The organism is Streptomyces durhamensis (assembly GCF_000725475.1).
GTDB lineage: Bacteria > Actinomycetota > Actinomycetes > Streptomycetales > Streptomycetaceae > Streptomyces > Streptomyces filipinensis.
The window spans coordinates 1-57,671 of the sequence record NZ_JNXR01000030.1; the positions used below are offsets into that span (position 1 = coordinate 1).

At 73.2% G+C, this 57,671-nt stretch carries 48 protein-coding genes (1 of these 48 running past the window's edge); 29 read left to right on the forward strand and 19 right to left on the reverse strand.

Annotated features, from left to right (window positions below):
- From IO33_RS0133890 to IO33_RS0133900, 3 genes are all read left to right on the forward strand, one after another.
- Positions 1-741: cytochrome c oxidase subunit I (locus IO33_RS0133890; protein ID WP_037686673.1), on the forward strand; the 741-nt coding region annotated here is incomplete at its 5' end.
- Positions 738-1,091 carry a hypothetical protein gene (locus tag IO33_RS0133895; RefSeq protein ID WP_031172208.1) on the forward strand — a complete coding sequence of 118 codons (354 nt, stop codon included), beginning with the start codon at positions 738-740 and terminating at the stop codon, positions 1,089-1,091. The genes IO33_RS0133890 and IO33_RS0133895, both read left to right, overlap by 4 nt.
- Before the next feature lie 213 nt (positions 1,092-1,304).
- Positions 1,305-2,162 (forward strand): helix-turn-helix domain-containing protein, encoded by an 858-nt coding sequence (locus tag IO33_RS0133900; protein ID WP_031172210.1) that lies wholly within the window; start codon positions 1,305-1,307, stop codon positions 2,160-2,162.
- On the opposite strand, the gene IO33_RS53850 is transcribed toward IO33_RS0133900, so the two are convergent.
- Positions 2,159-2,647, reverse strand: coding sequence for a DUF397 domain-containing protein (locus IO33_RS53850; protein WP_342448373.1), 489 nt, complete (start codon positions 2,645-2,647; stop codon positions 2,159-2,161). The two genes, IO33_RS0133900 and IO33_RS53850, sit on opposite strands and share 4 nt — an antisense overlap.
- Before the next feature lie 148 nt (positions 2,648-2,795).
- On the opposite strand from IO33_RS53850, the gene IO33_RS0133905 reads away from it, so the two are divergent.
- Both IO33_RS0133905 and IO33_RS0133915 read left to right on the forward strand, forming a co-directional pair.
- Complete coding sequence (locus IO33_RS0133905) at positions 2,796-3,005, forward strand: hypothetical protein (protein WP_031172212.1); 210 nt, start codon at positions 2,796-2,798, stop codon at positions 3,003-3,005.
- Between the two features lie 172 nt (positions 3,006-3,177).
- Complete coding sequence (locus IO33_RS0133915; protein ID WP_031172214.1) at positions 3,178-4,407, forward strand: glycosyltransferase; 1,230 nt, start codon at positions 3,178-3,180, stop codon at positions 4,405-4,407.
- 142 nt (positions 4,408-4,549) lie between these two features.
- Here IO33_RS0133915 and IO33_RS0133920 read toward each other — a convergent pair whose 3' ends face one another.
- Both IO33_RS0133920 and IO33_RS0133925 read right to left on the reverse strand, forming a co-directional pair.
- Positions 4,550-5,572, reverse strand: coding sequence for an alcohol dehydrogenase (locus tag IO33_RS0133920; RefSeq protein WP_031172215.1), 1,023 nt, complete (start codon positions 5,570-5,572; stop codon positions 4,550-4,552).
- Between the two features lie 143 nt (positions 5,573-5,715).
- The gene (locus IO33_RS0133925; protein ID WP_031172218.1) at positions 5,716-6,378 is read right to left on the reverse strand and encodes a TetR/AcrR family transcriptional regulator; all 663 of its coding nucleotides are present in this window, start codon (positions 6,376-6,378) and stop codon (positions 5,716-5,718) included.
- A 149-nt stretch (positions 6,379-6,527) separates the two neighbouring features.
- On the opposite strand from IO33_RS0133925, the gene IO33_RS0133930 reads away from it, so the two are divergent.
- Complete coding sequence (locus IO33_RS0133930) at positions 6,528-7,781, forward strand: YncE family protein (RefSeq protein WP_031172220.1); 1,254 nt, start codon at positions 6,528-6,530, stop codon at positions 7,779-7,781.
- Between the two features lie 56 nt (positions 7,782-7,837).
- Here the strand turns inward: IO33_RS0133930 and IO33_RS0133935 are convergent, their stop codons facing one another.
- Complete coding sequence (locus IO33_RS0133935; RefSeq protein WP_037686692.1) at positions 7,838-9,703, reverse strand: cellulase family glycosylhydrolase; 1,866 nt, start codon at positions 9,701-9,703, stop codon at positions 7,838-7,840.
- An 83-nt stretch (positions 9,704-9,786) separates the two neighbouring features.
- A complete protein-coding gene (locus tag IO33_RS48135; RefSeq protein WP_031172224.1) occupies positions 9,787-12,009 on the reverse strand; it encodes an elongation factor G in 2,223 nt (740 codons plus the stop codon).
- A 247-nt stretch (positions 12,010-12,256) separates the two neighbouring features.
- Between IO33_RS48135 and IO33_RS0133945 the strand changes: the two genes are divergently transcribed.
- The 7 genes from IO33_RS0133945 to IO33_RS0133975 all read left to right on the forward strand — a co-directional run bounded on the left by IO33_RS0133945 (position 12,257) and on the right by IO33_RS0133975 (position 20,542).
- A complete protein-coding gene (locus IO33_RS0133945) occupies positions 12,257-12,757 on the forward strand; it encodes a (2Fe-2S)-binding protein (RefSeq protein ID WP_031172227.1) in 501 nt (166 codons plus the stop codon).
- The gene (locus IO33_RS0133950) at positions 12,754-15,240 is read left to right on the forward strand and encodes a xanthine dehydrogenase family protein molybdopterin-binding subunit (RefSeq protein WP_031172228.1); all 2,487 of its coding nucleotides are present in this window, start codon (positions 12,754-12,756) and stop codon (positions 15,238-15,240) included. Before IO33_RS0133945 ends, IO33_RS0133950 begins: the two co-directional genes overlap by 4 nt.
- Positions 15,237-16,091 carry an FAD binding domain-containing protein gene (locus IO33_RS0133955; protein ID WP_031172230.1) on the forward strand — a complete coding sequence of 285 codons (855 nt, stop codon included), beginning with the start codon at positions 15,237-15,239 and terminating at the stop codon, positions 16,089-16,091. Before IO33_RS0133950 ends, IO33_RS0133955 begins: the two co-directional genes overlap by 4 nt.
- Positions 16,092-16,106: 15 nt before the next feature.
- Positions 16,107-16,982, forward strand: coding sequence for an AAA family ATPase (locus IO33_RS0133960; RefSeq protein ID WP_051927123.1), 876 nt, complete (start codon positions 16,107-16,109; stop codon positions 16,980-16,982).
- 656 nt (positions 16,983-17,638) lie between these two features.
- Positions 17,639-18,766 carry a vWA domain-containing protein gene (locus tag IO33_RS0133965; protein ID WP_245235946.1) on the forward strand — a complete coding sequence of 376 codons (1,128 nt, stop codon included), beginning with the start codon at positions 17,639-17,641 and terminating at the stop codon, positions 18,764-18,766.
- Positions 18,759-19,862 (forward strand): XdhC family protein, encoded by a 1,104-nt coding sequence (locus tag IO33_RS0133970; RefSeq protein ID WP_031172235.1) that lies wholly within the window; start codon positions 18,759-18,761, stop codon positions 19,860-19,862. Before IO33_RS0133965 ends, IO33_RS0133970 begins: the two co-directional genes overlap by 8 nt.
- Before the next feature lie 35 nt (positions 19,863-19,897).
- Positions 19,898-20,542 carry an SRPBCC family protein gene (locus IO33_RS0133975; protein ID WP_031172236.1) on the forward strand — a complete coding sequence of 215 codons (645 nt, stop codon included), beginning with the start codon at positions 19,898-19,900 and terminating at the stop codon, positions 20,540-20,542.
- A 189-nt stretch (positions 20,543-20,731) separates the two neighbouring features.
- On the opposite strand, the gene IO33_RS0133980 is transcribed toward IO33_RS0133975, so the two are convergent.
- The 6 genes from IO33_RS0133980 to IO33_RS0134005 form a co-directional block, all read right to left on the reverse strand.
- Positions 20,732-20,980, reverse strand: coding sequence for a hypothetical protein (locus tag IO33_RS0133980; protein WP_157857952.1), 249 nt, complete (start codon positions 20,978-20,980; stop codon positions 20,732-20,734).
- Positions 20,981-21,201: 221 nt separating this feature from the next.
- Positions 21,202-21,798 (reverse strand): GNAT family N-acetyltransferase, encoded by a 597-nt coding sequence (locus IO33_RS0133985; protein WP_031172240.1) that lies wholly within the window; start codon positions 21,796-21,798, stop codon positions 21,202-21,204.
- A 22-nt stretch (positions 21,799-21,820) separates the two neighbouring features.
- A complete protein-coding gene (locus tag IO33_RS0133990) occupies positions 21,821-22,321 on the reverse strand; it encodes a metallophosphoesterase family protein (RefSeq protein WP_031172242.1) in 501 nt (166 codons plus the stop codon).
- Positions 22,322-22,330: 9 nt separating this feature from the next.
- A complete protein-coding gene (locus IO33_RS0133995; protein ID WP_037686677.1) occupies positions 22,331-23,341 on the reverse strand; it encodes an SDR family oxidoreductase in 1,011 nt (336 codons plus the stop codon).
- Positions 23,342-23,355: 14 nt separating this feature from the next.
- The gene (locus IO33_RS0134000; RefSeq protein WP_031172245.1) at positions 23,356-24,465 is read right to left on the reverse strand and encodes an enolase C-terminal domain-like protein; all 1,110 of its coding nucleotides are present in this window, start codon (positions 24,463-24,465) and stop codon (positions 23,356-23,358) included.
- Positions 24,462-27,515: an FAD-binding and (Fe-S)-binding domain-containing protein gene (locus IO33_RS0134005; RefSeq protein ID WP_031172247.1), complete on the reverse strand. Its 3,054-nt coding sequence runs from the start codon at positions 27,513-27,515 to the stop codon at positions 24,462-24,464. The genes IO33_RS0134000 and IO33_RS0134005 overlap by 4 nt, the downstream gene beginning before the upstream one ends.
- 126 nt (positions 27,516-27,641) lie before the next feature.
- On the opposite strand from IO33_RS0134005, the gene IO33_RS0134010 reads away from it, so the two are divergent.
- The 4 genes from IO33_RS0134010 (at position 27,642) to rfbC (ending at position 29,838) form a co-directional block, all read left to right on the forward strand.
- Complete coding sequence (locus IO33_RS0134010) at positions 27,642-28,079, forward strand: MarR family winged helix-turn-helix transcriptional regulator (RefSeq protein ID WP_031172249.1); 438 nt, start codon at positions 27,642-27,644, stop codon at positions 28,077-28,079.
- A gap of 67 nt (positions 28,080-28,146) precedes the next feature.
- The gene (locus tag IO33_RS50670) at positions 28,147-28,320 is read left to right on the forward strand and encodes a hypothetical protein (protein WP_157857953.1); all 174 of its coding nucleotides are present in this window, start codon (positions 28,147-28,149) and stop codon (positions 28,318-28,320) included.
- Positions 28,321-28,327: 7 nt separating this feature from the next.
- Entirely contained in the window at positions 28,328-28,912 is a 585-nt protein-coding gene (locus tag IO33_RS0134020; RefSeq protein WP_031172251.1) for a hydrolase, read from the forward strand.
- Between the two features lie 317 nt (positions 28,913-29,229).
- Complete coding sequence (gene rfbC, locus IO33_RS0134025) at positions 29,230-29,838, forward strand: dTDP-4-dehydrorhamnose 3,5-epimerase (RefSeq protein WP_031172254.1); 609 nt, start codon at positions 29,230-29,232, stop codon at positions 29,836-29,838.
- Positions 29,839-30,082: 244 nt separating this feature from the next.
- Here the strand turns inward: rfbC and IO33_RS44695 are convergent, their stop codons facing one another.
- Both IO33_RS44695 and IO33_RS0134035 read right to left on the reverse strand, forming a co-directional pair.
- Entirely contained in the window at positions 30,083-30,268 is a 186-nt protein-coding gene (locus IO33_RS44695) for a hypothetical protein (RefSeq protein ID WP_037686679.1), read from the reverse strand.
- A gap of 129 nt (positions 30,269-30,397) precedes the next feature.
- Positions 30,398-30,754: a DUF6479 family protein gene (locus IO33_RS0134035; protein WP_037686696.1), complete on the reverse strand. Its 357-nt coding sequence runs from the start codon at positions 30,752-30,754 to the stop codon at positions 30,398-30,400.
- 125 nt (positions 30,755-30,879) lie between these two features.
- On the opposite strand from IO33_RS0134035, the gene ctaD reads away from it, so the two are divergent.
- Together ctaD and ctaF are read left to right on the forward strand one after the other, a co-directional pair.
- Positions 30,880-32,544 carry an aa3-type cytochrome oxidase subunit I gene (gene ctaD / locus IO33_RS0134040; RefSeq protein ID WP_031172258.1) on the forward strand — a complete coding sequence of 555 codons (1,665 nt, stop codon included), beginning with the start codon at positions 30,880-30,882 and terminating at the stop codon, positions 32,542-32,544.
- Positions 32,541-32,924 carry an aa3-type cytochrome oxidase subunit IV gene (ctaF, locus tag IO33_RS0134045; RefSeq protein WP_031172260.1) on the forward strand — a complete coding sequence of 128 codons (384 nt, stop codon included), beginning with the start codon at positions 32,541-32,543 and terminating at the stop codon, positions 32,922-32,924. Before ctaD ends, ctaF begins: the two co-directional genes overlap by 4 nt.
- Here the strand turns inward: ctaF and qcrB are convergent.
- The 3 genes from qcrB to IO33_RS0134060 form a co-directional block, all read right to left on the reverse strand.
- Positions 32,860-34,353 carry a cytochrome bc1 complex cytochrome b subunit gene (gene qcrB / locus IO33_RS0134050; protein ID WP_078964004.1) on the reverse strand — a complete coding sequence of 498 codons (1,494 nt, stop codon included), beginning with the start codon at positions 34,351-34,353 and terminating at the stop codon, positions 32,860-32,862. The genes ctaF and qcrB overlap by 65 nt on opposite strands.
- Positions 34,350-34,625, reverse strand: coding sequence for a hypothetical protein (locus tag IO33_RS0134055; protein WP_031172265.1), 276 nt, complete (start codon positions 34,623-34,625; stop codon positions 34,350-34,352). Before IO33_RS0134055 ends, qcrB begins: the two co-directional genes overlap by 4 nt.
- 1,136 nt (positions 34,626-35,761) lie before the next feature.
- Positions 35,762-38,224, reverse strand: a complete 2,463-nt coding sequence (locus IO33_RS0134060) for a SpoIIE family protein phosphatase (protein ID WP_031172267.1) — start codon at positions 38,222-38,224, stop codon at positions 35,762-35,764.
- 197 nt (positions 38,225-38,421) lie between these two features.
- Between IO33_RS0134060 and lanKC the strand changes: the two genes are divergently transcribed.
- The 4 genes from lanKC to IO33_RS0134085 all read left to right on the forward strand — a co-directional run bounded on the left by lanKC (position 38,422) and on the right by IO33_RS0134085 (position 45,421).
- Entirely contained in the window at positions 38,422-41,034 is a 2,613-nt protein-coding gene (gene lanKC, locus IO33_RS0134070) for a class III lanthionine synthetase LanKC (protein WP_031172270.1), read from the forward strand.
- Between the two features lie 38 nt (positions 41,035-41,072).
- The gene (locus IO33_RS0134075) at positions 41,073-41,186 is read left to right on the forward strand and encodes a SapB/AmfS family lanthipeptide (RefSeq protein WP_031172271.1); all 114 of its coding nucleotides are present in this window, start codon (positions 41,073-41,075) and stop codon (positions 41,184-41,186) included.
- 100 nt (positions 41,187-41,286) lie between these two features.
- Positions 41,287-43,080: an ATP-binding cassette domain-containing protein gene (locus tag IO33_RS0134080; protein ID WP_051927124.1), complete on the forward strand. Its 1,794-nt coding sequence runs from the start codon at positions 41,287-41,289 to the stop codon at positions 43,078-43,080.
- A gap of 304 nt (positions 43,081-43,384) precedes the next feature.
- Entirely contained in the window at positions 43,385-45,421 is a 2,037-nt protein-coding gene (locus tag IO33_RS0134085) for an ATP-binding cassette domain-containing protein (RefSeq protein WP_280921914.1), read from the forward strand.
- Here the strand turns inward: IO33_RS0134085 and IO33_RS0134090 are convergent, their stop codons facing one another.
- Complete coding sequence (locus IO33_RS0134090) at positions 45,422-46,030, reverse strand: response regulator transcription factor (protein ID WP_031172277.1); 609 nt, start codon at positions 46,028-46,030, stop codon at positions 45,422-45,424.
- 323 nt (positions 46,031-46,353) lie between these two features.
- Here IO33_RS0134090 and IO33_RS0134095 point away from each other — a divergent pair, with 323 nt between their 5' ends.
- Positions 46,354-48,504, forward strand: a complete 2,151-nt coding sequence (locus IO33_RS0134095; protein ID WP_425347990.1) for a SpoIIE family protein phosphatase — start codon at positions 46,354-46,356, stop codon at positions 48,502-48,504.
- Between the two features lie 260 nt (positions 48,505-48,764).
- Here the strand turns inward: IO33_RS0134095 and IO33_RS0134100 are convergent, their stop codons facing one another.
- On the reverse strand, positions 48,765-50,240 hold the full coding sequence (locus tag IO33_RS0134100; RefSeq protein ID WP_031172280.1) for a S1 family peptidase: 1,476 nt from the start codon (positions 50,238-50,240) through the stop codon (positions 48,765-48,767).
- Positions 50,241-50,424: 184 nt separating this feature from the next.
- On the opposite strand from IO33_RS0134100, the gene IO33_RS0134105 reads away from it, so the two are divergent.
- The 5 genes from IO33_RS0134105 to IO33_RS0134125 all read left to right on the forward strand — a co-directional run bounded on the left by IO33_RS0134105 (position 50,425) and on the right by IO33_RS0134125 (position 57,457).
- Complete coding sequence (locus IO33_RS0134105) at positions 50,425-50,838, forward strand: PaaI family thioesterase (protein ID WP_031172282.1); 414 nt, start codon at positions 50,425-50,427, stop codon at positions 50,836-50,838.
- A gap of 454 nt (positions 50,839-51,292) precedes the next feature.
- Positions 51,293-51,508, forward strand: coding sequence for a hypothetical protein (locus tag IO33_RS0134110; RefSeq protein ID WP_031172283.1), 216 nt, complete (start codon positions 51,293-51,295; stop codon positions 51,506-51,508).
- A gap of 99 nt (positions 51,509-51,607) precedes the next feature.
- Positions 51,608-52,414, forward strand: coding sequence for an HlyD family efflux transporter periplasmic adaptor subunit (locus IO33_RS0134115; RefSeq protein WP_031172285.1), 807 nt, complete (start codon positions 51,608-51,610; stop codon positions 52,412-52,414).
- Positions 52,411-54,630, forward strand: a complete 2,220-nt coding sequence (locus IO33_RS0134120) for an NHLP family bacteriocin export ABC transporter peptidase/permease/ATPase subunit (RefSeq protein ID WP_031172287.1) — start codon at positions 52,411-52,413, stop codon at positions 54,628-54,630. Before IO33_RS0134115 ends, IO33_RS0134120 begins: the two co-directional genes overlap by 4 nt.
- A 1-nt stretch (position 54,631) precedes the next feature.
- Positions 54,632-57,457, forward strand: a complete 2,826-nt coding sequence (locus IO33_RS0134125; protein ID WP_031172289.1) for an NHLP bacteriocin export ABC transporter permease/ATPase subunit — start codon at positions 54,632-54,634, stop codon at positions 57,455-57,457.
- Here IO33_RS0134125 and IO33_RS0134130 read toward each other — a convergent pair.
- On the reverse strand, positions 57,454-57,671 hold the 3' end of the coding sequence (locus IO33_RS0134130) for a hypothetical protein (protein ID WP_031172291.1). 601 nt of this gene lie beyond the right edge of the window; the window shows 218 of its 819 coding nt (coding positions 602-819); its start codon lies off the right edge, out of view; it ends in the stop codon at positions 57,454-57,456. The two genes, IO33_RS0134125 and IO33_RS0134130, sit on opposite strands and share 4 nt — an antisense overlap.

Here is a 57,671-nt window from a genome sequence, read left to right on the forward strand (position 1 = left end):
GTCACCGGCGGTGTGCTGCTGCCGTTCTTCTCCTTCATGACGTTCCTCATCGCCGTCCCGACCGGCGTGAAGTTCTTCAACTGGATCGGCACCATGTGGCGCGGCAGCCTGTCCTTCGAGACGCCCATGCTGTGGGTGATGGGTTTCCTCGTCACGTTCGTCTTCGGCGGGCTGACCGGTGTCATGCTCGCCTCCCCGCCGATCGACTTCGCGACCTCCGACACCTACTTCGTGGTGGCCCACTTCCACTACGTCATCTTCGGCACGGTGGTGTTCGCGATGTTCGCCGGGTTCCACTTCTGGTGGCCCAAGTGGACCGGCAAGATGCTGGACGAGCGCCTCGGCAAAATCACCTTCTGGACGCTGTTCATCGGCTTCCACGGCACCTTCCTGGTCCAGCACTGGCTGGGCACGAACGGAATGCAGCGCCGGATTCCCGACTATCTCGCGGCCGAGGGGCTGACCACGCTCAACACGGTCTCCACGATCTTCTCGCTCCTGCTCGGCTCCTCGCTGCTCCCGTTCTTCTACAACGTCTGGAAGACGGCCAAGTACGGCGAGCCGGTCGAGAGCGACGACCCATGGGGCTACGGCCGTTCGCTGGAGTGGGCGACCTCCTGCCCGCCGCCGCGGCACAACTTCCGCACCCTGCCGCGGATCCGCAGCGAATCCCCGGCGTTCGATCTTCACCATCCCGGAGTGGAAGGCCCGCTCCCCGAGCGCGAGCTGACGACGTCATGACGTCCGTGGACGACGGCTCCCCCGACGCCCGTGCCCTCGCGCACGCGCTGGAGGGCCATCTGCTGCTCGCGGCAGCCCGCGAGGAGGGCCGCAGGGCCGCCGCGGACTTCAGCGCCCCGCTCCTGTGGCTGACAGGCGATCAGCGGGAGGAGTTGGAGCGTCGGTTCGAGGCGGAGTACCTCGCATGCGCCCGCATCTCCTGGCGACGCACCGCCGAGCGTGCCGGCGAGCTGCGGCAGGCGTACGAGAGGAGATACAGGAAGCTGCGGCAGCGTCTGCTCGCCTGGTTCCTGCTGGGCTGCGCGACGCTGACGGCGTCAGGGCTGCTCCTGAATCACCCTTCTGGGTGAACCGGCCGATCAAGCCTCGAATAAAAGCCCTCATCAGATTCGTTTTTCCTCTCCCGCCTCACGACCCTCTCCCGAGTTGCCTGCGCAACCGAGGGGCCGTGAGGCATAGTGACACGTGGCAGAAATACCCGTAGCCTTACGACGCTGGTCGTCCTGAATACGGTCAGAGCGCCGGGCTTCGATGCGACCCGTGGCACCAAAAAGGAGATCTTCATGCCCGATGCCGACCCGATGTTCTACCGCCAGCTTCTGAGCTCCCAGCTCCAGGAAGCACGCAAAAAGGCGGGGTACTCGCAGCCGGATGTGGCGCAGGAGACGGGATGGTCCTTGTCGAAAGTGATGCGCCTGGAGTCAGGAAGGGTGCGGATCTCCATGACGGACCTCAAGGCCCTGATCGGCTTCTACGGCCTTTCCGCGGAAAGCGCGGCCGAACTGCGCAGGGCCGCGGAGGAGGCCCGGCGGCAGCCCTGGTGGTACGACTACCGGTCACTGCTGTCGGAGGGCTTCCAGGCATATCTCGGCTACGAGGCTTCCGCATCGGTCATCCGGAATTTCGAAGCACTGTTCGTCCCTGGTCTGCTGCAGACCGAGGCCTACGCGCGCACCATTCTCCAGCAGTCCGTCGTACCGGAGAAGGACGACCTGCTGGATCTGCGCATGAAGCGCCAGGAACGCACGCTCGGGGAGTCCTCGACGACGGAGCTCCGCTTCCTGATCGACGAGGCCGCTCTGCGGCGGGTCGTCGGAAGCCCGGCTGTGATGAAGGCACAGCTCGATCACCTGGAGGCAGTCAGCTCACTGGACCATGTGAACGTGGGCGTCGTGCCTTTCACAAGCGGACTGTACCCGCTGCTGCGCTCGCCGTACGTGATTTTCGAGTTCGCCAAGGTCGAACAGGAAAGGGTGGTGTACCTCGAAAACCCCGACGGCAGTGTGATTCTGAACAACAAAGCGATCGTCGGTGTACAGCGCAGCGTCGAGGACTATCTCGAGGCGTTCTGGGAGGTCGAGAACCGCTACGCGAAACCAGTCGCCGTCTGGCGTGAAGATCTTACTCAGGTCAGTGTCTAGATCTCGCCCTGACTTCGGCCGCGGGACGCGCCGGATATGCGGCGCACGGAAACCAGGAAAGAACTCCACGCGAGGGAGCTCACAGCGAAACAGGGGCCGCCTTTCACCTTCGAGTCCCTGACCACAACGCGGCTACCCAAGGAGACCTCGACACAATTATCTCCGGCTGGTCCACTGGCGGAACTCTTGCGCCACACCAGCATCGGATCCGGTAAGGCCACCACTCCCCCAGTTCTGCACCGCGGCATCCTCGGTACGTTCAGGCGTCTGCCGCCAGTATGACGGCAGCGGCTATGACTGCCAAGGCTGCGAAAACACGACGACCCTTCCCTGGGACGGGAGGAGACTATGAGTAGTTGACAAAGCAACCCGGTGATCCCCCGCAATTCGGCAAGAGGTTTTTCAGCCAGGAGATGCGGGAGCTCGTTCCAGCGAGAAGGGGAGCCCTCGGTCAGCCGGCAAGCATCGTCCGAGCACTCCCCCATCGCGAAGCACCTTCGTCCACACAACTGAACCAGGAAGCCTCATGGCAGATAGTAACGCGAGTCGCGGCACCGGCCAGGCCCACGGCAGGGCAACGCACGTGGGTCCGCTGTCCGTCGAGGAGATACCCCACTCACGGGGAGGTGCCCGGTGACCCCGCCGCCTCTCCCTCCGAGCGAACTCCCGCAGCGGGTGCTTCTGGTCCTCATCTCCGTACTGGTCGGCCTGTTAACGGGTCTCGCAGCCGGCGTACTGGCCGTCCTGCTCCACGCCTCGATCCTGGATGCGGCCCAATGGGCGGGATGCACCTTCATCGCCGTCACCATGCTGCTGCTGAAGATCCGTGAACTGCTGCGCTGAGTCCCCAGGCCTGCCGTCTTCCACGCGCAACGGGCTGACGGCAGGCCACACCACCACACGTGGTCAGGCCGGGCACCACCGCTGGCCGGCCTGGCCGTTGCAGCCCCCGACGACGACCTTCGTGCCGTTGGCCGGGAGTGCCGCCATACTGGCCCTCGTGCGCGTTGCGATCATGACGGCGGGGTCCCGGGGCGATGTGGCCCCCTACACCGGACTGGGGCACCGGCTCGCCCGGGCCGGTCACGAGGTCACCCTGGTCACCCATGCCCGCTTCGAACCGCTGGTGACGGGCTCCGGCGTACGGTTCCACGCGCTGCCGCTCGATCCGCGCGCGGAGCTGGAGTCCCCGCGCGGCCGGGGTCTGCACCGCAGTGCCAGCGGCGCCGGGAAGCTGGTGCGGGTGGTGGACCTGGCGCGGCGGCTGGTCGGGCGGATGACCGAGGACCTGCTCTCGGCGGCCCGGGACGCCGAGGTGCTGCTGCTGTCCGCCTCACTGGCCCCGCTCGGGCACACGATCGCCGAGGGGCTGCGGATGCCGAGCATGGGCGTCTATCTGCAACCCCTCGCCAGCACACGCGAGTTCGCACCCGCCGTGCTCGGCGGCGGCCGGTGGGGAGGGGCGGCCAACCGGCTCGCCGGACACGGGGTGAGCCTCGCCGTGGAGCATGTGTTCGCGGCCACCGTCCCCCGGGTGCGTGAGCGGCTCGGACTGCCCCCGCTGCGCACCGCCGCGGCGCGGCGGGCCCGGGAGCGGCGGCACTGGCCGGTGCACCACGGCTTCAGCCCCCTGGTGGTGCACCGGCCCCGGGACTGGCGGCCGGGTCTCACGGTGGGCGGCTACTGGTGGCCGTACGACACGGAGACACAACTGCCGGTCCGGGTCCGGGAGTTCCTCGACGCCGGCCCGGCCCCGGTCTTCGTCGGCCTGGGCAGCGCCACCGTGCCGGACGCCGGCCGGCTCAGCGCCCAGGTGGTCGCGGCGCTGCGGCGGGCCGGGCTGCGCGGGGTGATCCAGCGCGGCTGGGGCGGCCTCGCGGCGGACGGCGACGACATGCTGACGATCGACGACGTGCCGCACGCACTGCTCTTCCCCCGGATGGCCGGCGTGGTCCATCACGCGGGTGCCGGGACGACGGCGGCGGGGCTGCGCGCCGGGGTGCCGGCCGTGCCGGTGCCGGTGCAGTTCGACGCGGGGTTCTGGTCCGCCCGGCTGGTCGCGCTGGGGGTCGCCCCCGAGGTCGTGCCGCTGCGCCGGCTGACCGTGGACGCCCTGGCCTCCGCACTGGTCCGCGCGACCCGCGAGCCGGCGTACCGGGAGCGGGCGCGCTCACTGGGCGCCCGCATCCGCGAGGAGGACGGCGCCGCACCCGTACTGGCGGCGCTGAACCGGCTCGACGGCTGACCCACCGCCCGGCGCCGAACACCGCCCGGGCCGGACTCCGGGTCCGGCGGCAGACGAGCGGCGGCGGAGCCCGGCCTCCGGGGCGACCGGTGACGAGCACCGCCGATCGGCGATGGCCGGGCCGGGCCGTGAGGTCAGGCGGTCAGGTGGTCAGGACCATCCGGAAGCGGGCCTTGCCGGCGAGCATCTTCTGGTAGGCCTCGTTCGCGTCGTCCAGCGGGGCGGTCTCCGTCATCGGGCGGATGCCGTGCAGGGCGCTGAAGGCCATGGTGTCCTCCACGTCCTGCGAGGTACCGGACGGGTGGCCGCGCACGACCCGGGCGGCCATCAGCAGCTGGGCCGGGTTGACGCCCATCGGTTCGGTGTCCGCGCCGATGACCACCAGCTCGCCGCGGGGCGCCAGACCGTCCACGGTGGCCGTGATCGCCTCGGAGTTCCCGGCCGTGGCCAGCACGACGTTCACACCGCCGAGGGACTGCAGGGCCTCGGCGACCGGGGTGCCGGAGGTGCTGTCGACGTAGTGGTGGGCGCCCAGGCGCTTGGCGAAGTCGGCCTTCTCCGGGCCCCGGGCGATTCCCACGGTCTCGAAGCCCAGCGCCACCGCGTACTGCACCCCGAGGTGACCCAGGCCGCCGAGGCCGAGCACGGCCACCCGATCGCCGGACCGGGCCGAGCTGCGCCGCAGCCCGTTGAAGACGGTCACGCCCGCGCACGCCAACGGCCCGGCGTCGCTCGCCGACAGCGCGTCGGGAATCCGGGCCAGGGCGTCGACGGGCGCGATCACCCGCTCGCCGAAGCCGCCGTCGTAGGCCCAGCCGGGGACCTTCAGCCGGGGGCACACGATGAAGTCGCCGCGCCGGCACGCCGTGCAGTGGCCACAGCTGCCGCCGAACCAGCCGACCGCGACCCGGTCGCCGACCTGCCAGCCCCACTCCTGCGCTCCCTCGCCGAGCGCCTCCACCCGCCCGGCGATCTCGTGCCCGGGGACCACCGGGAAGGTCACGCCCGGCAGCGCGGCGTTCACGAAGAGCGCGTCGCTGTGGCAGATGCCGCAGGCCTCCACGGCGATCCGCACCTGACGGGGTCCCGGCTCGGGCACCTCCCGCTCGACCAGCCCGAACGGGCCGCCCGCGGCCGTGACCTGCGCGACTCGATAGGTACTCATCTGGTTCTCCCGTCGGTGTCGGCCGGATTCCGGGACACGGGTACGACGCCCCCGCACCAGCAGACCAGCTCCCGGCCCATCGCGCGCGCCGAGCCGTCCGGAACCGCCCTGACCTGCGTCGACTGGCTCCGCAGGCCTCCGGGTCAGCCGGTCGCGGGGCGCCAGCCCGCCGGCCGGAGCATGCCCAGCAGCAGCCGCACCAGCTCGTCCACCACCTCGTCCAGCGTGGCGTCCACCCAGCCGGCGCTCCAGTCGTGCAGGAGTCCGTTGACGCTGCCGATGAAGGCCGTCGCCGCGAGCCGGTAGTCACGGGGGGCCGCCTCCCCACGCAGCACGGCCGCGTCCGCCTCCGCCCGGATCAGGTCGATCCAGCGGGCCCGGCGGGCCAGGCGCTGTTCCTCCAGGCGCGGGCTGACGCCGACGATCTCCATGAAGGTGATGCGGACGCGGCGCGGGTCGGAGGTGACGTCGTGGGCGTAGGCGTGGAAGAGCACGGAGGCCCGCTCGGCCAGCGGCAGCCCGTCCGCCGTGGCGAGGGCCTCCAGCACCGCCTGTTCCGCCCAGTCGTTGACCTCCAGGTGCAGCGCGCCGAGGACGTCCTCCAGGGTGCGGAACTCCTCGTAGAACTGGCGGGTGGACAGTCCGGCGGCCTGGCTCAGTGCGGCGATCGTCGTCCCCCGGTAGCCCGGGCTGCCGCCGAACAGTTCCAGGGCCGCGTCCAGGAAACGGCGGCGCCGCTCGGCCTGTCGTTCCTCAGCGGACCGGCCGCCGTAGCGTCCCTTCGGCGCCCTGAGCCTGCCCGTCATGCTTCCCCCCTTGTCACCCACCGGTAGCCCAATCTTGTCGTGCACACATCTTGTCGAGTAGGCCGCCCCCTCCTTACTTTTCAGTAAGTCCACTGTGAACGCGACCGTGTTCAGATTCCCCGACACTCCCCCGAGGAAAGAGAGCAGTCATGCCTGCCTCCAGAACCAGGCACCTGTGCTCCGTGGCCGCCGCGCTCGCCCTGACCGTCGCCGGCCCGGCGACCGCCGCCTCAGCCGCGGGCGGCACCGCCGAGGGCCTGCGCGAGGTGCTGTTCGTCGGCAACAACTGGGACGGCACCGCCGATGTCATCCGCTCCTCCGGCGACTTCGCGAAGGTCGGCCGGATCGACGTGGTCCCCGACAAGGCCCAGCGGCTGGCGGAGATCAACGCCGACCCGGTCAAGTGGATCTACTACACGTCCATCCGCAACGAGGTCGGCGAGGGACACGACCAGTACGCGGACGACATGTACTCCACGCCCGACGGCAGGTCCCTGGTCGTCTCCCGGCCCAGCTTCGCCGACGTCGTCTCCATCGACCTGGCCACCGACAAGGTCAACTGGCGTTTCCCGGTGGCGGGTTACCGCGCCGACCACATGGCGGTCTCACCCGACGGCACCCGGGTCGCCGTCTCGGCCTCGACCGCGAACAAGGTGCAGGTGCTGGACATCGGCACCGGCAGGGAACTGGGCGAGTTCGGCACCGGGGACAAGCCGCACGAGAACTTCTTCACCGACGGCGGCAAGTACATCTGGAACATGTCCATCGGCGAGGTCACCACCTCCCTGGACGCCCCGGGCTGGGACTGGACCAAGGGCGACCGCCACATCACCGTCGTCGACGCGGCCACGTTCAAGCAGGTCAGGACCATCGACATGCGGCAGCGGCTGGACGCGATCGGGCTGAAGGACTTCTCCGACGCGGTCCGGCCCGCCGCCTTCACGCCCGACTGGTCCAAGCTCTACTTCCAGGTGTCGTTCTTCAACGGCTTCCTGGAGTACGACGTGGCCACGGACAGGATCACCCGGGTGAAGACGCTGCCGGCGAACCCGGCGACCAACCCGGACCGCACCACCTGGCTGCTGGACTCGCGTCACCACGGCATCTCGATGAACCCCGAGGGCACCAAGCTGTGTGTCGCCGGGACCATGGACGACTACGCGACCGTGGTCGACCGGGCGTCCTTCGACGTCGGCCCGCTCGTCACCGCGTCGACGCCGTACTGGGCGACCGTGAGCGGCGACGGCAGGGACTGCGTCATCTCCGAGGCCGGTGCCGACCGGATCACGGCCATCGACTTCGCCACCGGCCGGAAGGTGCTGTCCGTGCCGGTCGGCGACCATCCGCAGCGCGTCCGGCTGGGACACGTCCCGGCCGACTGGACGGGACCGGCAGGGGGTTGAGCGCCGTACGGCCTCCCGGGTGACCCCACTCTTCCCGGGGGCCGTACGGCTTGTGCTCACCAGTGCGCCGCCACCCACCCGGCCAGTTCGGACCGGGCCGCGGCCAGGACGTCCGCCGCGGGCGCGGTGTCCCCGTCGGTCACCAGCGCGAAGTGCGGGACCCCGGAGTCCTGGTCGGTCAGCAGCAGGCGGCGGCCGCCCGTGCCGCCCGGTTCGGGGGCGACGGCGACCGGGGCGGAGGCGCCGTAGGCGGGCGGGCCGTGGACCGCGCCCAGGTCGGAGACGACGGTGGTCGAGGCGGTGGGGAAGGAGGCCGGCAGGTGCAGCTCGGTGGGCGCGGTGCCGTCGCCGGAGCGCCAGACCAGCAGCCCGTACCGGCCCGAGCCCACCAGCTTCGCCACGTTCGGCAGGGAAGGGGGCACCGGGTTCCAGGTGAGGGTCGTCGAGCCGTCGCGGGAGCGGTCCTCGTAGGTGAAGGCGAGGGCGGTGCCGGCCGTGGCGCTCGGGTAGAGGCGGTCCAGCAGCCGGGCGTCCTGGCGCAGGACGGCGTTCCCCGAGTCGTCCAGCCGTACGGCGGAGAGGTCCTCGTCGTTCCAGGCGTCGCCGGAGGTGAGCACCTTGGCGGGGTTGCCGTTCATCAGCTCGTGGTGCCGGCCGTTGTAGAGGTCCCACTGCCACTGGATGCCGGAGAGCACCGGCCCGGAGGCCTCGGGGTCGCTCCACCAGTTCGCGCCCGGCAGCCGGGAGTCGAGGGCCTGGTACATGGCCTTCAGCACGGTCGGCGCCTTGTCGGACACCGCGCCGGACAGCGGATGGCCGAACTCGCTGACCACGGCGGCGGTGCCGGCGGCCGAGGCCCGGTCGCGGACGGTGGCGAGGTCGGAGGCGTACTGGCCGTCGCCCGCCTTGCCCCACATCAGGATTCCGGAGATGGCCTTCTGGTCGTAGAAGTGCGTGTTGAAGACGTAACGCGGGCCGAGCGTGCCCGCGTCCAGCAGGCCGCCCTCCTGTTTCTGGGTGGAGATGTTGGCGTTCCAGAAGAGGTTGGGCTCCACGAAGGCGGGCTTGTCCTGCCAGCCGGCGGCGTCCATGCGGGCGCGGAACTTCTCGTAGAACGGCCACAGCAGGTCCTTCTCCCAGGTGCGGGAGGACTGTCCGGAGTCGTAGGCGCCGGCATAGGGCTCGTTGTACGGGTCGAAGCCGGCGACGTCCGCGAACTCGGCCGCGCTCAGGTGCTCCCGGAGATAGGACAGGGCGGTACCGGCGGTGGCCAGGAAGGCGTCCTGGAGGCCGTGGGCGTTGTGCCAGAAGTCGTGCTGCGCCTTCTGCACGGCCGCGTTCTGGGTGATGTTCTGTCCCCAGAAGAGACAGATGCCGCAGGATTCGGCCGGATAACTCCCGGCGACCACGGCCCACTCGGGGGCGCCGTCGCCCGTGTACCAGCTGCCGCTGTGGAACAGGTGGCGGGAGTACAGGTCCTGGTGGAAGTCCGGGAAGACGCGGATGCCCGCGTCCAGGAAAGCGCGCAACTGCTCGGTGACGGCGGCCAGGTACCCGGTGTCCACCTGGCCGCGCACGGGTTCGGCGTGGGCCCACGAGAGCAGGAAGCGGACCGTGTTCGCCCCGCCGAGGGCGCGCAGCGCGGCCGCGGACTTCTGGGCGTCGGCGACCGAGGCGAAGGGCAGGCCGCCGTGCTCCTCCAGCTTGGTCTCGCCGGAGACGTTGTAGCCGCGCAGGACGATCTCGCGCCCCTGGCCGTCGGTGAAGCGGCCGCCCTGGACGGTGAGCGGGGCGCCGTCGAACCAGAGGGAGTCGGTGGGGGCGACGGCGGGAGCGGCGGCGGCGGGCGGGAGGCCCGCCACCGCCGTGAATCCGCAGAGGGCGACGAGAACGACCAGCAGGCGCACCCGGATATTCGGCATGTCCACCACACTCCGACGAGGTCCGGGCGGCGTCAATACCACCTGACTCGCAGGTAAGTTGACTGTTGGTCAGTTCTGCCCCGTCAATCGCCCATCCTGCGTGTCACGTTGAGCAGGTACTCCTTCCGGTTCAGCGGGTTGTGGTCGGTGCGCGGCCGCTCGGGGACCGTGCCGCGGGTGACCGGGGCGTGGTGGTCGAAGGCGGTCTCCAGCTCCCCCTCGCCCCGGGTCAGACCGGGCAGCCGCTGCTCCAGCTCGTGCACCCGGGCCGCCGGCACCGTGCCCTCGAGCACGACGGCCGCGCCGCGTGCGGCGGTCGTCTCCGGTACGGCGCCCAGCCGGGCGAGCACCGGGAGCAGGGTGCCGAGCGTGTCGGCCGGAGCCTCCAGCCGGAAGCGGTGCAGGGGCTCGTGCACCAGGGTGCCGGCCCGGCGCAGCGCCTCGGTCAGGACGAGCGGGGTCAGGCCCCGGAAGTCGTAGCCGGTGCTCGACATGCTCTTGTCGAAGCCCTGGTGGGCGTGGCTCTGACGGGGCGAGTAGCCGGAGTGGGTCATGGTGACCGTGCAGTCGGGGACCCGCCAGCCGTGCAGGCCCTGACCGAGCGCCTCGCGGACGGTGTCCTCGACGGCCTTGAAGAAGGCGTACGGCATCGAGCCCAGCTCCACCTCCAGCCGGAACCGCACGCCAAAACCGGGCGGTGCGGGCTCGACACGCAGGCCGACGGTGGCCAGGAACGGGTTGTCGTCCTTCTTGTTGAACTCCACGGCATGCCCGGTGCCGACCGGCCGTTCGATGCACAGGGTCGTCGTCTCGCGGAAGGTGACGTCCAGGCCGTACTCGTCGGCGAGGGTCGCCTGGATGACCTCCTTCTGCACCTCGCCGTACAGGGACACGGAGGTCTCCCCGCGCAGGTCGTCGTGCCGGACCCCGATGAGCGGGTCCTGTTCGGCGAGCTGGGTGAGCGCGAGGTGCAGGGAGCGCCGGTCCGTGCCGGCGCCGGGGACGACGACGGTCTCCAGGGTGGGCGGCGCGAAGTGGTGCCCGTACGCCTGCCGCGGCCGGCCGAGCGCGTCGCCGATCCGGATACCGCCGAGCCCCCGCACCTTGACGATCCGCCCGGCACCGGCACTGTCCCGCCGCACGTCGCTCCCGCCGTCGAACACGCTGAGCCCGGTGACCCGCCCCACAGCCCGACACTCCGCGTGGCTTTCGGCGGCCCGGCCGCACACCCCGGCAACGGCGGCCGGACCTTGCGCACGGCCGTCCGCGGCGGGCCGCCGCTCATGGTCATCGCCGGAGCGGCCCGCCGTGGGACCGTCGGTGACCTGACCGTCGCGGGCCCTGTGCTCCCCGCGACCGCGGTCGTCCCGGCCCCGGCCTTCGGCGCCCCGGGCACGGGCGGCCTGATCCTGACCTCCGGCGCCGGTCACGGCGTCCCCCTCGCTTCCGTCCCCGAACGGGATGCGGTCGCGGATGCGCAAGGTGCCCGAGAAGATCCGGGCGTAGGCCACCTTCTCCCCTGCCGGGCCGCGTTCGACCTTGAACACCGTGGCCGACAGGGGGCCGTCCGGGTCGCCGTCGGCGGTGGGCAGCAGGCGTTCGATGCCGGCGGTCAGCTCGGGCACGCCCGCTCCGGTGATGGCGGAGCCGAAGTACACCGGATGGACCAGTGCGCGCCGGGTCTGGGCGGCCAGGGCGGCGCGCAGCCGGTCCGCGGGCACCCCGCCGCCCAGGTAGGCGGCGAGCAGGTCGTCGTCGTGGTCGGCGAGCGCCTCCAGCGCGGCCGGGCCGAGCCCGGGCACGAAGCGGGCGGCGCGGGTGCCGAGACCGGCGGCCCGCCCCATCGGGACGAGCGGTACGGCCAGCCGCTGGGCCATCCGGCGCAGTACCGCGTCCTCGCGGGCGCCGCGCCGGTCGATCTTGTTGACGAAGATCAGGGTGGGGATGCGCAGCCGGCGCAGGGTGCGCATCAGCACACGGGTCTGCGCCTGGACGCCCTCGACGGCCGAGACGACCAGGACGGCGCCGTCGAGCACTCCGAGGACCCGCTCGACCTCGGCGATGAAGTCCGGGTGGCCGGGGGTGTCGATGAGGTTGACGGTGACGCGGTCGAGCGGGAAGGAGACGACGGCGGACTTGATGGTGATACCGCGCTGCCGTTCCAGCGCGAGCGTGTCGGTGGTGGTGCTGCCGGCGTCGACGCTGCCGATCTCATCGATCACTCCGGCGGTGTGCAGCAGCCGTTCGGTCAGGCTGGTCTTACCGGCGTCGACATGGGCGAGGATTCCGAGATTGAGCAGATGCACTGAGCGTGATGTCCTTCGGCACGGGGTGGGTTCCTTCCTGGGTGGACATGCACGCAGCGCGCATCGCTGGTCCTCTCTGTGTGACGTCGGGGTACCGCGCAGTGCAGCAGACAGCGGGACCCGCGGCAATGGATTAACGCTCAACCGACACCCTCCGCAGCACTCGCCGCGACCAGAGCGCGGTCGTAGGGTGACCTACATCACGCCCGGTGGCTGATTTCCCTCGCCCGCACGGTCTGGAGGGCACATGACCCACATCTCGGTGAAGGTGGACGGCACGACGTACGAGGACGACGTGGAACCCCGTCTCCTCCTGGCCCACTACCTCCGCGACCGCCTCGGTCTGACCGGCACCCCGATCGGGTGCGACACCTCCAACTGCGGGGCGTGCACGGTCGACCTGGACGGGGCGACCGTGAAGAGCTGCTCGGTGCTCGCCGTCCAGGCGGACGGGTGCGAGGTGACGACGATCCAGGGGCTCGCCCGCGACGGCGAGTGGACGGCGCTGCAGCGCGCGTTCCACGAGAAGCACGGGCTGCAGTGCGGCTACTGCACCCCGGGCATGATCATGGCGGCGCGTGACCTGCTCCGCGAGAACCCGCACCCGGGCCCGGACGAGATCCGCAAGGCCCTGGAGGGCAACCTCTGCCGCTGCACCGGCTACCAGAACATCGTCCGCGCGGTGCTCGCCGCGTCCGCACAGCAGGACGCCTCCGGGCACCAGGTCGGCGAGGGGGTGACGGCATGACCGGCCAGGCCGTCGAAGGCGAGGTCGGCCGCTCGCGGCTGCGCAAGGAGGACGCCCGCCTGATCACCGGCCAGACCAACTGGACCGACAACATCCAGGTGGCCGGGCTGCTGCACCTGGCCGTTCTGCGCAGCCCGATGGCCCACGCCCGCATCACCCGCGTCGACGTCTCCCCCGCCCTCGAACGCCCCGGTGTCGTCGCGGCGTTCAGCGGCGCCGACCTCGCCGAGGGGCTCGGATCGCTGCCCTGCGCCTGGCCGGTGACCGAGGACATCGTGCAGCCCGACCATCCGCCGATCGCGGTCGAGGAGGTCCGCTACGCGGGCGATCCCGTGGCCGTCGTGGTGGCCCGCGACCGGTACGCCGCCGCCGACGCGCTGGAGGCGATCGAGGTCGACTACGACCCGCTGCCCCCGGTCCTCGACCTGGAGGCCGCCCTCGCCGAGGACGCCCCGCTGGTCCACTCCGACAAGGGCACCAACCGCTGCTACACCTGGCCGCTGGCCACCGGCGAGAGCTTCGACGCGGTACGGGAACGCGCCGAGGTGACGCTGAAGCGCCGCTACCACCAGCAGCGGCTGATCCCCAACGCCATGGAGCCGCGCGCGGTCGTCGTCACCCCGCTCGCCGCCTCCGGCGAGTACACGGTGTACTCGGCGACGCAGATCCCGCACATCCTGCGGATCATGCTGGCGACGGTCACCGGGATCCCCGAGCACAAGCTCCGCGTGATCGCCCCGGACGTGGGCGGCGGCTTCGGCTCCAAGCTCCAGGTGTACGGCGAGGAGGTGCTGGCGCTGGCCGTGGCGCGCAGGCTCGGCCGGCCGGTGAAGTGGACCGAGTCCCGCTCCGAGGGCTACCTCGCCACCCACCACGGCCGCGGCATGATCCAGGACATCGAGATCGCCGCCACCCGCGAGGGACGCCTGCTGGGCCTGAAGGTGGACCTCCTCGCCGACATGGGCGCCTACCTGATGCTGGTCACCCCCGGCATCCCGATCCTCGGCGCCTTCATGTACCCGGCGATCTACAAGATGGACGCCTACGCGTTCACCTGCACCGGCGTGTTCACCACCCGCACCCCCACCGACGCCTACCGCGGCGCCGGACGCCCGGAGGCCACGTTCGCCATCGAGCGGACCATGGACGAGCTGGCCGTCGAACTGGGCCTGGACCCGGTGGAGGTACGGCGCCGGAACTGGATCCGGCACGAGGAGTTCCCGTACACCACGGTCGCCGGACTGACCTACGACAGCGGCAACTACGAGGCGGCCACCGAGAAGGCGCTCGCCCTGTTCGGCTACGACGGCCTGCGCGCCGAGCAGCGCCGGCGCAACGAACGCGGCGACACCGTACGCCTCGGCATCGGCGTGTCGACCTTCACGGAGATGTGCGGGCTGGCACCGAGCCGGGTGCTGCGCGACCTGCGGTACGGGGCCGGCGGCTGGGAGGCGGCGAGCATCCGCATGCTGCCCACCGGCAAGGTCGAGGTGGTCACCGGCACCAGCCCGCACGGGCAGAGCCACGAGACCTGCTGGAGCCAGATCGCCGCCGACGTGCTCGGGGTGCCCTTCGACGACATCGAGGTGGTGCACGGCGACACCAAGGCCGCCCCGCAGGGTATGGACACCTACGGCTCACGGTCGCTGGCCGTGGGCGGCGAGGCCGTGCACCGGGCGGCGACGTCGGTCGTCGAGAAGGCCCGGAAGGTCGCCGCCCACCTGCTGGAGGCGAGCGAGCAGGACCTGGACTTCCGGGACGGGGTGTTCTCCGTCAAGGGCTCGCCGGAGGCACGCAAGACCATCCAGGAGATCGCCTTCGAGACGTTCACCAACCACGACCTGCCCGACGGCGTCGAGCCCACCATCAACGCCGAGCACGTCGTGGACCCGGAGAACTTCTCCTACCCGCACGGCACCCACCTGTGCGCGGTCGAGGTCGACACGGAGACCGGGAAGACGACGATCCGGTCGTACGTCAGCGTCGACGACGTGGGCCATGTCGTCAACCCGATGATCGTCGAGGGGCAGGTGCACGGCGGACTCGCGCAGGGCATCGCGCAGGCACTCTACGAGGAGGCCGTGTACGACGCCGAGGGCAACCTCGTCTCCGGCACCATGGCCGACTACCTCGTACCGTCAGCGGCCGACCTGCCGGAGTTCACGACCGACCGGACCGAGACACCGGCGGCCTCGAACGCCCTCGGGGTCAAGGGAGTCGGGGAGGCCGGCACGATCGCCTCGACACCCGCCGTGGTCAACGCCGTCGTGGACGCGCTCAGGCCCCTGGGCGTGCGGGACGTACGGATGCCGTGCTCGCCGCACCGGGTGTGGCAGGCCATCCAGGAGGCACGGTCCGGCGGGGCCACCGCGGCCGGCGGGACCGGCGGCACCGGTCCGGCCCAGTCCGGGCAGTCCGGCCAGGCCGCGCAGTCCGGCGAGCTGGGCCAGTACGGCCAGCCGGGTGAGGAGGGTTCGGCATGATTCCCCCCGCGTTCGAGTACACCCGCCCCACGAGCGTGGACGAGGCGGTCCGCGCGCTCGCCGACGCGGGCGAGGAGGCGAAGGTGCTGGCCGGCGGGCAGAGCCTGCTGCCGCTGCTGCGGCTGCGGCTGGCCTTCCCGGAACTGGTCGTGGACGTCGGCCGGATCCCCGAACTGCGCGGGGTCCGCGAGGACGGTGACGCGCTCGTCATCGGCGCGCTGACCACGCACCACGAGGTGGTCCACGACCCGCTGGTACGCGCGCACGCCGGGCTGCTGGCGCAGGCCACGGCCACGGTGGCCGACCCGGCCGTACGGCACCGGGGCACCCTCGGCGGCTCACTGGCCCACGCCGACCCGGCCGGGGACCTGCCCGCCGTGGCGCTGGCCCTGGACGCCGAGCTGGTCGTGGCCGGCCCGGGCGGGCGGCGCACGATCCCGGCCCGCGAGTTCTTCGTCGACTACCTCCAGTCCGCGCTCGCACCCGACGAACTGCTGACGGAGGTGCGGATCCCGAAGCGGGACGGCTGGGGCTTCCACTACGAGAAGTTCCACCCCGTCGCCCAGTCCTGGGCCATCGTCGGCGTCGCCGCGCTGGTCCGGTGTGCCGACGGGAGCGTCGCCGAGGCCCGCATCGGGCTGACCAACATGGGCGCGACCCCACTGCGGGCCACCACGGCCGAACGGGAGCTGGCCGGTGCCGACGGCTCCGCGGCCGTGGCCCGGGCCGCCGAGGCGGCGGCCGAGGGCACCCGGCCGTCGCAGGACCTGTCCGCCTCGCCCGAATACCGGCAGCACCTGGCACGGGTGCTGACCAGGCGGGCGGTGCTGACAGCGACCGGAATGGGGTGAGCGCCCATTCCCCGGATGGACGACCCGGAGCAGGTGCGGGCCCGCCTGGAGGAGACGGGGTACCTCGTCGACGAAGGGCTGGCCGTCACCTGCTTCCTGGCCCTGAGACTGCACCGGCCGCTGTTCTGCGAGGGCGACGCGGGCGTGGGCAAGACCGCGCTCGCCGCCGCCCTCGCCGAGGCGCTCGGCGCGCCGCTCATCCGGCTCCAGTGCCACGAGGGCATCGACGCCTCGCAGGCCCTGTACGACTGGGACTTCCCGCGGCAGCTGCTGCATCTGAGAGCGGCCGAGGCGGCCGGGGTGACGGACGCGGACCGGCTGGAGAGCGAGCTGTACGACCGGCGCTTCCTGATCGCACGGCCGTTGCTGCGGGCCCTGCAGACCCAGCCGTCGGTGCTGCTGGTCGACGAGATCGACCGGGCCGACGACGAGTTCGAGGCGTTCCTGCTGGAGCTGCTGTCCGAGTACTCGGTCACCATCCCGGAGCTGGGCACGCTGCGCGCCGAGGATCCGCCGGTCGCCGTCCTGACCTCCAACCGCACCCGCGAGGTGCACGACGCGCTGAAGCGGCGGTGCCTCTACCACTGGTTCGACCATCCCTCCTTCGCCCGCGAACTGGCCATCGTGCGGCGCCGGTTGCCCGGGGTGTCGGCGCGGCTGGCCGAGCAGGTCACGGCGCTGGTGCAGGCGCTGCGGGGCGCGGACCTGCTGAAACCGCCGGGTGTCGCCGAGACGCTGGACTGGGCCGAGGCCCTGGACGCGCTGGGGGCGAGCGAGGTGGACGCGGAGCTGGCGGTGGCCACACTGGGCTCGGTGCTGAAGTACCGGGAGGACACGGACCGGGCGCGGGGGCTCGATCTCGCGGCGGTCCTCGCGGCCCGGGGCGGGTGAGGGCGGTGACCACGACCGGGAGCGGCGCGAACCCGCCGCCCGCAGCGGACGCCGGGTCCTTCGGCACGCACTCACGACGGGAGCCCGGCCCCGCGGAGCTGCTGGGGTCGGACACCGCTCGGGAGAAGACGGCCGCCGAACGACTCGACCCGGCCGGCCACGGCCCGGGTCCGGACGCGGGACGATCAGCACGCCGGAAGCCAACCGCCGACCCACCGGGGGCGGACGCCGGACGGCCCGGCCCAGACGCCGACCGGAACGAGACAGACACTGGCCCACCCCAGGCAGACACCGAACGGCCCGGGGCAAACCCTGGCCCACCCGAGGCGGATCCTCACCCGCCCGCGGCAGACACCCGACGGCCCGAAGACGACACCAAGTGGAACCAGACGGACGCCGACCCGTCCGGGGCCGGCACCGAACAGCGCAAGACGTACGCCGGACCACACGAGACAGGCCCCCACCCGCTCACCGCGGACACCGGGCGGCAGGAGGCGGATGCCGACCCACCCGGACCACACGCCGGACAGCACGAGACGGACGCCGGACCACCAGGAGCAGGCGCAGGCGCGGGCCCGCCCGGAGCAGATGCCGAACCGCACGGGAGAGGCGCCGGGCGGCTGGGGGTGGGTGGGGAGCCGCTCGGGGCGGATGCCGTGCTGCTCGGGTTTGTGCGGGCGCTGCGGGCGGCGGGCGTCGACGCGAGCAGCGAGCGTCTGTACGCGTTCCTGCGCGCCGTGAGCGCCCTGCGGCCCGGGATGCGCGCGGACGTGTACTGGGCGGGGCGGGCCACCCTGTGCGGCGGGCACGACGATCTGGAGCGGTACGAGCGGGTGTTCGCCGCGTACTTCGGGCCCTCCGGCGGGCGCGCCGCGCGCCCGGTGCGCGCCGCTCCCCCGCCCCGGCTGCGGCTCGTCGCCCGGCAGGCACCCCACGGCCCGTCGGCGCCGGGCGAGGGGGAGCCGGCGGGACCGCCGGTCGCCGCGCTCGCGAGCCCGGCCGAAGTCCTGCGGCACCGTGACGTCGGTGAGCTGGACGCCGCCGAGCGTGCCCAACTGCGGCGTCTGCTGGCCGCGTTCGCGCTGCACGGGCAGACCCGGCGCTCGGCGCGGCGCAGGCCGGCCCGGCGCGGCGAGGTCGATCCGCGCCGTACCGTAAGGGAGTTGCTGCGACGGGGCGGGGAGCCGGCCCGGTTGCGGCGGCACACGCGGGTGGAGCGGCCCCGCCGGGTGGTGCTGCTCGTCGACGTGAGCGGCTCGATGGCGCCGTACGCCGACGCGTTGCTGCGGTTCGCACACGCGGCGGTGCGCGCGGGCCGCACGGAGGTGTTCACCGTCGGCACGCGGCTGACCCGGGTGACCCGCGAACTCTCGCACCGCGACCCCGACCTGGCGATGGCGGCCGTCGCGGCCGCCGTGCCCGACTGGCGCGGCGGTACCCGGCTGGGCGAGCTGGTGCGCGAGTTCCTGAACCGCTGGGGGCAGCGCGGGATGGCCCGCGGGGCGATCGTCGTGCTGCTCTCGGACGGCTGGGAGCGCGGCGATCCGGAGCTGCTGGGGCAGCAGATGCGCCGCCTGCACGCCCTGGCGCACCAGGTGGTGTGGGCGAACCCCCGTAAGGCCCGCCCGGGTTACGCCCCGCTGGCCGCGGGGATGGCGGCGGCGCTGCCGAGCGTGGACGCCTTCGTCGAGGGGCACAGTCTGGCGGCGCTGGAGCGGCTCGCGGCGGTGGTGCGCGGCGCCCGGGCCGGTGCCGGGCCGGTGAGAGGAGTGGATGGTGCGTGAGATCCTGCCGGCGCTGGCGCGCTGGCATGCGGCCGGTGTTCCGTTCGGGCTGGCCACGGTCGTCGCGGTCAGCCGCAGCGCGCCGCGCGGACCGGGTGCCGCCATGGCGGTGGGCCCCGACGACGAGGTCGTGGGGAGCGTGTCCGGGGGCTGTGTCGAGGGCGCGGTGTTCGAACTCGCCCAGGAGGTGGTGGCGAGCGGGGAGCCCCGCCTCCAGACGTTCGGGTACAGCGACGAGGACGCGTTCGCGGTCGGGCTCACCTGCGGCGGCGAGATCACCCTGCTGGTACGGCCCGTGACGCCCGAGTCGGACCCGGCGTTCGGGGCGGTCGCCGCGTCGGTCGCCGCGGGCGGGCCGGTGACCGTGGCCACGGTGGTGGACGGGCCGGCGCCGCGCGGCGCCACGCTCGCGGTCTGGCCGGACCGTGCGGCGGGCACGCTCGGCGCGAGCGGCCTGGATGTCGCCGTCACCGCCGACGCACGCGGCGAACTCGCGGTCGGCGCCTCGCTCCTGCGGCACTACGGTCCGCGCGGTGAGCGCCGCGAGGACGCCGTGACCGTGTTCCTGCAGTCGTTCGCGCCACCGCCGCGCATGCTGGTGTTCGGCGCGATCGACTACGCGGCCGCGGTCGCGCGCATCGGCGACTTCCTCGGCTACCGGGTCACCGTGTGCGACGCCCGCCCCGTCTTCGCCACACCCAAGCGCTTCCCGGCGGGCGTCGAGGTCGTGGTCGACTGGCCGCACCGCTATCTCGCGGGCACGAGCACCGACGACCGTACGGTGATCTGCGTCCTCACCCACGACCCGAAGTTCGACGTGCCGCTGCTGGAGGAGGCGCTGCGCCGCCCGGCCGCCTACATCGGGGCGATGGGCAGCCGCCATACCCACGAGGAGCGCCGCGAACGGCTCTCGGAGGCAGGTCTGACCGAGGCCGAGCTGTCCCGGCTGCGCTCGCCGCTCGGGCTCGACCTCGGGGCCCGTACGCCCGAGGAGGTCGCCGTGTCCGTCGCCGCCGAGATCGTCGCCCTGCGCTGGGGCGGCAGCGGCGCGCCCCTGACGACGACCGCCGGGGCGATCCACCCGACTCCCGTCTGACGCGTCCGGTCAGGCGCGTCCTGAAGGAGCACGCCATGGAGCTGCACCACGAGTTCACCGTCCCCGTCCCGGTCGACGACGCCTGGCACGCGCTTCTCGACATCGAACGGGTCGCGCCCTGTCTGCCGGGCGCGGTGGTGGAGGACTACGACGGCAAGACCGTGACCGGCTCGGTGAAGGTCCGGGTCGGCCCGGTCACCGTCGCCTACCGGGGCACGGCGGTCTTCGAGGAACAGGACGCGGCGGCGCACCGGATGGTGCTCGTGGCGAGCGGCCGGGAGACCCGGGGGCAGGGCACGGCCCGCGCGACGGTCACCGGCACGCTGACCGCACGCGACAGCGGGACGGCGGTGTCGGTGCGGACCGACCTGACGGTGACCGGCCGCCCGGCGCAGTTCGGGCGGGGCGTGCTGGCCGAGGTGGGCGACCGCCTGGTGAGCCAGTTCGCCGCCTGCCTGGCGGACCGGCTGGCCGAGCAGGCACCGGCACCGGCCGCCGCGGAGGAGCAGCCGCGGGAGCGGGCGGAGACCGAGCCGGAACCGCTCGACCTCCTGCGCACGGCGGGGCTGCCGGTGGCCAAGCGGGCGGCGGGCCTGGCCGCAGCGGTGGCCGCGCTGGCGTGGGCGGCGAGGCGGCTCCTACGGGGCCGCCGGCACAGGCACGCCGCTCGGCGCCGGTGACGGCAGCGCCCCTGGGGGCGCGGGACGGTGCCGGGGTGGCGGCTGCGCCGCGTGGGCGCGACCGGCCGCAGTCGGTCCCGCCGACGGCCGCTTCGGGGCGGACCGGTAGGGGGTGTCGTTTGGATCAGGCCGGCCGTGACGAACGGTACGGACCGGACCCCGCGACGCCGGGATGATCCAAAGGACCCCCTAGGCGTCCCGCCGGCTGCCGGGCAACGCCCCCGGCAACAGGGCCAGGGCAAGGACCGCGGCGGCCACGTACAGCGCGGCGGAGCCGAGGGCCACCGCGTGGAAGCCGGAGAGGGACCGGTGCTGGTCCGCCGGCGGGCCGGCCATCGCCCCGGCGGCCGCGATGCCGACCGCCCCGCCGGTCTGCCGTGCGGTGTTGTTGACGGCGCGGTCCCGCTCACCCGGCACGGCGGCGATGGCTGCGGCCACCACGGCCGGGGTGAGCAGCCCGACGCCCCGCCCCCGCAGCAGGGAACGCGGGGAAGAGCAGGGCGAGGCCGGAGTGGGCCGTGGCCCGGGTCAGCAGGGCGAGCACGGTGTACGGGGAACCGGCGCGGGAGGCGGGCCGCACCGCGCTCCGCAGGAGGGTTGCCGGTGTGTGAGCCCTACCCCCACGGGTACCACCCGGCACGGACAATCCCCCGGGTGCGCTACTCGGGGTCCTGGGCCAGGCGAGCGTGGACATGCTGGTCGTGCCAGCCGTCGGCGTGCAACAGGGCGCTGCGCTGGGTGCCCTCGGCGGTGTACCCGGCCTTCTCGGCCACCCGGCAGGAGGCGGGGTTGGCCGTCGAGTGGCACAGGACGAGCCGGTGCAGGCCCAGGTCGTCCAGGGCCCAGCGGCTGAGCCTCCGGGTCGCCGCGACCGCGACGCCGCCGCCGCGGGCGCCGGGCAGCACCCAGTAGACGACCTCGGCGGTGCCGCCCGCCAGGTCGACGTCGTTGAGACCGGCGAGCCCGACGGCCGCGCCGCCGAGCGGGGCGACGGCCCAGATCACCCCGGTCTCGGCCCGACGGCGCGCGTGCAGCCGCTCGATCCGGGCGCGGGCCTCGGCACGGCTGCCGACGGAGAAGAGGTTCCAGTGGCTGATCGCCGGGTCCTGCCCCGCGGTGTGCAGGGCGTCGGCGTCGGCGTCGTCGAGGCGCCAGGGCCGCAGTTCCAGGCCGCCGGGCAGTGCCAGCACGGGCTGCGTGCCGGCGGCGAGCCGGCCGGCGGGCACGACGTCGGGTATGCCGGGGCTGGTGGTCACCCGGTGATCATGTCATGGGCCACTACCGCTGCGGGAGCCGGTGCAGGGTCACCTCGGTGAGCGTGCCGCCGCTGAGGTGCGCGGTCAGGTAGGTGCAGTGGGGCTGGCGGCGCCGGTCGGTGGGTGATCCGGGGTTGAGCAGGCGCAGGCCGGTCGGGGCGGTGGTGTCCCAGGGGATGTGGCTGTGGCCGAAGACCAGGACGTCGAGGTCGGGGAAGCGGGCGGCGCAGCGGGCCTCGCGGCCCTGGGCGGGGCCGGTCTCGTGCACGACGCCGAAGCGCAGCCCGTCCAGTTCGGCGTACGCCACCTCGGGGAGCCGGGCGCGCAGCTCGGGGCCGTCGTTGTTGCCGTGGACCGCGATGAGCCGGCGGCTGCGGCTCTCCAGCAGGTCGAGGGTGGCGGTGTCGACCCAGTCCCCGGCGTGGAACACGACGTCCGCGCGCGGGAGTTCGGCCAGCAGCGGCTCGGGGAGCCGCTTGGCGCGCTTGGGCAGATGCGTGTCGGACATGAGCAGCAGACGCACCTGGCCAGCCTAGGCCGTCCGGGAGGTCAGCCGGCGCAGGCCGCCGACCGCGCCGAGTACGGCGGCGCCGGCGCCGAGGGCGGTGGCGGCGGGGTGCCGGGCCAGGGTTTCCTGCCAGGAGCGGGCGTGGGCGCTGTCGTCGAAGGAGCCGTGGGCGCCCTGGTCCTCGGACGGCTCGCTGTCCACCGGTTCGAAAAGGTTGTCCAGGCCGGCCGGCGGGATGCGGTCGGTCTGCTGGGAGTCGAAGCCGGTGCGGGCCAGGTAGCGGTCGAGCAGGGCCGGGACGAGCCGGTTGGCCCAGATGGTGGCCACGGTGCTGGCGCCGACGTAGTACTGCTTGCGGCGCGGGTGATCGGCCGCGTACAGCACCCCACGCGCGGCGACCTCCGGCTGGTAGATCGGCGGGACCGGCATGGGGTGTGCGGACAGCCGGGAGCGCACCCATTCGAACTGGGGCGTGTTGACGGCGGGCATCTGGACGGTGGTGACGTGGACGTTGCTGCCGCGGTGCAGCAGCTCCGTGCGCAGCGAGGAGGTGAAGCCGTTGATGGCGTGCTTGGCGCCGCAGTACGCCGACTGCAGCGGGATGGACCGCTCCCCGAGCGCGGAGCCGACCTGCACGATCGTGCCGCGGTCGCGGGGCAGCATGCGCTTGAGGGCGGAGCGGGTTCCGTTGACGAAGCCGAGGTAGGTGACGTCGGTGATCCGCCGGAATTCCTCTGGGGTGATCTCGTCGAACGGCGCGAACACCGACGAGAAGGCGCAGTTGATCCAGATGTCGATGGGGCCGAACTCCTTCTCGGCGGCCTCGGCGACGGCCTCCACCCGGGCCGCGTCGGTCACGTCGGCCGGCCGCACGAGGGGGCGTCCGCCGAGCGCCGCGACCTCGTCGGCCGCCGCCGCCAGGCCGCCCTCGCCGCGGGCGACCAGCACGACGTTCGCGCCGCGCCGGGCGTACAGGCGGGCCGTGGCACGGCCGATTCCGGCGCTGGCGCCGGTGATGACGACGGTGGGGGGCATGTTCCTCTCTCCTCCTACTCCGTTCGGTACTTCTCCGCCCGCTCCTCGGCCAGGGTCAGGCCCAGCCCGGGTGCTCCGTCGGCGCCGGGGGTGATGGTGCCGCCGCCGGGGTCGAGGACGCCGTTGAACAGGAGCCGTTCGATGCGGACGTGGTCGTGGAACCACTCCAGGTGGCGCAGGTTGGGTACGGCGGCGGCCACGTGCGCGTGGGCGTGGGGCGCGCAGTGCCCGGAGATGTCGAGCCCGCGGGCGTGGGCGAGTGCGGCGGCGCGCAGCCAGACGGTGATGCCGGCGCAGCGGGTGACGTCCGCCTGGAGGCAGTCGACCGCGTGGGCGGCCAGCATGTGCTCGAAGTACGGCAGCGTGTAGCCGTACTCGCCGGCGGTGACGTCCATGGGGAGGCGGCCGCGGAGGTCCGCGAGCAGGGTGAGGTGGTCGGACGAGACCGGTTCCTCGTACCAGGTCACGCCGTGGTCGGGGAGCGCGGCGCCGATGCGCAGGGCCTGTCCGCCGGTGTAGCCGCCGTTGGCGTCCACGTACAGCTCGGCCGTGTCGCCGACGCTGGCCCGGGCGCGGGCCACCCGTTCGAGGTCGCGGGACTCGCGGCTGCCCCACGACTCACCGATCTTGATCTTGACGCGGGGGATGCCCTCGTCCTCGGCCCAGCCGCGCAGCTGGCGGTCCTGGCGTGCGGCGTCGTAGGTGGTGAAGCCGCCGCTGCCGTAGACGGGCACGTCGTCGCGGGCGGCGCCGAGCAGGGCGGCCAGGGGCAGGCCGAGCAGACGGGCCTTGAGGTCCCACAGGGCGATGTCGACGGCGGCGATCGCCTGGGCGGCGACGCCGGGCAGTCCGGCGTTGCGTACGGCCCGGCACATCCGCTCGTTGGCGCGGGGCACGTCGAGCGCGCTCAGGCCGGTGACGGTGCCGGTGAGGAGTTCGCGGACGACGTGGGCGGCGGCGGCCGGGGCGTAGGTGTAGCCGAGGCCGGTGGTGGTGCCGGAGCGGACGGTGACCAGGACGAGGGTGGTCTTGTCCCAGGCGAGGGTGCCGTCCGCCTCGGGGGCGTCGGTGGGGACGGTGTAGACGGCGGTCGCGAGGGCGTCGACGGTCGGCTGGTCGCTCATGCGGCTCCTCGGCTCCGGCGCCGGACCAGCCGCAGCCCCAGCGCGACGCCCGCCGGGAGGGCCGCCGCGGCGGCGGTCGTCGCCCAGCGGGCCGTGCGCGAGGGTTCGGGCGGGCGGTCGGCCAGGCGTTCCGGATGGTCGCTGGGCAGGTTGCCGTCCAGGCCGAGCGCGAGCACCTCGGCGAGGTGCAGGGCGCGGCGGCCGGTGCCGCCCTCCTCGATCTGGGTGCGGCAGCTGAAGCCGTCGGCGAGGACCAGGCTGTCGGGCGCCGCGGCGCGTACGGCGGGCAGGACGCCCTGTTCGGCGACGGCCAGGGAGACGTCGTGGTGGCCGCGTTCGAAGCCGAAGTTGCCGGCGAGCCCGCAGCAGCCCTCGTCGAGGACCTCGGCGTCCAGGTGGGCGCGGCGCATCAGTTCGCGGTCGGCGTCGAACTTCATGATGGCGTGCTGGTGGCAGTGGGTCTGCACGGTCGCCTGCCGGGCGAGCTGTGGTGGCCGCCAGTCGTCGGGGGCGTGGTGGACGAGCTGTTCGGCGAAGGTGCGGACCTGCCCGGCCAGTCGCTGCACGTCCTGGTCGGCGGGCATCAGCTCGGGGGCGTCGGTGCGGAAGACGGCCGTGCAGGACGGTTCGAGGCCGATGACGGGGGTGCCCGCCTCCAGGTAGGGGCGCAGCACGCCGAGGGTGCGGGTCAGCACCTTCTTGGCGACGGGGAGTTGGCCGGTGGAGATCCAGGTCAGGCCGCAGCACACCGGCTCGGTGGGGACGGCGACCCGGAAGCCCGCGTCTTCGAGGACCCGTACGGCGGACTTCGCGATGGAGGGGTGGAAGTAGGTGCTGAAGGTGTCGGGCCACAGCACCACGGTGCGCGGGTCGGCCGGGTCCGGCTCCTCGTGGTCGCGGGTCCGCCACCACTGGACGAAGGACTCCTCGGCGAACACGGGTGCCGAGCGGGCCTCGTCGATGCCGGCGAGCCGTTTGCCGAGGCGGGCCAGGCCGGGCGCGTGGAGCGCGGAGTTGGCCAGGGCGGGGGCGATCCGCGAGAGCCGGGCCCACACCGGCAGGTAGCCCATGGAGTAGTGGGCCATGGGGCGGATCCGGCCCTCGTAGTGGTGGGCCATGAACTCCGCCTTGAGGGTGGCCATGTCGACGCCGGTCGGGCAGTCGGACTTGCAGCCCTTGCAGGCCAGGCACAGGTCGAGGGCGTCACGCACGGCGGTGGAGCGCCAGCCGTCCTTGATCGCGGAGTCGGCGTGTCCGTCGAGCATCTCGAACAGCAGCCGGGCCCGGCCGCGGGTGGAGTGCTCCTCCTCCATGGTGGCGCGGTAGGAGGGGCACATGACGCCGCCGGAGTGGCTGCGGCAGTTGCCGATACCGACGCAGCGCATCACGGCGCGGTTGAAGGAGTGCGCGTCCTCGGGGAAGTCGAAGTGGGTGGCGGGGGTCGCCGGCCGCCAGGACGGCCCGAGCCGCAGCTGGCCGTCGACGGGGTGGGGGTGGACGATCTTGCCGGGGTTCATCCGGTTGGTGGGGTCGAAGAGCGCCTTCAGCTCGCCGAAGGCGGTGACGAGCCGCTCGCCGAACATACGGGTGAGCAGTTCGCCGCGGGACTGGCCGTCGCCGTGCTCGCCGGACAGGGAGCCGCCGTAGGAGGCGACCAGGTCGGCGGCGCGCTCCACGAAGCGGCGGAAGTCGGCCACGCCCTCGGCGGTCTTCAGCCCGAACGGGATGCGGGTGTGCACACAGCCCTGCCCGAAGTGGCCGTACAGCGACGGGTGGTCGTAGTCGAACTCCTCGAACAGGTCCTTCAGGTCCCGCAGGTAGTCGCCGAGCCGTTCGGGCGGTACGGCGGAGTCCTCCCAGCCCTCCCAGGTCTCCCGGTCGTCCGGCGGGCGGGCGGTGACGCCGAGTCCGGCCTCGCGGGCCCTGAGCATCTTCTGTTCGCGTTCGGGGTCGTCGGAGAAGGCGACGTTCGCGTCCTTCGCGCCGCGGCCGATCGCCCGGAGCAGGGCGTGGGCCTGCTCGTCGACGTCGTCCTGGCTGTCGCCGCTGTACTGCACCATCAGCCAGCTGTCGCCCTCGGGAAGGACGTTGAGGGAGTCGAGGTAGGCGCCCTCCTCGCGCATCAGCTCGGCCATGCGGCCGTCCAGGGCCTCCAGCTGGCTGGGCGAGCAGTGCTCCAGCACGCGGGACACGTCGTCGGCGGCGGCGCAGATGTCGTCGTAGCCGAGGACGAGCAGCGACTGGTACGGCGGCACGGGGACGAGGTCGAGTTCGGCGCGCAGGACGGTGACCAGGGTGCCCTCGCTGCCGACGAGCGCCTTGGCCACGTCGAAGCCGTTCTCGGGCAGCAGGGAGTCGAGGTTGTAGCCGGAGACGCGGCGCGGGATCTTGGGGTAGCCGCGGCGGATGTCGGGCAGGTACTCGCCTGCGATGCGGTCGAGGCCGCCGTAGATCTCGGCGAGCCGGCCGCCGCCGGAGATGATCCGGGCGCGCTCGTCGGGCGGTGTGGGGCCGACCCAGGCGCGCTGTCCGTCGTAGGTGAGGATCTCCAGGCGCCGGACGTTGTCGACGGTCTTGCCGTAGGCCTGCGCGGAGGCGCCGCAGGAGTTGTTGCCGATCATGCCGCCGAGCGCGCAGTGGCTGTGGGTGGAGGGTTTGGGCCCGAACTGCAGCCTGTGTCCGGCGAGTTGCCGGTTGAGTTCGTCGAGGACGATCCCGGGCTCCACCACGCAGGTGCGCCGCTCGGGGTCGAGTGAGATCAGCCGGGTGCAGTACTTGCTCCAGTCGATCACCACGGCGGTGTTGGTCGACTGTCCCGCCAGGCTGGTGCCGCCGCCCCGGGAGAGGACGGGGGCGTCGAAACGTGCGCACACCGACAGTGCCCGGGCGCCCGCCTCGACCGTGCGGGGGACGACGACACCCAGGGGGACCTGCCGGTAGTTCGAACCGTCCGTGGCGTACGCGCCGCGGCTGCCGGCGTCGAAGCGGACCTCGCCGTCCACCTCGTCGCACAGCGCCGCCTCCAGGCCGGACATGTCCGGAGGGGTCATCTGCGCTCCCTTGAGTTCACCGACGTGCTGCCCTGTCCGAGGACGGGCGAGTACCCGGCAATTCGACAGGCAAAACTGAACAGTTTGAGGTGGACAGTTTCGGCTGTCGGTCGTAGGGTGGGCGCCATGGCCGACATCTCCGACTCCGCCGCCCGCACCGCACGCGATCTGCGTGTGGTGTTCAGCCGGCTGCGGCGCCGCATCCGCGAGGTCGCGCAGGACACCGACCTGAGCCCGTCGCAGGAGTCGGCGCTCACCCTGGCCGGAAAGCACGGAGCGGCCACGGCCAGCGCGCTCGCCGCCGCCGAGGGCGTACGCCCGCAGTCGATGGCGACCACACTGGCGGCCCTGGAGCGGCACGGCCTTGTCCGGCGCACCCCCGACCCCGACGACGGCCGCCGCCAGCTGGTCACCCTGACCGACGCCGGCCGGGCCCGCGTCGAGGGCAACCGGCAGGTCCGCGAGGAGTGGCTGGCCCGCGCCTTCCAGGACCGCTACACGGAGGAGGAACGGCAGACGGTCCTGAGGGCACTGGAGCTGATGGAACGGCTGTCGCAGCCGTGACACCGGGGCTCACCGGACACACCGGGCAGGCCCCCGCCCCTCCCCGCCGGATTCCACCGGCCGTCCGGTGAACCGCACGGCCCGCGCCGGCTCTCCCCCGCACCGCGCCGACACCGCCGGGCCGTACGCCCCGGCCCCGTTGCCGCCGGCCGGCTGCGCCCCGCTGCGGGCGGCCACCCCGCCGGACCGCTCGCCCGGCCGGCTCACCACCGCACGGACGACCACCCCTCGAAAGGCCTGACCGACCCATGTCGCTCACCACGCTCGACCCCCGCACCGCCCTCGTCGCGATCGACCTGCAGAACGGCATCGTGGGCATGCCCGTGCAGCCGCACGCGGCGGCGGACGTCGTCTCCCGCACCGCCGCACTGGCCGAGGCCTTCCGGTCCCGGAGCCTGCCCGTGGTCCTGGTCCGGGTCTCCTTCGCCCCCGACTGGGCCGACGCCGTCCCCGGCCGTACCGAGCACCAGGCGCGCGGGCTCGCCTTCCCGGAAGGCTGGGACGTGCTCGTCGAGGAGCTGTCCGGCCACGCCGGCGACATCCGTGTCACCAAGCACAACTGGAGCGCCTTCCACGGCACCGACCTGGACGTCCAGCTGCGCCGCCGCGGCGTCACCCAGATCGTGCTGACCGGCATCGCCACCAGCATCGGCGTGGAGTCCACCGCCCGGGACGCCTACGCCCACGGCTACCACGTCACGCTGGCCACCGACGCGATGGCCGACGCCGTCCCCGAGGCGCACGCCAACAGCGTGCAGCGGATCTTTCCCCGGCTCGGCGAGAGCGGCACCGCCGCCGAGATCCTGGAGCTGCTCGCCAAGACCCACAACTGACCGATCGGCCCGGCCCGTTGCCGCGTGATACGTGCCCACCGCGGCAGGGGCCCGGGTTAGCATGCGGCCACGCGCACCGTGCCACGGAGGCGACGGCCGGCGGACAGGCGGGCTTGGAGCCGGATGCCGGTCAAGGTCAGCGTCGTCGTTGCCGTGTACGACCCCGGTCCGTACATCGAGGGCTGCGTGGCCTCGCTGCCGCGCCGGTCGCTGCCAGGGCCGCTGCGGCGGCTTGCGTGCGAGCACGGCGCCTGGCGGACAGGGTACGGAGAACACGGAGAACGCGTTCGAGCATGACGACACGGGAGGCGTGAGGCGTGCGACAGCTGGGGATAGGGGATGCCTGGGTGCTGGAGCCCGGGGTGTTCCCGGACGACCGGGGCAGCTTCCACGAGTGGTACCGGGGCGCGGAGTTCCGCGAGGCCACCGGCTACGGCCTCGATCTCGCCCAGGCCAACTGCTCGGTGTCCCGGCGGGGGGTGCTGCGCGGCATCCACTTCGCCGACGTACCGCCCGGCCAGGCCAAGTACGTCACCTGTGTGCGCGGGGCCGTCCTCGACGTGGTGGTGGACATCCGCGTCGGCTCCCCCGCCTACGGCCGGTGGGAGGCCGTACGGCTGGACGACGACAGCCGGCGCGCGCTGTTCCTCGCCGAGGGCCTCGGGCACGCCTTCATGGCACTCACCGACGACGCCACGGTGGTGTACCTGTGCTCGACCGGGTACGCGCCGGGACGCGAGCACGGGGTGCACCCGCTGGACCCGGCGCTGGGCATCACCTGGCCGGAGGGGATCACGCCGGTGCTGTCGGACAAGGACGCGGAGGCGCCCTCGCTGGCCGAGGCCGAGCGGTCCGGGCTGCTGCCCTCCTACGCGGACTGCTCCGCCCACTACGAACGGCTGCGCTCGGGCGAGTTCAGCGGCTGACGGCGTAGGGGCTCGACGGCTGCGGCGTACCGGGCCGGCGCGCGGCTTGAACGCGGGGGCGATCGCGATGCCGGGTACCGGAACGGCGTCGGGCTGCGGCCGTCGCTGACGCCGCTCTCCACGTCGTCGGTTCGCCGGCCTCCGGCCGGATATTCGTGCGCGTGAAGGGACCGTTGCGACGGTGTGGCCCTGCTCCCGAAGGCAGTTGGCCGGGGCGTCCGCCGTCTGCGTGTTCCCGGTACCCTCAGTCCTCGCCCCGCACGATGGTGTCCTCGCAGGCTGTGTCCTGGCGCGGCGCGGAGCCGCGCTCCAGGGTCGCGGGAAGACAGGTCCGCACTCCCCGGCCGCGCCGGCGGCGGGCCTTCGCCCAGCCGGTCTCGGCGTAGGGCACGGTGGGTTTCTCGCTGGGATGCGCGGTCACGTCGTCCATCTTCCCTCTGCGTCGGTGTGCCGGCGCGAGCCCATCGGCCCCGCGCGGGCCCGTGTGCGATCTGTGCCTCACCGGGTCCCCACGGCCCCGCGCCCGCAAACGCGGCGGCCACGGGAGTGGGCGGCCGCCTCAGGTGCGGCCGCCGCCTCCGCCGCCGAAGGACCCGCTGGAACCGGGCGACCAGCGCGGGCGGCGCTGGTCGGCGGCGCGCCGGGAACGGACGTTGCCGATCTGGTAGGGGGTCAGCCGCCCGCTCCCGTCGGCGGCCCGGGGCACCTCGTGGGGTTCACGCATCTCGCGGGTCTCGTGGACCGGGCCGGACGAGGGCATCGTGGGCTGCTCGTCGGGTCGTGGCGGGGCGGATTCGCTCTCGCGCACCTTGAAGCCGAGCCGGAAGGCCCACATCAGTCCGGCGACGCAGGCGACGCCCGCGAGCAGGATGAGGACGTACCCGAACACCTGGGCACCCGATGCTGCTACGTACATGGCGACGTTCATGGGCACCGGGTACCCAGCCGAGCGGCGGATACGACTCCGGGTGCGAGGCGTGGCGCACGGGAGGCCGCAGGTCGCGGGGAGTAGCGTCACCAGCGATGACGGAACTACCCGAAATGCCGGACACATACGAGATCGTCGCCCGCTACACGGCACCCGCGCCGCGTCCGGGCCGGGCGCTGCTGCGCTGGATCTCCACCGCCGACCACAAGGTGATCGGCCGGCTCTACATGGTCACGGCGTTCTGCTTCTTCCTGCTCGCCGGGCTGCTCGCCCTCGGGATGCGCGCGGAACTCGCCCGGCCGGGTCTGCAGTTCCTGAGCGAGCAGGGCTACGACCAGTTCTTCACGATCCACGGCACCATCATGATGCTGCTGTTCGCGACCCCGATGTTCGCCGGGTTCGCCAACGCCGTGATGCCGCTGCAGATCGGTTCGCCCGACCTGGCCTTCCCCCGGCTGAACGCGCTGTCGTACTGGATGTACCTGTTCGGCGGCCTGATGGTGGTCTCCGGCTTCCTGGTGCCCGGCGGGGCGGCGGCGTTCGGCTGGTTCGCCTACGCACCGCTCAACAGTGCCTACTTCTCCCCCGGCGCGGGAGGGGACCTCTGGGCGATGGGGCTGGTGGTCTCGGGCGTGTCGACGACCCTGACCGCGGTGAACTTCATCGCCACGATCCTGTCGCTGCGGGCGCCGGGCATGACGATGTTCCGGATGCCGATCTTCACCTGGAACGTGCTGTTCACCTCGATCCTGATCCTGCCCGCCTTCCCGGTGCTCACCGCGGCGCTGCTGGCGCTGGAGGCGGACCGGAAGTTCGGGGCGCACGTCTTCGACGCGGCGAACGGCGGCGCGCTGCTGTGGCAGCACCTGTTCTGGTTCTTCGGGCATCCGGAGGTCTACATCGTGGCGCTGCCGTTCTTCGGGATCGTCTCGGAGGTCATTCCGGTGTTCTCCCGCAAGCCGCTGTTCGGCTATCTGCCGATGATCGGGGCGACGATCGCCATCACCATGCTGTCGGCGGTGGTGTGGGCGCACCACATGTTCGCCACCGGCGCGGTGCTGCTGCCGTTCTTCTCCATCATGTCGTTCCTCATCGCGGTGCCCACGGGCATCAAGTTCTTCGCGTGGATCGGCACGATGTGGCACGGCTCGGTCTCGTTCGAGACACCGATGCTGTGGTCACTGGGCTTCCTGGTGTCGTTCCTGCTCGGCGGCCTGAGCGGGGTGCTGATCGCCTCGCCGCCGCTCGACTTCCATCTGACCGACAGCTACTTCATCGTGGCGCACCTGCACTACGTGCTGTTCGGCACCGTGGTGTTCGCGATGTTCGCCGGGTTCTACTTCTGGTGGCCCAAGTTCACCGGGAAGATGCTCGACGAGCGGCTCGGCAAACTGCACTTCTGGCTGCTGTTCCCGGGGTTCCAGCTGACCTTCCTGGTGCAGCACTGGCTCGGTGAGGCCGGCATGCCCCGCCGGTACGCGGACTACCTGCCCGAGGACGGCTTCACGCTGCTCAACACCCTGTCGTCCGCTGGCGCCTTCCTGCTCGGCGTCTCCACTCTGCCGTTCCTCTACAACGTGTGGCGTACCGCCCGGAAGGGGCAGAAGGTCACCGTGGACGACCCGTGGGGGTGGGGGCGGGGCCTGGAGTGGGCGACGCCCTGCCCGCCGCCCCGGCACAACTTCGTGGCGCTGCCCCGGGTCCGCTCGGAATCACCCGCCTTCGACCTGCACCATCCGGAGATCGAGAGCCCGGCCGGAGAGGAGCTGGCGCGATGAAGGCGGAGGCGATGCTCTTCGGCGGGGTCGCGCTGTTCTTCGGCGGTTCGGCCGCGCTGTACGGCGTGTGGGCGGGCGAGGAGGCGGGCACGGTCGCGCTGGTCGTCGCGTGCGGGATGGCCGGACTGGTCGCGTTCTTCTGCCTGATCCAGTACCGGCGCCGCGGGGCGCGGGCGCAGGACCGCACCGCAGCGGAGGTCGTGGACGCCGCCGGGCCGGTCGCGTTCTTCCCCGACGAGAGCCCGTGGCCGATCGTCACCGCGCTCGGTTTCGCGGTGACGGCGACCGGTGTGGTCTTCGGGCTGTGGCTGTTCCTCATCGGTCTGGGCGTTCTGGCACGCGGGGTGTTCGGGATGGTGTTCCAGTACGCGCAGCGGTGAGCGGCCTGCGCGGGGCCCCGGGCCGGAACGTCTCCACCGGCTCGTGGTCGGCCTCGTAGCCGCCGGTGATGCTCTGCCGGATCTCACCCGTGGGCACGCCCTCGGCGAGCCGCTCGTTCTCGGCCGCCGTCAGGGCCCGGCACAGCCACCGGGTCACCAGGAAGGCGAGGACCGGCGCGACGATCAGGGCGGTGCGCAGCACCCAGGTGATCACGTTGACGGAGACGCGGAAGGTCTGCGCGATGACGTCGTTCCCGCCGGCCAGCAGCAGCACGCCGTAGAACACGGTGCCCGCCACGCCGAGCCCGGTGCGGACGGGCCGCTCGCGGGGCCGGTCGCACAGGTGCCGCTCGGTCCACCCCTCCCCGGTCAGGCGCTGTTCCACGAACGGATAGGCGTAGAGCACGGCGAACAGCAGGGCCGGCAGGACGACGGCCGGGAGCAGGACGTTCCACATCAGGGTGTGGCCCGCGAAGTTCGTCTCCCAGGCCGGGACCAGCCGCAGCGCGCCCTCCAGGAAGCCGACGTACCAGTCGGGCTGGGAGGCGGTGGAGACCAGATCGGGGCGGTAGGGGCCGTAGTTCCACACCGGGTTGATCTGGGCGATGCCCGCCAGCAGCACCAGCACGCCGGCGACGATGACGGCCAGGCCGCCGGAGGAGCCGGTGAACTGGGGGAAGAACGGCTTGCCGACGGCGTTGCGCTGTGTGTGTCCCGGGCCGCGCCACTGGGTGTGCTTGAGGTGGACCACCAGCATCAGGTGCACGGCGACCAGGGCGATGAGGGCACCCGGGAGCAGCAGGACGTGCAGCGGATACAGGCGGGTGATGATGTCGTGGCCCGGGTACTGGCCGCCGAAGGCGAAGAAGGCCACGTACGTGCCGACGACCGGGAGCGACAGCATGATGCCCTGGGCGATGCGCAGTCCGGTCCCGGAGAGCAGGTCGTCGGGGAGCGAGTAGCCGGCGAAGCCCTCGGCGAGCGAGACGGCGAACAGGGTCACCCCGATCACCCAGTTCAGCTCGCGGGGCCGGCGGAAGGCGCCGGTGAAGAAGATGCGCAGCAGGTGCACGCCGATGGCGGCGACGAACACCAGCGCCGCCCAGTGATGGGCCTGCCGCATCAGCAGTCCGCCGCGCACGTCGAAGCTGATGTACAGGGTGGAGTCGAAGGCGGCCGACATGCGCACCCCGCGCAGCGGCACATAGCGGCCGGCGTAGACGACCTCCCGCATCTCCGGCTGGAAGAACAGGGTCAGCCAGACCCCGGTCAGGATCAGCACCAGCAGGCTGTACAGCGCGAGTTCGCCGAGCAGGAAGGACCAGTGGTCCGGGAACGCCTTGCGCAGCAGCGGGCCGCCCTCGTACACGGGCAGCCGGGCGTCCGCGGCGTCCGCGAGCCGCTCGGCGCGGCGCCCCACACGGCTCATGCGGTCTCCGGCTCCGCCGCCGCCCGGGCCACCTCGGTCTCCACCTCGGGGCGCGGCCGGCCCGTCTCCTTGGCGTACTCGCTCACCGCGGTCTGCACGTCCCGGGCCAGGTCACGCCAGGCGCGCAGCGCGGTCTCGTACGTGCCCGACTGGGCACCGGTCATCCGCCGCTCGGCCGGCGGGCCGTAGGTGTCGCGCAGTTCCTCGACCGTGGCGTGTGCCGCGTCGGCCGCGCGCTGCTTCTGCACGAGTTCCTCGAAGGTGTGTGCCACACCAATCGACCCTAGGCACCGCGTTCCGGATACGCCTCTCCAACCTGCCGAAACGCACCCGTGTGGCGGTCACCTCCGACACGAGACCACGCCGACGGGGCCACGGCTGTACGCGGCCCACCTGGGCGGTAACCCGGGGGTGCGCCGCAGGTGCACGAGGCCGACAGCGGCGGCCGGCTGCCGGGGGAGCCACAGCCGACAGGGCCGACCATGGCGGCCGACCGCCGGGCCAGGCACGCTGCACACGGTCGACCCTGACGGCCACCCCCACGGGTCAGCACAGCCACACAAGACCGACCAAGGCAGCCGACCCCCGGGCCAGGCACGCTGCACACGGTCGACCGTGACAGCCCAGGCACGCTGCACACGGTCGACCCTGACGGCCGCCCCCACGGGGGCAGCCACAGGGGTACGAGGCCGCCGGGGGAGGCTGCCCGCTGGGGCCGGTAGCCGGGGAGGACCTGCTGCGGCAGGCCGACGGCGCCACAAGACCGGCCCGCGAGGGCACTGTGGCAGGCACGAGAGCGCCCGCGATGAGACCGGACCGACGGTGTGCGAGCCCCGAGCAGGACGGGGCGCCCCCAGGCACCCGGACGGCCCGCACAAGGCCACCGGGCGGCGCGAGCCCGACAGGTGGATGCCGGGTGGTGAAGGGCGCGACCGGCACTGACCACGTCGGTCATCGCGGTCCCGGCGGGCGGCCGCCCGTCGGCCGCCGGGCGGCCCCAGACGCCGGGCGGCCCCGGACGCCCGGTGGCCCCAGACGCCGGGAGCGCTGCCAGCCCCGTGAGCGACCTCAGACCTCTGGCGGCAGACCCAGCCCGGCAGCGACCCCAGCCTCCGCCAGCGGACCCGACCCCCACAGCCACCCCAACCCCCGCCAGCAGACCCAACCCCCACAGCCACCCAGAGTCCGGGCCTCGGCAGCAGCTCGGACCCTGCCGGTGGCCCCGCACAGCGGCCCCAGCTCCGGACCCGGTCGCCAGCCCCGGACCCCGCGAGCAACCCGATCCCCGGGGACCGCCTCACACCCCGCGAGCAACCCGGCCCCGGCAGCCACTCCACACCCCGCAAACGGTGAGCAGCCCGGCCGAGGTACCCGTTCCGGGGGGTGCTCGTGTGCGGGGCCGGGGGCGTCAGGTGTCCGGGACCAGGTCTGCCCAGACCTGTTTGCCGCCGCTGACCGGGAGTGTGCCCCAGGCCGCCGACACCGCCTCGACCAGGATGATGCCCCGGCCGCCGGTGGCTTCCCAGCCGATGCTGGCCGGCTTGACGGGGCTGCGCGGGGAGGAGTCGGCGACGGCGAGGCGGAGGCGGTGGTTGAGCAGGGTGAGGTCGAGGCGGACCTGCCCGCCGGTGTGCACCAGGGCGTTGGTGACGAGTTCGGAGACCACCAGCAGGGCCGCGTCCATCGTGTCCTGCGCGACGCCCCAGGTGCGCAGCGTGCGCCGGGTGAAGCGGCGGGCGTGCCGCACCGCCTCCGGCACCCGCCACACCGTCCAGCTCTCGCGCAGCGGGCGTACGGCCATGCCGTCGTAGCGCATCAGCAGCAGGGCGACGTCGTCGCCGCGGTGCGCGCCGGCGAGCAGCGCGTCGGCGACCAGCCCGAGGTGCGCCGGGTCGCCGGCGGCCAGCTCGGCGGCGAGCCGTTCCAGGCCCACGTCGATGTCGGCGTCCGGTGACTCCACCAGGCCGTCGGTGGTCAGCGCGATCACCGTGCCGGGCTGCAGTCGCAGCGGGGTCATCGGGAAGTCGGCCTGGGCGAGCACGCCGAGCGGCGGACCGCCCTCTGCCCGTACGACCTCGGCGGTGCCGTCCGGGCGGCGCAGCACGGGGTGGAGATGGCCGGCGCGCACGCACCAGGCGGTGCCCTCCTCCATGTCGACGTCGACGTAGGCACAGGTCGCGAACAGGTCCGTCTCCATGTCCAGCAGCAGCCGGTTGGCGTGCGCCACGACCACGTCCGGGGCGTGGCCCTCGGCGGCGTAGGCGCGCAGCGCGGTGCGCATCTGGCCCATCAGGGTGGCGGCGCCGGCGTTGTGCCCCTGGACGTCACCGATGACGAGGGCCGCATGGTTGTCGGCGAGCGGGATGACGTCGTACCAGTCGCCGCCGACCTCCAGGCCGGCCGTGGTCGGCAGGTACCGGGCGACGGCGACCGCGCCGGGCAGCCGGGGCAGGCGGCGCGGCAGCAGGGTGCGCTGGAGCATGCCGACGAGTTCGTGTTCGGCGTCGAAGGCGTGGGCGCGCAGCAGGGCCTGTCCGGTGAGGCCGGCGCAGGCGGTGAGCAGCGCGCGTTCGTCGGGGCCGAAGTCGTGCGGGCGGTCCCAGCCGATCAGGCAGGCGCCGGCCATGCGGCCGCCGGCGGGCAGCGGCAGCACCGCCAGACCGCCGGGGCCGACCTCGGCGAGGGCGGGTTCCAGCTCGGTGCCGGCCGGCCAGATCCGGGCGCGGCCCTCGCGGAGCGCGGCGGCGAGGGTGGGCATGGCGCGCACCGGCGCCTCGGGCCACTCGGTGCGCCACTCGCTGCGCCACACCTCGGGCCAGGCCTCGGGTTCGGGCGGGTCGAGGACGGTGACGACGAGCCGTTCGTTCTCCAGCTCGGCGAGCGCGATCCGGTCGGCCCGCAGCGGCCCGCGCAGGGCGGCGACGACGGCGTTGCCGACGTCCTTGACCGTGCCGGCGGTGGCGAGCGCGGCGGCCAGACGCTGGACCCGGGTCACGTCGGTGACGCCGGTGCGCAGGGTGGAGGCGTCGGCGACGGTGCCCACGAGCCGGGCGGAGCGGCCCTCGCCGGCGGGCAGCAGCCGGCCGCGCAGCCGCAGCCACCTCGGCGCGCCGGAGGGCTGGAGGATACGGAACTCCAGCTCGCGCTCGCCGATGGACATGTGGTCCGCCTCGACCACGGACATCAGCGCCGGCAGATCCTCGGGCACGGTGAGCCCGAGCAGGGTCTCGACCCGGCCGTCGAAGGCGTCCCGGGCGAGTCCGAACAGCCGCAGGATCCCGTCGCCGACCTCGACCCGGCCGCTGTCCACGGCCAGGCTGAAGGCGTCCGGCGGCAGCTCGCCGCTGTCGCCGGCGGGGGCGGCGGGAACGGGCACGGCGACGGCGCGGGCGATCAGCTCCAGGCAGGCGCGGTCGTCGGTGCCGAAGCCGCCGGGGTGTTCGCTGACGACCAGCAGGCAGCCGCCGCCCGCCGGGCCGAGCGGCAGGGCGGCCACCGAGAAGTCCGGGGACGGGGTGCGCCGTGCCTCGGGGGAGCCGGCCAGCTGCTCGGGGCCGAGCCAGCGGGGGCGTCCGGTGCGGTGGGCCTCGGCGACCGGGGTGCCGCTGGCGGCGGGGTAGGCGTCGCGCAGTCCGTACAGGGTGCGGGGCAGGCCCGCCGACTCCGCGAGGAACAGCTCCGACGGGTCGTCGCCGGGGACGTACACGCCGGCGAAGGACGCTCCGGCGAACACCAGCGCCTGTTCCAGGACCCGGCGGAGCCGGTCCGGGGTGTCAGGGGCCGTGGTGAGCGCCTCCAGGGCGGCTTCGGCACGCTCCGGCGCCGTTCGCGTTCCGCTGATCGCAGCGCCCTCACTCACCACGTTCGCCATTACAGCGCGTACGGGCCGTCGGCGCAGCCCCTGAGGGGCTCCGGGTGCTCTCCGGTACGCCCGTTCCGTTCGAAAGCCGCCGAACGCATCTTGACGCATGAGTTCCGCACGGTGTCCTCGTGACAGACGTGACTGTCCGCGACCACCCGACTCCTGGGAGTGTCGTCTCCGGTCACACGAGGGAGGGCTTGGGGCGCATGGACAAGCGGTACGAGGTGTACGCGCTCGCCGATGGGCACTTCTACGACACGCCCGACCGGCTCCCGGGAGCGGACGGGGCGCCGGCAGCGCTGTACGCGACGGCGCGTCGCACCGTGCCGGAGGGCTGGCACGCGGCCCGCTCCGGCGACTGGCTGACGCTGACCCCGGTCGACGCCGACGGCGCGCCGCTTCCGTCGCCGGCCCAGGGCTGGAAGATCCACTCCTCGGCGACCGCCGCGAACGCGGAGCGGATCGCGGACATCGTCTGGGACTACTGCGTGCCGCGCCGCATCCCGTTCAAGTTCGTGCCCGGCCCGCATCTGCTGCACCTGCGCAACGCCAAGTACGCGGGGCGCGACACCAGCGGCAAGTTCGTCACCGTCTACCCGGCGGACGAGGAGCAGCTGCAGCAGGTGCTGCGGGAACTGGGCGCGCTGCTGCAGGGTTTCGAGGGGCCGTACATCCTCACCGACCTGCGGTGGCACGACGGCCCGCTCTACGTCCGCTACGGCGCCTTCGCCCGCCGGTACGTCGTCGACGAGCGCGGCTCGCTGGTCCCGGCGGTGGCCGACGGCACGGGCCGGCTGGTACCGGACCGGCGGGCCCCGTCCTTCCAGGTGCCCGAGTGGGTGACGCTGCCGGAGTTCCTGCGGCCGCACCTCGACGCGCGCAACACCACGACGGTCGGCGAGCTGCCGTACCGCATCGAGAAGGCGCTGCACTTCTCCAACGGCGGCGGGGTGTACACCGGCACCGACACCCGGGACGGGTGCCGGGTGGTGCTGAAGGAGGCCCGGCCGCACGCGGGGCTGGCCGCCGACGGCGCGGACGCGGTGGCCCGGCTGGAGCGGGAGAAGGCGGCGCTGGAACGGGTCGCCGGGACCGGTGTGGTGCCCGAGGTACGGGACTGGTTCACGCTGGGCGAGCACCGGTTCCTGGTCATGGACCACCTGGCCGGCCGTCCGCTGAACTCGTTCTTCGCCGAGCGGCATCCGCTGCTCACCGCCGACCCCGACCCGGCGGGCGTGGCCGCGTACACGGCTTGGGCGCTGCGGATCAACGCGGCGGTGGAGCAGGCGGTGGCCGCGGTGCATGCGCGCGGGCTGGTCTTCAACGACCTGCACGTCTTCAACATCATGGTGGCCGAGGACGAACAGTCGGTGCATCTCATCGACTTCGAGGCCGCCGCCCCCGCGGAGGCGAACGCCCGGCAGACCGTCGCCCACCCCGGTTTCTTCGCCCCGCCGGACCGCCGCGGCCCCGACGTCGACCGCTATGCCCTGGCCTGTCTGCGGCTCGCCCTGTTCCTGCCGGTCACCACGCTGTTCGTGGTGGACCGGGGCAAGGCCGCGCACCTCGCCGAGGTGATCGCGGAGCAGTTCCCGGACGTGCCGCGTGCCTTCCTGGACGAGGCGGTTGCGGAGATCACCCGGGACACCGCGGGCGGACGGCGCAGCAGACCCGCCCCGCCGGTGGTGCCCGGCGACTGGCCCTACAGCCGGGACTCGATGGTGAAGGCGATCCTCGCCTCCGCCACGCCGGAACGCGACGACCGTCTCTTCCCCGGTGACATCGCCCAGTTCTCGGACGGCGGCGGCCTCGGCCTCGCCCACGGCGCGGCCGGCGTGCTCCACGCGCTCCAGGCGGCCGGGGCCGGCCGGTACGACGAGGGCGAGCACTGGCTGCTGGCCCACACCGACCCACCGCCGCCCGGCACCCCGCTCGGCCTGTACGACGGCCTGGCAGGCGTCGCGCTGGTGCTCGACCAACTCGGCCACCGGCAGCGGGCGTTGGACCTGACCGACGGCGTCCTGCGGGAGAACTGGCGCAGTCTCGCCTCCGACCTGCAGGGTGGGCTCGCCGGGCTCGGCCTGGTCCTCGGGCGGCTCGCGGACACCACCGGCGAGTCGGCCCTGCGGCAACACGCCGCCGAGGCCGCCGACATCCTCGTACGACGACTCGCCGAACCGCTCCCGGACACCCCGCGCCGGCGCGCCGGACTGCTGCGCGGCGCGACCGGGCCCGCGCTGTTCCTCCTGCGCTGGTACGAGCAGACCGGCGAGGACCGCTTCCTGACCGCGGCGGCCGAGGCGCTCCGCCGGGACCTGGACTGCTGTGTGACCCAGGAGGCGGGCGGCGGCCTGGAGGTGGACGAGGGCTGGCGGACGCTGCCCTACCTCGGCGACGGCAGCGCGGGAATCGGGCTGGTCCTCGACGACTACCTGGCGCACGCGGACGACGGGGAGTTCGAACGCGCCCGGGCCGGCATCCTGACCGCCGCCACCTCCCGTTTCTACGCCCAGCCGGGTCTCTTCCAGGGCCGCGCCGGAATGATCCTGCACCTCGCCCGCAGCACCGCGCCGGGCGCCACCCGAGAACGGCTGCGGCAGCAGATCGCCGGGCTCGGCTGGTTCGCGATGGACTACCAGGGCCAACTGGCCTTCCCCGGGCACCAGATGATGCGGCTGTCCATGGACCTCGCCACCGGCACGGCAGGCTGCCTGCTCGCGCTGGCCGCGGCCCGCGACGACGCCCGCACCGCGCACCTGCCCTTCCTCGCGCCGCCACCGGCGGCCCCCACACGCGGCTCCGCACCGACGAAGCCGTGACGCACCACCCCCGTCCCCAACCAGGAAAGGACAACACCATGGCACTGCTCGACCTGCAGACCCTCGAGTCCGACGAGTACACCCACACCGGCGCGAGCACGGCGAGCCTGCTCTCCTGTGTCTCCGCGGCGAGCGTTCTGCTCTGTCTCTGACCGGGCCGGTCAGTCCACGGCTCCGGACGGCCCCGCCCCGTGTGGGCGGGGCCGTCCGGAGCCTTCCCGTTCCCGTCCGAGCCGAGCGAGGCCGCAGCCGATGAACTCCAGCCCCGACAGCGCCGGTCCGGCGGCCGGCCGGGCCCTGTCGCGCGCGGTGCTGCGCCAGGGCGGCGCCCGCTGTGCCGCCCTGTGCGCGGTGGGTACGGCGGCCACGGCGGCCGGCCTGCTGCTGCCCGCCCTGCTGGGCCACACCCTGGACCTGCTGCTGGCCCGCGCCCCGGCCGCCCGCTGGATCGGCGGCTGCGCCGGGGTCGTAGCGCTGCTCGCCCTGCTGGACGGCTGCGCGAGCGTGCTCACGGGCACCGCCGACGCGCAGGCCACCGCATGGCTGCGCCGGCACCTCACCGGGCACGTGCTGGCGCTGGGCCCGCGGGCGGCGGCCAGGTTCGGCGCCGGGGATCTGGTGGCACGGCTGGTCGGCAACGCGGCGCAGGCCGGGACGGCGCCGGGCGCGCTGGCCGCTCTGCTCGCCGCGCTCGCCGCTCCCGTCGGTGGTGTGGTGGCGCTCGCCCTCCTCGACCCGTACTTGGCGGCGGTGTTCCTCGCCGGGGCACCGGTCCTGGCCCTCCTGCTGCGCTCCTTCGCCCGGGACACATCGGCGTGCGTGGCCGACTACCAGCGGGTGCAGGGCCGGATCGCCGGTGCGCTGGCGGAGGCGGTCGGCGGATTCCGTACGATCCGGGCCGCGGGTGTCGAGGACCGCGAGACCGCCCGGATCCTGGCGCCGCTGCCCGAACTGTCGCGTGCCGGGCACCAGATGTGGCGCGTGCAGGGACGCGCCGCCGCACGGGCGGTGACCGTGGCGCCGCTGCTGAATCTGGCCGTACTGGCCGTGGCGGGACTGCTGCTGGCCCGGCATCGACTGTCGGTGGGCGAGGTGCTGGCCGCCTCCCGCTACGCGGCGCTCGCCACGGGCGTCGGCGCGCTGGTCGGGCAGCTGGCGACACTCGCCCGGGCCCGGGCGGCGACCGGCCGGCTCGCCGAGGTGCGGGGCGAGCCCGCACCCGAGTACGGCGCCGGCCGGCTGCCGCCCGGCAACGGCCGGCTGGAACTGCGGGCGGTGACCGCGCTCCGGGGCGGGCGAGCCGTCCTGGACGGGGTCGACCTGACCGTCCCGGGCGGCACCACCCTGGCGGTCGTCGGCCGTTCCGGCGCCGGCAAGTCCCTGCTCGCACAACTCGCCGGCCGGCTCACCGACCCCGACGCGGGCGACATCCTGCTGGACGGCGTCCCGCTGGGCGACCTCGCCCACGCCGAACTGCGCCGCGCCGTCGCCTACGCCTTCGAGCGCCCCGCCCTGCCGGGTACGACCATCGAGGACACCATCGCCTTCGGGCCGACGCCCGCGACGCCCGCCGCCGTCCGCTCGGCCGCCCGGCGGGCCCACGCCGACGACTTCGTACGTCGCCTCCCCGACGGCTACGCCACCCGCACCGCCGACGCGCCCCGCTCCGGCGGCGAGTCCCAACGCCTCGGCCTCGCCCGCGCCTTCGCCCACGGCGGCCGGCTGCTGATCCTCGACGACGCCCTGTCCAGCCTGGACACGGTCACGGAACGCCGTATCGCCCGGACCCTGCTGGCCCCCGACCCGTCCCGCACCCGCCTGCTGATCGCCCACCGCGCGACCACCGCGGCCCGCGCGGACCGCGTCGCCTGGCTGGACGCCGGCCGGGTCAGGGCGGTCGCGACCCACCAGGAGCTGTGGCGGGAGGCGGAGTACCGGGCGGTGTTCGGGGCGGGTCCGGAGCACGGGGGGAGCGCGTGCGGGGCGGACATGGCGCGGGACACCGACGGCGGTGTCGAGGCCGAGGCCGGGAGGGGAGCGTGCTGACGACGGTGGAAAAGGAGGCCCGGAGGGACCGGGTCCGCCCGCCGAAGACCCGGCCGCGGACGAGGTGGCACAGACCCGTGCACACGAACACCGAACGACGACACGCCCCGGACGGCAGACGACCCGAGGCGGTCCGGACGAGCAACGGGAGTTGACGGGCATGCCGGGTGGGGAGCGGGAACGAAAGCTGACGGGCAGGCCCGAACACGAGCGGGAACGGGTAGGGAGGCTGACCGGCAGGCCGGCCCCGGAAAGGCAGCCGCCGCACACGCCCGCCCCGGACCGGAACCGTGACCTGGCGGACATGTCTGGCACCGACCGGGACGCGCCGGACGTACCGGACCGGGACCGACACGCGGCGGACCCGCCCGGCCGGGACCAGCACCCTGCGAACGCCCCCCACCGGGAGTCCCGGTCGGCGGGCGCCGCCACCCCGGACGGGACGTCGGCACGCGCGCCCGGCCCGGACCGGAACCCGGCCGCCACGCCCGGCCGGGACCAGGACCCGACCGAGGCGCCCGCCCCGGGCCGGAACCCGGCGGACATGCCCGGCCGGGACCAGCACCCGACGGACACGGCGGACCACGACCGGGACCCGGCGAACGCGTCCGGCCGAGGCCTCCGCCGGTTTCTGCGGGAGCGGTGGCGGGCGCTGGTACGGCTCGGCGCCTGGTCGGTGCTGGAGGCGGGACAGACCTTCGTCGTCGGATACGCCCTCGCGCGGGCCCTGGACGCCGGGTTCCTCGCCGGTGACGCACGGACCGGCCTGCTGTGGCTGGGGGCCGCGGGGCTCGCCGTGTGTGCCGGGGCGTACGGGACCGGGCGGGTGTACGGCGTGGTCGCCGCGCTGGTCGAGCCGGCCCGGGACCGGCTGGTGACCGCGGTCGTCGCGCGCGGTGTGCGGGAGGCGGACGCGGGTGCGCTGTCCGGGCTCACCCAGCAGGTGGAGATCGCCCGGGACACACTCGCCGGTGTCGTGATGGTGACCCGCTCCTTCCTGTTCACCGCCGCCGGTGCCCTGATCGGGCTGTTCTCGCTGGCCCCGCTGCTCCTCGCGGTCGTCCTTCCTCCGCTGCTCGCCGGCGTGGCCCTGTTCGCCGCGACACTCAGGCCGCTGGCCCGTCGCCAGGAGGCCTTCCTCGCCGCCGACGAGGCACTGGCCGAGGAACTGGGCGCGCTGGTCCCGGCGCTGCGCGACGTCACCGCGGCCGGTGCCGAGGACCGGGTCGCCGACACCGTCGACGCACGCACCGACGCCGAGCTGCGGGCCGCCCGCGCCCTGGCCCGCTGGAGTGTCGCCCGCGTGGCCGCGCCGGCGGTCGGCGGCGAACTGCCGGCGGTACTGCTGCTGGTCACCGCGCCCTGGCTGCTCGGTCACGGCGTCACCCCGGGCGCCCTGCTCGGCGCGCTCGCCTACATCACCCAGTCCCTGCTCCCCGCCCTGAACGCCCTCGTCCACGGCCTCGGCACCAGCGGCGCCCGCCTGACGGTCGTACTGCGCAGGCTGACCCGAACGCCCCGACACCGCGAAGCCCCGATTCCCCCCTCCTCAGACGCACGGAACGACGCACGGGACGACGCACGGAACCACGAGCGGAAGCCGGCACGACGACCGCACGCCCCGCCAGCCCTCTCCCTCACCTCCGTCACCTTCGCCTACGGCCCCGCCAGCACCCCCGTCCTGAACGGCCTCGACCTCGCCCTCCCGGAAGGTGCTCACCTGGCCGTCGTGGGCCCCAGCGGCATCGGCAAGTCGACGCTCACCGGTCTCGTCGCCGGGCTGCTCATCCCGCAGCACGGCACCATCCGTGTGTACGGCCGTCCCGTGCCCGCGCCGCAGGCCACCGTGCTCATCCCGCAGGAGGCCTACGTCACCACCGGCACCCTCGCCGAGAACCTGGCCCTCTTCCGCGACGATCCCGTGCCGGAGGCCGAACTCCTCACCGCCGCCGAAGCGATCGGGCTCACCCCGCTGCTGGAGACACTGGGCGGACCCGGTGCCCCGGTCGCCCCGGCGGAGCTGTCCGCAGGAGAGCGGCAGCTGATCGCGCTGACCCGCGCCTACCTCTCCCCCGCCCCGCTGGCCCTGCTGGACGAGGCGACCTGCCATCTGGACCCGGAGGCGGAAGCGCGCGCCGAACGGGCCTTCGCGGCGCGCCCGGGCGGGACACTGGTCGTCGTCGCTCACCGGATCAGCTCCGCCCGCCGCGCCGAGCGGATCCTCGTCATGGACGGCGCGCGCACCGCCTGCGGCACCCACGGCGAACTCCTGCGCGGCTCTGATCTGTACCAGGACCTGGTCGGGGGCTGGACGGCGGGCCCGGCGCCCCTGCCGGGCTAGTCACACCCACCCCTCACCCTGCGATATGCGGATCGCGTCGATCCGGTTGCGCGCGCCGGTCTTGCGGGTGATCGCCGCCATGTAGTTGCGGACCGTGCCGTGGGACAGGTGCAGGCTGCCGGCGATCTCCGCGATCGAGGCGCCCGCGGCCGCGAGCGAGAGCACGCTCAGCTCGCGTCTGGTCAGCGGCATCTGGGCCGCCTTGAGGAAGCCGAAGCCCAGCGAGGCGTCGACGAAACGTTCCCGCTGAGCGACGGACCGGATGGCACGCAGCAGCCGGTCCGGTGAACCCTCCTTGTCGACGAAGCCGAGCGCGCCCGCCTCGGCGGCCCGCTTCAGCAGCCCCGGGCGGTTCGCCTGGGCCAGCACCACCAGGGCCGGGGGCCTGCCGCCGGTTCCGGGCGGACAGAGGTCGCCGAGCGGCGGCACCCCCTGCCCGTCCGTACACTCGAGGTCCGCCGCGCAGACGTCCGGGCATAAGGACCGGATCCGGGCGGCGGCACTCCGCCACGGCGTGTCGTCCACGTCCAGCCCCGGCTCCCGGCGCAGCCACTCCGCCAGGACCGATCGCACCAGACACGCGTCGTGCACCAGAAGCACCCGGATCACTGCCCGCCCCCTTGGTCGTCCCACGCCCGATGATCGTCGTCGCCCGTGCCATGACCGCGGCATGGGACAGCGCGTGCCCATTCTTGGGCGCCCGTACCGTTCGCGGGCGCGCAGATTCGGCCATCAGGGTGCGCGGGGGCGCACATGAGGCGCCCGTACGCCGTGCGTGCATCCGTCACTCGGGCATGGGTACGGGCGAAGCGGGTATCCGGAGGCATCCGCCACGAGCGGGCCGCGGCCCGCGGCCGGGGCGCTCGCCGCGCGCGGCGCGCCCCCGCGAGGGAATCTTGTCCCCGGGATGCGCGACACGGCCGTACGAGGAGGTGGTCGGCGTGTCCGACGGACCGGGCCCGGGACCGGCACCGGCGGCCGACGGGATGCCGGACGTCCAGCCGGTGCTGTCGCTTGCCCTGGTATCGATGATGCAGGCGGTGCGCGCGCACTCCGGCGCGGTGTATCTGCTCAGGCCCGACGAGCCGGTCCTGGAGATGGCGGTGATGGCGGGGATGCCCCGTGCCTTCGCGGCGCCCTGGCAGCGGGTCGGGCTGAGCGCGCCGATCCCCGTCGCCGACGCGGCACGCGAGCGGCGGCTGGTGTGGGTGGGCGGCGAGGAGGAGATGGCCCGCCGCTATCCCCGGATCGCGGTGGTGCTGGCGTACCCGTTCTCCCTGGCCGCGTTGCCGGTGGCGACGGAGCACCGGCTGTACGGCGCGGTGTTCGTCACCTGGCCGGGTGCGCATGCGCCGGAGTTGTCCGACGCGGAGCGGGACCAGCTGGGGGCCGCCTGTGACCGGCTGGCGCTGCGGCTGGAGGGGGCCGCGCGGGACAACCGGCCGCTCGGACACGAGACCGACGTGATGACGGAGCCGGTGGCGGGCGTGGCGGACACGCTGGGCTCGGTGGAGGCGGCACGGATGGTGTCCCGGCTGCCGTACGGGCTGGTGTCGCTGGATCTGCACGGCCGGATCGGGTTCCTCAACACGGCCGCCGCCGAGCTGCTCGGCAGACCGGTCGGGGAACTGCTCGGCACGCTGCCGTGGGTGTCGGTGCCGTGGCTGAACGACCCGATGTACGAGGACCGGTACCGCGGGGCGTTGGTCAGCCAGCAGGTGACGTCGTTCGTGGCGCTGCGCCCGCCGGGCGAGTGGCTGTCGTTCCGCATGTATCCGAGCACGACCGGGCTGAGCGTGCGGATCAGCCGGGCCCGGGCGGTGGCGGAGATGGCGCGCGCGACACCGCGGGCGGGCGCGTCCCCGTCCCGGCTGGTGACGATCTCCCAGGTGCTGGGCCTCGCGGGCGCCCTGACCGAGGCGGTCGGGGTGCAGGACGTGGTGCAGCTGGTCTGGACCGAGGTGGCTGCGGCGGTGGGCAGCCAGGCGATGATGATCCTCGGCTCGCAGGGCGGCCGGCTGCACGTGCTGGGGCATCGCGGGTATCCCGATCAGCACACCGTGGAGCGGTTCCACGGGCTGCCGCTGACCGAGCGGACCCCCGGCACCCAGGCGCTGCACAGCGGGGTGCCCGCGTTCTTCGACTCCCGGGAGCAGCTGGAGCGGCTGTATCCGGGAAGGTACGAGTCCCCGGACGGCTTCGCGGCCTGGGCGTACCTGCCGCTGATCGCGTCCGGGCGGCCGGTGGGCACGTGTGTGCTGGCCTACGCCGAGCCGCATGTCTTCCCGGCCGACGAGCGGGCCGTACTGACGTCTCTCGGCGGGCTGATCGCGCAGGCGCTGGAACGGGCCCTGCTCTACGACGCGAAGAACCGGCTCGCGCACGGGCTCCAGCAGGCTCTGCTGCCGCACTCGCTGGCACCGCCGCCCGGCATCGAGGCGGCCGCCCGCTATGTACCGGCCACACAGGGCATGGACATCGGCGGCGACTTCTACGATCTGGTGCCGACGCTGCCGCTGGCGGCGGCGGTGATCGGGGACGTGCAGGGGCACAACGTGGCCGCGGCGGGCCTGATGGGACAGATCCGTACCGGTGTCCGGGCGTACACCACGGTCGGGCAGGCGCCGCACGAGGTGATGAGCAGCACCAACCGGCTCCTGATCGACCTGGGGGCCGAGCTGTTCGCCAGTTGTCTGTATCTGAGGCTGGACCCGGTGCGCGGGCGGGCGGTGATGGCTCGGGCGGGACATCCGCCGCCGCTGCTGAGACGGCCGGACGGGCGGGTGCGGGTGCTGGATCTGGCCGGCGGCCCGCTGCTCGGGATCGACGCGGCCGCGGTGTATCCGACCACCGAGGTGGATCTCGCTCCCGGTTCGGTGCTCGTGCTGTACACCGACGGTCTGGTGGAGGCCCCCGGCACCGACATCGAGGACGCGCTGGCCGGACTCGGCGAACTGCTGGCGGAGACCGGCGACCGGCCGCTGGAGCAACTGGCGGACGACGTCGTCCGGCACGGCGCGGCGACCGGTGAGCGGGTGGACGACGTGGCAGTGCTGTTGCTGCGGGCCCACGGCGAGCCCTGACGCGACACGACCGACCGGGCCGGGCGCGGGCGGGCCGGGTGAGGTGGTCCGGCCCTCCCGCCGGAGGGCCGGACCGTTCCCCGTCGGCCGGAACCGCGGGTGAGGCCGGCGGGGAGAGAAGGGGTGGGCGGTGCCCCTGCGGGGCGCGGGGTTCCGGACGGGCGGCTCGGTCGCGTGGGCACGACCGGCCACGAGGGTGCCGCTGCCGAAAGACGGCCCGGCGCGGCACCCACCCCGTCGCTGCTCTGCCGGCGGAGCGCTCAGCGCGTGCTGGTCAGGGACGACCCGTCGTTCGGCGAGCCGGCGCCGGACTGGTCGCTCCCGCTGCCGGACTGCTCGCCGGTGCCGACGCCGTTCCCGGACTGGTCACCCGCCGAGGCGGACGGGTCGGCCGCGCCGGACTGGTCACCCGCACCGGACTGGTCACCGGCGGAGGCGGACGGGTCGGCGGAGCCGGACTGGTCACCCGCACCGGACTGGTCACCGGCGGAGGCGGACGGGTCGGCGGAGCCGGACTGGTCGCCCGCGCCGTTGCCCGCGTTGCCGCCGTTGCCGCCGTTGCCGCCGTTGCCGCCGTTGCCGCCGTTGCCGAGTGTCGCGCCGGTGGCCTGCAGGGCCGCGGTGACCGGCTGGAAGAAGGTCTCGCCGCCGCTGGTGCAGTCGCCGCTGCCGCCGGAGGTGAGGCCGACGGCGCCTCCGTCCTGGGTGAACAGGGAGCCGCCGCTGTCGCCGGGCTCGGCGCAGACGTTGGTCTGGATGAGGCCGTTGACGGTGTCGGTGCCGCCGGGGTTCGTCTCGCTCGCGAAGTTGACGGTGGCGTCGAGCCCGGTGACCTGGCCGTCGTGCAGACCGGTGGTGGAACCCATGCGGAACACGGTCTCGCCGACGGTGGCGTCGGCGGCCTGGGTGATCTGCACGGTCTGCCCGTTGCCGGTGTTGACCTCGCTGGGCGCCTGGGTGTTCGCGTCGGTGTACTTGACGAGCGAGAAGTCGTTGCCGGGGAACTTGGCCTGGTCGACGGACGCGATCGGCTGGCCGTTCTGGGAGTCGGACCAGTCCTTCGCGGCGACTCCGCAGTGACCGGCCGTCAGGAAGGCGGGGCTGCCGTCGGAGGCGGTGACGTTGAAGCCGAGGGAGCAGCGCACGCCGCCCTGCTGGGTCTGGGAGAAGATGGCGTCGCCGCCCGAGACGAAGGTCTTGAAGCTGCCGGCCGACTTCTTCAGAGTCGCCATGCCGGAGCCGAGGCTCTGCACCGTCGACTGCAGTCTGTTCCACTTGGCGCCGGTGACGGTGGAGTCGGCGGTGACCAGGATCTTGTCGGTGCGCGGGTCCACGGCCCAGGAGGTGCCGGGAATCGTCGCCTTGGTCTTCAGCGTGCCGGCGGCGCTCTTGAGGGCGCGGGTGCTGTTCTTCACCTGGCGGACGACCGCGCCGGCCTTCTTCGCCTGGGCGATCACGTTGTTGTCGCCGCTGACGACGTTGACGACCAGCTGCTGCTTGGCGCCGTCGTAGTACGAGCCGGCGGCGGCGTCACCGAGGGCCTTCTCGAGCTGGGCGGCCAGGTTCGAGGCCTGGGTGGCCTTCAGGGTCTTCGCGCTGCCGGTGACGCCCGCGGCCTGGTTGCCGTGGTCCTGCGACGCGTTGGCGTTGGGCAGCAGGATGGCCGCTGCTCCGAGCGCCGCGACACCGCCCACCGCTATCGCGACCTTGCGCTTGGGCATTCGCTTGTGACTCAAACTTCTCGACCTCCTGGGGACGGGGGTCTGCCACTGACGGGCAGTTCGTTTCGGGGCGCCTGGATGGCCGTACGTACGCGCCGGCCGCGCGGTGTGTTCAATTCCGTTTCCCAACAGCCGTACCGGGCGGGCGAATCGGCCATGCTCCGCGTGTGGTGGCGGGCGGCCGGGAACAATCCCCCATATGACGATGACCCCCGCCGAAGCCGACAAGATCCTCTCCGCGAACTTCGCCCCGTGGGTGCTCGACCTCGCCCTGACCGTCGAGGCGGTGGGCGAGGACCGGGCCGTGCTGCGACTGCCCTGGTCCGAGCGGCTGGCCCGGGAGGGCGGCGGGCTGTCGGGACAGGCGCTGATGGCGGCCGCCGACACGGCGACGGTGATCGCGGTGTCCGCCGCGCGGGGCGGCTTCGTGCCGATGACGACGGTTCAGCAGTCGACGTCGTTCCAGCGGGCGGTGACCGGTTCCGATGTCCGGATCGAAGCGGTGCTGACGAAGCTGGGCCGCCGGATGGCGTTCGCCGACATCACGATGAGCGACGCCGGTTCGGGGGCGCTCGCGGCCCGGGCGAGCACGGTGTACGCGATCCTGGTCTGACACGTTCCGCTACCGATCAGTAACGGTCCGTTCCGAGCACGATGTGGAATCCCTGCTTCAGGGAATCTACACATTGAATACTCAACCAAGTCACTGCCGACCGGGGATCTGCACATCCGCGCGCCCCCCGGCACTCCATTGGCGAGGAGTGCCGGATTCGCCGCCCGGCAGGCAAGGGGCCGGACACACCGAAGCCGTGCCGCATGTGAAGGAGTCGCCGACATCGCGTGCGCACGCCTGCACGGATGACCCCCCACGCCCATCAAGTGCGCAGGTGAGAGCCCTGGTTGATTGGAAGCGCGCCCCGCGTGCGTGCTTTGATCCATCGCATCGCGGGGTTGCGGCGGGCTCCTGGAGACAGGGGCCCGGCCCCCCGCGGTCGCGGCCGTCCGTCTGTCCCCAGAGGGGGCCGCTCCCCCCTTGTGAAACACCCATCAGGAAGGGAAGTTCCACCATGAACTCCACCCCCCAGGTTGAGACCGTCGAGATCTCGGACGCCGAGCTGGACAACGTCTCCGGCGGCCTGTCCGTGAACGCCCTCAACACCGTGACCGGCGCCGTCAACGGCATCGCCCCGGTCTCCGGCGTGGTCAACACCGCCATCGGCACCGTCCAGGGCGTCACCGGCCTGAACGTTCAGCCGGTCACCGACCTGGTCGCCGGTCTCTGATCGCGCCTTGCGTCGTCGAGTCCCGGAGCCGTCCCTCGGCTCCGGGACTTGCCGGTGCCCTGAAACAGCAGCGTCTCCCCCACAGGTGAGGGAAGTCCCGTGCAGTTCCGCCAACAGGCCCTCGCCAAGCTCCAGTCGCCCGAAGAGCTGGACCTTCCCGTGCGGCTGGCCCGGCCGCAGGGCTGGCTCGCCCTGGGCGTCACCGTCGTCGTCATGGCGGCGGCCTCCGTCTGGGCCGTGACCGGCTCGGTCGCCTCCACGGTCAGCGCACCGGCCGTCCTCACCCACGGGCAGGGCAGCTATCTGCTGCAGAGCCCGGTGTCCGGCCAGGTGACGGCCGTCCTCGCCAGACAGGGCGAGCGGCTGCCCGCGAACGCGCCCGTCCTCAAAGTCCGTACGAGTCAGGGCGATTCCGTGGTCCGCACGGTCGCCGCCGGCCGCGTCACCACGCTCGCCGCCACCATCGGGCAGATCATCCAGACCGGCACGAACGTCGCCGCCGTGGAGAAGGCCGCCCACGCCTCCGACCCGCTGTACGCGACCGTGTACGTCCCCGCCGAGAACGCCGCCGCCATCCCTGCGCACGCCTTGGTCGACCTCACCGTCTCCTCGGTGCCGACGCAGACGTACGGCGTGCTGCGCGGCCGGGTGAAGTCCGTGGACCGCACCGCCCAGTCCGCCCAGTCGATCTCCGCGTTCCTCGGCGACAGCCAGCTCGGCGAGCAGTTCACCCGCAAGGGCCGCCCGGTGGCCGTCCTGGTGGCGCTCGACGCCTCACCGGACACGAAGAGCGGTTACCGCTGGTCCACCACCGACGGACCGCCGTTCCGGCTCGACTCCATGACACTCGCCTCCGGTTCCATCAAGCTGGCCGACCAGCGTCCCGTCGATTGGCTGCTCCCGTGACCACCACGCAGGAACGCGGCCGCAGACGCGCCGCCCCGGCCAAACGGCCGGTCCCCAAGCCCCGTGGCGGCACGGTCCGTACGCCCACCGTGCTCCAGATGGAGGCCGTCGAATGCGGCGCCGCCTCGCTGGCGATGGTTCTCGCGCACTACGGCCGGCACGTCCCGCTGGAGGAACTGCGTATCGCCTGCGGGGTCTCCCGCGACGGCTCGCGCGCCTCCAACCTGCTGAAGGCGGCCCGCGGTTACGGCCTCACCGCCAAGGGCATGCAGATGGACCTGGCCGCACTCGCCGAGGTACGGGCACCGGCCATCCTGTTCTGGGAGTTCAACCACTACGTCGTCTTCGACGGCATGGGCCGCCGCTTCGGCCGCCGGGGCGTGCACATCAACGACCCCGCCAAGGGCCGCCGGTTCGTACCCATGGAGGAGTTCGACGGCAGCTTCACCGGTGTGGTGCTGGTACTGGAGCCGGGCGACGGATTCACCAAGGGCGGGCGCAAGCCCGGCGTGCTCGGCGCGATGCCTGCCCGGCTGCGCGGTACCGCGGGCACCCTGCCCGCCGCCGTCCTGGCCAGTCTCCTGCTGGTCGCGGTCGGCGCCGCGGTGCCCGCGCTCAGCCGCACCTACATCGACACGTTCCTCATCGGCGGCCAGACCTCCCTGCTGGGCGTGCTGTTCGCCTCGATGGCCACCTGCGTGCTGCTCACGCTGGCGCTGACCTGGCTGCAGCAGGCCAACCTGCTGCACGGCCGGATCATCTCCTCCACCCTCTCCAGCGCCCGGTTCCTGCGCCATCTGCTGCGGCTGCCGGTGACGTTCTTCGCCCAGCGCTCCCCCGCCGACCTGGTGCAGCGCCTGCAGTCCAACGACCAGGTGGCGGAGACCCTGGCCCGCGACCTCGCGGCGGCGGGCGTGGACGCCATCGTCGTCGTGCTGTACGCGGTGCTGCTCTACACCTACGACCCGCAGCTGACGGGCGTCGGCATCGGCGTGGCCCTGCTGAACGTGGTCGCGATGCGGCTGGTGGTACGGCTGCGCGCGACCCGTACGGCGAAGCTCCGGGCCGACACGGCACGGCTGACCAACACCTCGTACACCGGTCTCCAGCTGATCGAGACGATGAAGGCCACCGGCGGTGAGGACGGCTACTTCCGCAAGTGGGCGGGGCAGCACGCCACCACGCTGGAGGAACAGCAGCGGCTCGGCGTGCCGAGCGCCTGGCTGGGTGTGGTCGCCCCCACCCTCGCCACCTTCAACAGCGCGCTGATCCTGTGGATCGGCGGCCTGCGCGCGGTCGAGGGGCATATCTCGGTGGGTCTGCTGGTCGCCTTCCAGGCACTGGTCACCCGCTTCACCGCGCCGCTGACCCGGCTCAACGGCGTGGCGGGCCGCATCCAGGACTTCGCGGCCGACGTGGCCCGGCTGAAGGACGTGGAGAACTTCCAGGCCGACCCGCTCTACGCCCGCCCCGGCGGCGCCGACTCCACGCGCCGGCTGCAGGGGCACGTCGAGCTGGAGAACGTCACCTTCGGCTACAGCCCGCTGGACCAGCCGCTGCTGACCGGCTTCGACCTGACCGTGGGCCCCGGGCAGCAGGTGGCGCTGGTCGGCGGCTCGGGCAGCGGCAAGTCCACGGTGTCGCGGCTGATCTCGGGCCTGTACACCCCGTGGGACGGGGTGATCCGTATCGACGGCCGCCGCCTCGAGGACATCCCGCGTGGCGCGCTCGCCGCCTCCGTCTCCTTCGTCGACCAGGACGTGTTCCTCTTCGAGGGCTCGGTCCGCGACAACATCGCCCTGTGGGACCCGTCGATCCCGGACGAGGCCGTGGTGGAGGCGCTCAAGGACGCGGCGCTGTACGACGTGGTGACGCGCCGGCCCGGCGGTATCCACAGCAGGGTCGAGCAGGACGGCCACAACTTCTCCGGCGGGCAGCGCCAGCGGCTGGAGATCGCGCGGGCGCTGGTGCGCCGGCCCAGCATCCTGGTGCTGGACGAGGTGACCAGCGCGCTGGACGCGGAGACCGAACTGGTCGTGATGGACAACCTGCGCCGGCGCGGCTGTGCCTGCGTGGTGATCGCACACCGGCTGAGCACCGTCCGCGACAGCGACGAGATCGTCGTGCTGCAGCACGGCACGGTCGTCGAGCGCGGGCGGCACGAGGAGCTGGTGGCGCGCGGTGGCGCGTACGCCGCACTGGTCAGGGAGCGATGAGATGACGACCGTTCAGGAGGGATACGAGGGCGACCTCGTGCTCGGCGCCCTGGGCTCCCTGGGCACGCGGGTCGACGGCGCGGGCTTCAACCGCCTCGACCTCGAAGGCCCGCAGGTGCTGTGGCTGGTCGCGGCCGGCGCGCTGGACCTGTTCGCGGTGGACGCCGGCCAGCAGGGCCACTGGCACCACCTGGGCCGGCTGGAGGCGGGCGCGCTGCTGCTCGGCCCGGTCGCCGGGCCCCAGCACACCCTCGTGGCCCGCCCGGTGCGGGACTGTGTGGTGCACCGGATCAGTCTGCGCGAGCTGTACCAGCCCGCGAACACCCAGACCTGGTCGTACGACGAGTACGGCAACCCCCAGTACGTGCCGCCGGCCACCAGCCCGCTGGAGTACGCGGTCGCGCTCGGCGTCGGCCGCGGCCTGTCCGTCCTGTTCCAGGCGCCGATGGCGGAGGAGCGGGCGGCCACGCCCACCGACGACGACGTGTTCTGGATGCAGGTACCGCCGGGCAGCGTCCAGTACGGCTCGCTGTACGGCGCGGAGGCCGCCGCCGACCTGCTGATGGACCCGGCGCTGTGGCAGTCCATGGTGGACCAGCAGTACCGGTTGCTGACCGCGCTGGACCGGTGGATCGAGCAGCTGGAGCGCACCCACGAGACCCGCGCGGCCGCCGGGATCAAGGCCGGTGAGGCGGTGCGCGCCCAGGCCGACCAGACGCTGCTGGCGTCCATCGGCAAGCGCTCGGCCCGCCGGACGACGGCGGCCGACGCGGATGCCGGGTACGCGGCCTGCAAGCTGGTCGCCGAGGCGGCCGGGATCACGCTCGCCGAGCCGGCGCAGAGCGGCACCGAGAGCGAACGCCTCGATCCCGTGGAGCGGGTGGCGCTCGCCTCCCGGGTGCGCACCCGGGCCGTACGGCTGCAGGGGCGCTGGTGGCGGGAGAACGTGGGCCCGCTGGTCGGGCACCGGGCGCTGTCCGGGGCGCCGGTCGCCCTGCTGTGGCGGCGCGGCGGTTATGTCGCCGTCCACCCCGGAACGGGGCGCGAGACCCCGGTCGAGAAGGCGAACGCGGAGGAGTTCGAGCCGCGCGCGGTGATGTTCTACCGGCCGCTGCCCGACCGGGGCCTGACGCCGTTCGGCCTGCTGCGGTTCAGCCTGCGCGGCACCCGCGGCGACCTGTCCGCGCTGCTGCTCGCGGGCCTGGTGACGGTGGCGATCGGCGCGCTGGTGCCGGTCGCGACCGGCAAGGTGCTCGGCGAGTACGTGCCGACGGCGCAGACGGGCCTGATCGTCCAGGTGTGCCTGGCGGTGATGGTGAGCGGGGTGGTCGCGGCGGCGTTCACGCTGCTGGAGAACCTGTCCATCCTGCGCCTGGAGGGCCGGATCGAGGCGGCGCTGCAGCCGGCCGTGTGGGACCGGTTGCTGCGGCTGCCCACCCGGTTCTTCACCCAGCGCTCCACCGGTGAACTCGCCAGTGCCGCGATGGGCATCAGCGCGATCCGCCGGCTGCTGGCGGGCGTCGGCCCGGTGGTCGCGCAGTCGGTGACCGTCGGCGCGATGAACCTGGGGCTGCTGTTCTGGTACAGCCCGTCGATGGCCATGGCGGCGATCGGCATGCTCGTCGTCATCGCGGCCGTGTTCCTGGGGCTCGGGCTGTGGCAGGTGCGCTGGCAGCGGCGTCTCGTGGTGCTCGGCAACAAGCTGAACAACCAGGCTTTCCAGACCCTGCGGGGCCTGCCCAAGCTGCGGGTGGCGGCGGCCGAGAACTACGCGTACGCGGCCTGGGCCCGGGAGTTCGCGCACAGCCGGGAGCTGCAGCAGAAGGTCGGCCGGATCAAGAACCTCACCACGGTGCTCGGCGGGATCTATCTGCCCGTGTGCACTCTGCTGATGTTCATGCTGCTCGCGGGTCCGGCCAAGGGCGCGATGTCGGCGGCCGACTTCCTCACCTTCAACACCTCGGTGACGATGGTGCTGACCTCGGTCACCCAGCTGACGGGCTCCTTCGTGTCGGCGGTGGCCGCGCTGCCGCTGTTCGAGGAGATCAAGCCGGTCTTCGAGGCGACGCCCGAGGTGCGCACGTCGAGCACCCGGCCGGGCCCGCTGTCCGGCGCGATCGAGACCCGACGGCTGTCCCTCCGGTACGCCGACGACGGCCCGCTCGTCCTGGACGACGTGTCCTTCGCCATCCGGCCGGGCGAGTTCGTGGCGGTCGTCGGCCCGAGCGGCTGCGGCAAGTCCACGCTGCTGCGGCTCCTCATCGGCTTCGACAAGCCGGTCTCCGGCAGTGTCCTGTACGACGGCCAGGACCTCGCGGCACTCGACCAGTCGGCGGTGCGCCGCCAGTGCGGGGTCGTGCTGCAGCACGCGCAGCCGTTCACCGGCTCCATCCTGGACGTCATCTGCGGCACCGAGCCGTACACGCCGGAGGAGGCGATGGCGGCGGCGGAGCTGGCGGGGCTCGCGGAGGACATCAAGCGGATGCCGATGGGCCTGCACACCATCGTGGCCGGCAACGGTGCGATCTCGGGCGGCCAGCGGCAGCGCCTGATGATCGCCCAGGCCCTGATCCGGCGTCCGCGGATCCTGTTCTTCGACGAGGCCACCAGCGCCCTGGACAACGACACCCAGCGCATCGTCATCGACAGCACCCGCAAGCTGAACGCCACCCGCGTGGTCATCGCGCACCGGCTGTCGACGGTCCTGGACGCCGACCGGGTGATCGTGATGGAGGACGGCAAGGTCGTCCAGCAGGGCACCCCGGCCGAGCTGCTCGCCGACACCACGGGCCGGCTGCACGAGCTGGTGCGCCGGCAGATGGCCTAGCCGGGCTCCTCGTCGTCCTGCGGACGGTCGTCGTGGTGCGGCATCCAGTGGTGTTCGCAGAACCAGCGGCCGAACAGGGCGCCGCCGTAGATGACGAACCCGACGCCGATGAGCCAGGACTCCACCACGAGCACGGTTCCGACGGCGCCGTAACTGAGCGCGTTGGTGACGATGAGCGGGGTGAAGACGAGGTAGGAGAAGGCCCGCAGGCCCG

Bases quoted from the DNA above. Each gene is read 5' to 3' on its own strand.
- IO33_RS0133950 (WP_031172228.1), top strand. From the start codon at position 12,754: ATGACCGGCCAGGCCGTCGAAGGCGAGGTCGGCCGCTCGCGGCTGCGC.
- IO33_RS0133895 (WP_031172208.1), top strand. From the start codon at position 738: ATGACGTCCGTGGACGACGGCTCCCCCGACGCCCGTGCCCTCGCGCAC.
- IO33_RS0134000 (WP_031172245.1), bottom strand. From the start codon at position 24,465: ATGAGCGACCAGCCGACCGTCGACGCCCTCGCGACCGCCGTCTACACC.
- IO33_RS0134010 (WP_031172249.1), top strand. From the start codon at position 27,642: ATGGCCGACATCTCCGACTCCGCCGCCCGCACCGCACGCGATCTGCGT.
- IO33_RS0134110 (WP_031172283.1), top strand. From the start codon at position 51,293: ATGAACTCCACCCCCCAGGTTGAGACCGTCGAGATCTCGGACGCCGAG.
- IO33_RS0134075 (WP_031172271.1), top strand. From the start codon at position 41,073: ATGGCACTGCTCGACCTGCAGACCCTCGAGTCCGACGAGTACACCCAC.
- IO33_RS0134105 (WP_031172282.1), top strand. From the start codon at position 50,425: ATGACGATGACCCCCGCCGAAGCCGACAAGATCCTCTCCGCGAACTTC.
- IO33_RS0133935 (WP_037686692.1), bottom strand. From the start codon at position 9,703: ATGCCGAATATCCGGGTGCGCCTGCTGGTCGTTCTCGTCGCCCTCTGC.
- IO33_RS53850 (WP_342448373.1), bottom strand. From the start codon at position 2,647: ATGGGGGAGTGCTCGGACGATGCTTGCCGGCTGACCGAGGGCTCCCCT.
- IO33_RS0133925 (WP_031172218.1), bottom strand. From the start codon at position 6,378: ATGACGGGCAGGCTCAGGGCGCCGAAGGGACGCTACGGCGGCCGGTCC.
- IO33_RS0134005 (WP_031172247.1), bottom strand. From the start codon at position 27,515: ATGACCCCTCCGGACATGTCCGGCCTGGAGGCGGCGCTGTGCGACGAG.
- IO33_RS0133915 (WP_031172214.1), top strand. From the start codon at position 3,178: ATGACGGCGGGGTCCCGGGGCGATGTGGCCCCCTACACCGGACTGGGG.
- IO33_RS44695 (WP_037686679.1), bottom strand. From the start codon at position 30,268: ATGGACGACGTGACCGCGCATCCCAGCGAGAAACCCACCGTGCCCTAC.
- IO33_RS0133975 (WP_031172236.1), top strand. From the start codon at position 19,898: ATGGAGCTGCACCACGAGTTCACCGTCCCCGTCCCGGTCGACGACGCC.
- IO33_RS0133920 (WP_031172215.1), bottom strand. From the start codon at position 5,572: ATGAGTACCTATCGAGTCGCGCAGGTCACGGCCGCGGGCGGCCCGTTC.
- IO33_RS0134035 (WP_037686696.1), bottom strand. From the start codon at position 30,754: ATGTACGTAGCAGCATCGGGTGCCCAGGTGTTCGGGTACGTCCTCATC.
- IO33_RS0133955 (WP_031172230.1), top strand. From the start codon at position 15,237: ATGATTCCCCCCGCGTTCGAGTACACCCGCCCCACGAGCGTGGACGAG.
- IO33_RS0133945 (WP_031172227.1), top strand. From the start codon at position 12,257: ATGACCCACATCTCGGTGAAGGTGGACGGCACGACGTACGAGGACGAC.
- IO33_RS0134125 (WP_031172289.1), top strand. From the start codon at position 54,632: ATGACGACCGTTCAGGAGGGATACGAGGGCGACCTCGTGCTCGGCGCC.
- IO33_RS0134080 (WP_051927124.1), top strand. From the start codon at position 41,287: ATGAACTCCAGCCCCGACAGCGCCGGTCCGGCGGCCGGCCGGGCCCTG.
- lanKC (WP_031172270.1), top strand. From the start codon at position 38,422: ATGGACAAGCGGTACGAGGTGTACGCGCTCGCCGATGGGCACTTCTAC.
- IO33_RS0134020 (WP_031172251.1), top strand. From the start codon at position 28,328: ATGTCGCTCACCACGCTCGACCCCCGCACCGCCCTCGTCGCGATCGAC.
- IO33_RS0133960 (WP_051927123.1), top strand. From the start codon at position 16,107: ATGGACGACCCGGAGCAGGTGCGGGCCCGCCTGGAGGAGACGGGGTAC.
- ctaF (WP_031172260.1), top strand. From the start codon at position 32,541: ATGAAGGCGGAGGCGATGCTCTTCGGCGGGGTCGCGCTGTTCTTCGGC.
- qcrB (WP_078964004.1), bottom strand. From the start codon at position 34,353: ATGAGCCGTGTGGGGCGCCGCGCCGAGCGGCTCGCGGACGCCGCGGAC.
- IO33_RS0134060 (WP_031172267.1), bottom strand. From the start codon at position 38,224: ATGGCGAACGTGGTGAGTGAGGGCGCTGCGATCAGCGGAACGCGAACG.
- IO33_RS0133930 (WP_031172220.1), top strand. From the start codon at position 6,528: ATGCCTGCCTCCAGAACCAGGCACCTGTGCTCCGTGGCCGCCGCGCTC.
- IO33_RS0134085 (WP_280921914.1), top strand. From the start codon at position 43,385: ATGTCTGGCACCGACCGGGACGCGCCGGACGTACCGGACCGGGACCGA.
- IO33_RS0133900 (WP_031172210.1), top strand. From the start codon at position 1,305: ATGCCCGATGCCGACCCGATGTTCTACCGCCAGCTTCTGAGCTCCCAG.
- IO33_RS0133995 (WP_037686677.1), bottom strand. From the start codon at position 23,341: ATGCCCCCCACCGTCGTCATCACCGGCGCCAGCGCCGGAATCGGCCGT.
- ctaD (WP_031172258.1), top strand. From the start codon at position 30,880: ATGCCGGACACATACGAGATCGTCGCCCGCTACACGGCACCCGCGCCG.